A 40,743-nucleotide genomic window follows, 5' to 3' on the forward strand; every position below is an offset into this window, starting at 1 on the left:
CCATATGCGTCTCTTTTCAAGCGTGTAATCTGCGCCCGCACATTCAAAACGCCCAAGATATGAATCGCAAAAGTCAGGATCGAACGCCCCATGCTCGGCCCATCCGGCACTGCCTCCATCCAACGCCCGCCCGCAGAAATCGCCTATGAAGAGGAACTTGAAGCACTCAAACGCACCGATAGCGGGCCGCGGCCGCCTGGCTGGAACCTGTCGCTCAAGGCGGTGAAAGCCTTCATTCTCGGCGGCAATGGTGCCACGGCCAAGCTGGTCGCCTCGCCCTCGCTGGTCGAGCGGGCGATGGTGACGCTGGCGACATCACGGGCGCTGCTCCTGATCGGCGAGCCCGGCACCGCCAAGAGCCTGCTCTCCGAACTCCTGGCGGCAGCTGTCAGCGGCGAGTCGACACTCACGATCCAGGGCGGCGCATCGCTGACCGAGGACCAGATCAAATATGGTTGGAATTATGCGCTGCTGGTCAGCGAGGGTCCGTCGCGGCGGGCGCTGGTGCCGGCGCCGCTCCACCAGGGCATGTCGAACGGCCGGATCGTGCGGTTCGAGGAGATCACCCGCTGCCCGCTCGAAGTGCAGGACAGCCTGCTCTCGGTGCTGTCAGACCGGGTGCTCGCCGTGCCCGAATTGTCGGGCGAGGATGGAATGGTGTTTGCCCGCGAAGGCTTCAACATCATCGCCACGGCCAATACCCGCGACCGCGGCGTCAATGAAATGTCGGCGGCGCTGAAGCGGCGGTTCAATTTCGAGACCGTCTTCCCGATCCGCGACCCGCAGGAGGAGCTCGATCTGGTCAAACGCGAGGCCGGCAAGCTGCTCGCCCGCTCCGGCGTGCCCTCGGTGCCGGATGACGACGTGCTGGAAGTCTTGGTGACCTGCTTCCGCGAATTGCGCGACGGCCTGTCGATCGAGGGCGGTATGGAGAAATTGAGCTCGGTGATGAGCACGGCCGAAGCGGTCAGTGTGGCCCATGCCGTCGGCGTGCGCGGCCATTTCCTGCGCGGCGACCGCGGCCGGTCGGAGGATATCGTCGAATGCCTGGCCGGCACCGCCGCCAAGGACAATGCCGAGGACCTCACCAAGCTCAGGCGCTATCTGGAGCAGAAGGCGGCAAAACGCACCGGCGAAGCATGGAAGGCGCTCTATGCGGCTCGGCATCTTCTCACGCCCTGACGGGGATAAAGCGCGCGAGGGCGACGGCAGGCTCACAGTTCTGGGCGTGCGCCATCATTCGCCGGCCTGCGCCCGCATGGTCTCGGATGCCATCGCGCGGCTCAAGCCGGCCTTCGTGCTGATCGAGGGCCCTGCGGACTTCAATCCGCATATCGGCGATCTCCGGCTGCAGCAGCAGCTGCCGGTGGCGATCTTCAGCTATCATGCGACACCCGCACGCATCTTCGCCTCCTATACGCCGTTCTGCGACTATTCGCCGGAATGGGAGGCGCTCAAGGCGGCATGGGCAGTCGGCGCCACGCCGCTGTTCTGTGACCTGCCGGCCTGGCACCGCGATTTCGGCGACCGCGCCAACCGCTATGCCGATCCGCATACCGCCCGCGCCGCCGCAGCCGAGACGGCGCTCGGCAAGGCGCTGGGCGAGGATGGACGCGACGCCGTCTGGGACGCGCTGGCCGAGCAAGCGGCGCCTGCCGAACTTGCCGAACGGCTCGACCGCTATTTCGACCTGCTACGGCCCGAAGGCGCGGAAGACACGCAGGAATGGGCGCGCGAAACCCATATGGCGGCACATGCGGCCTGGGCGTTGCACGAGACCGGGAGCGGCAAGGTCGTGCTGGTCTGCGGCGGCTGGCATGCCGAGGCGATCCGGCGACTCACACTTGCGGCGGATGGCACGCGGCCGGAAATCCCTCAGCCATCTGAGGGCGAGCGCGTCGGCAGCTATGTCGTACCCTATGATTACCGGCGGCTCGATCGCTTCACCGGCTACGCCTCCGGCATGCCCTCGCCGGCCTATTACGAACAGGTACGGGCAAAAGGCCTCGGCCCTGCCGCCGATTGGGCGGAGATGGCCATATCCCAGGCATTGCGCGCCGCCGGACAAGTCGTCTCCACCGCCGACCGCATCGCCTGGCGGGCGCATGCGCAGGCCCTGTCGATGGCGCGCGGCCACCACGCCATCCTGCGCGCCGACCTGCTCGAAGCGGCCCTGGCGACACTGGTGAAGGATGGCCTCGATGCCCCCGCCGCCTGGACCGAGGCCGGCGCGGTCCGCCCCGGCACCCACCCTGCCCTCGTCGCCATGCTGCGCGCCCTGACCGGCGACCGCGCCGGGCAATTGGCCGTGGGTACGCGGCGCCCGCCGCTGATTGCCGATGTCGAAACCCGGCTGGCGGATGCCGATCTGACGCCCGGCCACACGCCGCGTCAGGTGGCGCTTGACTGGAGCGATCCGCAAAGCCGCGCCCGCGCTCAGATGCTCAATGGATTGTGCTTGCTCGGCCTGCCCGGCCTCGAACGGATCGAAGGCCCGACCCGCCCGCAGACCAGAGCGCCGAAGGAAGTTTTCCGCCTGGTGCGCCACCGTGATGCCGAGGGCATGCTGATCGAGGCGTCGCGCTGGGGCGGCACGCTGCCGATGGCGGCCTCCGCCCTGCTTGCCGATCGCGTGGCGCAGGCGGGCGGCGATCTCGCCCGTCTTTCGGCCTGCCTGGCGGATTGCCTGTTCGCCGGCCTGCTCGATGTCGAGGGCGAATTGACGGCCAGGATCGCCGCCGGCATCGCGCAATCGCACGAGATCGGCGCCATTGGCGCGGTGGGGCTGGATTCGGTCAGGCTGCACCGCTTCGGCTACGTGTTCGGCGACCAGACCCGCGATGGCCTCGGTCGGCTCTGCGAAACCCTGTTTGCCCGCGTGCTCTGGCTGATCGAAGCCATCCATAACCAGCAGGAAGGCCTGCGCAGCATCAACGCACTGATCGCCTGCCGCGACATGATCCGCGATTGCCCCGATCTCATTATCGATCGCGCCGCACTGATCGCGGCCCTCGCCCGCGCGGCGGCCGATCGCCAGTCCGCGCCCGCACTGGCCGGCGCAGCCCTTGGCACGCTGGTCGCCTGCGGCGAAAACGACACATCGGGCATTGCCGGCCGCATGCGCCAGTTCAGCCGGCCCGACCAGTTGGGCGATTTCCTCGCCGGCTTGTTCGCGCTAGCGCGGGAGGAGATTGCCACGGAGGAAAAGCTGATCGAGGCCGTCAGGCTATTGGTCACCGGCTGGGTCGACGACGAATTTTTACGCGCGCTCCCCGCTCTGCGCCAGGCCTTCGTCTTCTTCCCTCCGCGCGAGCGGGAGAGGCTGGCGCGCACCCTCCTGCGCGCCCATGGCCGGAGCGAGGCGCGCGCCGAGATCGAGGCGCTGCAATGGATGCGCCAGCACGCCGACATCACCAACCAGGCTGCGGCGATCGCGCTGGAAGCGGTGGTGGCTGAGCGGCTCATGCGTGCTGGACTGATGTGACGAACAACGGATGTGACGAACAAAGCTGAGGAGAGACGGATGCAACGCTATGAACTCGTCGAGGGCACGTCATCGAAATTCTGGGAAGTCTCGGTAGAGGGCAAGACGCTGACGGTCACCTACGGCCGGATCGGCACTGCCGGCCAGACCAAGGACAAGGATTTTGACAGTGCCGAGGCCGCCACCAAGGAAAAGGACAAGCTGATCAAGGAAAAGACCGGCAAGGGCTATGTGCTCGCCGGCGCCGGCACGACGCCTTCGGCATCCCCCGCCCCTAAGCCCAAGCCGGCCGCCGCAGAGAAGGCGAAGGAAACGGCACCCGCACCGGAACCGGCAGCACAGGCCGCAGCTGCGCCCGCAGCCACTGTAGCCGAGCCCGTGGCCGCCGCAGCCGTAGCAGAAGAACCGGCCGTCATCTCCGCCCCGGCAGCACCGCGCGGCCCCTCCGAACAGCTCGAAAAACTGCTGGGTCAGCCGCTGCCCACCCGCACCCAGCCGCAAGGCGTACTCGACGCCGCCGCTGCCTGGTCCTTCCTGGTCGCGCTGCTGAGGATCGAATTTACCGATTTCAACGAGACGCAGGGGCAATCGCTGACCTGGCTCATGCAGCATCTCGGCGACAGCGGCCCGAAATCCGGCGACGGCGGCGCGGTCGGCTGGCTGAAATCGAAGCTCGGCGGCAAGCCGGCTTCTTCCATCGGCCTCGAGGAAGCGCGCGAGTGGATCAGGCATATCCTGGCGGCGATGGACAATACCCAGATCAGCGGCCCGCTCGTCGGCGGCGGCAAGGTCACCGGCGACACGATCTGCATGATGGCCTTCCTGCACTGGCTGGTGGCGAGCGCCGGTGCCCCCTTCGCCATCGAGGCGGCGCTGCCGCTGATCGGCACCGAATCCCGCAGGAGAGGCAGCTATACCAATTCCTCCTGGAGCGCGCCGATCGACCTTGGCCTGCGCATCGCACTGGTCAGGGCGCCCGAGGACGAATACGAGGCCGCCCTTGGCATGCTGACCAAAGCCTGCGATGCCCAGACACCGTGGCAGACACGCGCCTCCTACGCCTTCATCCTCGCCGACGACCGGGCGACGGAGCATGATCTCAAGCCGCTCGCCGTCCTCTCCGCCGCCGAAGCCGCCGGCGAGGATATCGGCGCCTCGGTCTCCTTCGTGCCGCTGATCGCCGAGGCTCCCCCGTCCGCCGGCAACCGCTGGCGCACGAAACGCTCCTATTTCATCTATTTCAGCTATTTCGGCATCGAGCCAAAGGTCATCATGGCGACGCTGATCGCCACGGCGCGCCGCTATGGCGAGTCGCCGCTCGCCGCGCTCGACTGGATGCTGCATTACGCCTACGAGGAAAACCGCACGCTGATTGCCAGCATCATGCTGGCCACCGGCGAGGATGGCGCGGTGACCGCGCTTCTGCCCAGCCTGCACGAAAAGTGGATACGCGCCGCCCTCGACACTATGGGCCAAGCCGATCCGGCGCTCAGCTTCCGCCAATGCCTGGCAGCGCTTGCCGCCGGCCGCAGCGAGCCCATCCTGCGCGCCCGCGTCATGGACATGCTCAAGCAATATCCGGCCGCCACGCTCCGTCAATGGGCTGACGGCGACGCCCGCAGCCTCACCTATCTCGACCGCCTACTCGAAACCCAGAACGTGACACTCGCCGCCGAAGACAGCCTGCCTCTGGTGTTGCGTGATCCACCCTGGCGCAAGAAGGCGAAGAAGAGCGAGGACATGGTCATCGCGCTGACACCGATCGCCACGCCCTTCCGCTATGAACCGACCGGGCCGGCGCCCGACGAAAACCGGTGGCGGCTTTCCCGAGCCCGCATCATCACCAGCACCGACGACCTGGTGGCGGCGATCGCCGAATTCGAGGCAAAACAGCTGCCGTCCTGGCTCAAGGTTCCGCCCGCATCTCAGCCATTGCCTCAAATCGGCGACAGCGAGAGGAAGGTCCTGAACTTCGTCACTGACCGCGCGATGGAGATTTATCGCGCTCGCTCCTATGGCGTGACTTACAGCGGCTGGCATGCCCTGTTCGCCGCCGTCGAGCGCCAGCCGGACGCGCTGGCGCTGACGCTGTGGAATTGCCCGGGGCCGATCCAGACCTATTTCATGGGCAACATCTATGCCGGGATGATGGCCCGTTTCGGCGAACGGGCTTTGCCGGGTCTGCTCCGGCAGATCGAAGCCGACCCCATCACCATGCTCGATCATGCCAACGATGTCGACGCCGCCGAGATCGCACCGCATGCCGCCCGTGCCCTGCTGAAGCTCAAGAAGGCGCGGGCAGCGGCCATGCGCTGGCTGCGCAAGCATCGCACCACAGCGATAACCGGGCTGATCCCGGATGCCGTGGGCAAGAAGGGTGCGACACGCGACACTGCCGAACATGCCCTGCGCTGGCTGGCCAATGCCAAGGAAGACGGGCGCACAGCGATCGAAGCCATCGCCAGGCAATATTCCGCGCAGGATCCAACTGCAGAGACAGCCGTCACCGAAGTTCTCGACCGTAATCCGCTCGACCGCTATCCGGCGCGCATCGCCAAGCTGCCGGATTGGTTCAGGCCGGCGAGCCTGACCCGGCCTGTGCTGAAACAGGGCGGCGCGCTCTCGGATGCGGCCATGGCGGCGCTGGCCGAAATGCTCTCCTTCAGCACGCCGGAGGCGATCTATGCCGGCGTCGACATCATCAAGCAGGAGACGACACCGGACAGTCTCGCCGGTTTCGCCTGGGACCTGTTCTCCGCCTGGCTGGCGGAAGGGGCGCCCTCCAAGGATGGCTGGGCGATGCGTGCGCTCGGCTGGATCGGCGATGACGAGAGTGCCCGCCGCCTGACCCGCTTGATCCGCAAATGGCCCGGCGAGGCGGCGCATGCCCGCGCCGTCACCGGCCTCGACGTGCTGGCCGATATCGGCACGGACGTGGCGCTGATGAACCTCAACGGCATTGCCGAGAAGCTGAAATTCAAGGGCCTGCAGGAAAAGGCGCGGGAGAAGATCGCCGCCCTTGCCGAGGCCCGCGGCCTGACCCCGGAAGAACTGGCCGACCGGCTCGCCCCCGACCTCGATCTCGACGAGCGCGGCGGCCTCAACCTCGTCTTCGGCGAACGGCGTTTCCGCGCGGGCTTTGATGAATTCCTCAAGCCGTGGGTGAAGGATGCGACGGGCAACCGGCTGAAGGACCTGCCCAAGCCCAACAAATCCGACGATGCGGAACTGTCCGCCGAGGCAGTCAAGCAATGGGCAGCGCTGAAGAAGGATGCCCGCGCCGTCGCCAGCCTGCAGATCACCCGGCTGGAAAACATGCTCTCGACCTCACGCCGTGCCGCACCCGACGTCTTCTGGACCTTCTTCGCCAGCCATCCGCTGATTCGCCACCTGACGCAGCGCCTGGTCTGGGGCGTCTACGAGGACAGCGACCCGCGCACGCCGCCGAAAACCATCTTCCGCGTCGCCGACGATCTCTCCGTCACCGATGCCAATGACGACACGCTCGACCTCGATTTCTCCGCCGATGCCTCCGGCCTGATCGGGCTGGTGCATCCGCTGCACCTGCCGCCCGGCGGGCTCGATGCATGGGGCGCGCTGTTCGGCGATTACGAGATCGCCCAGCCCTTCCCACAACTCGGCCGCGAAATCCACGAACTGACCGAGGCCGAGAAAGCCACATGGGAAATCAGCCGTTTCGACGGCCTCAAGGTCGAGTCGCCACGCCTGCGCGGCATGGGCTCGCGCGGCTGGTCTCTCGGCTCGCCACAGGACGGCGGCGCCATCTGGTGGCTGGAGCGGCAGGTGCGTTTCATCGACGGTTCGATGCGCAATGCCATGTTCTATTTCGGCGACGGCATTTTCACCGGCGGCGGCGACTGGGAGGACAAGCTGCAGACACTCGGCAAACTGTCGCTGGAGGAGCCCTATAGCCGCAGTGCCGGCAATGGCCGCAAATTCGGCGAGCTCGATCCGGTGACCGCCAGCGAAATGTTGCGCGGCCTGGCTTTGCTCGCCGAAACGGCGGTGCGATGACCGTGCCCGATGGTCTGGACGAGTTGACGCGCTGGCGCCTCGTGCTCGGCGAGGCGGCGGATGGCGCCTGCCGGGCGGCGGGCGGCAGCCTGTCGGCCAACGCCATCGCCATGGATGCGGCACTCGACTGGCTCTATGGCCGCGACGACGAGGACGGCGCCCGCAATATCAGCCGCCAGGGCGGGCGCGAAGGCTCGGCGCTGACCACGCCGCAATGGATCAACGACATCCACCGCCTCTTCCCAAAAGAGACGATCGAGCGGCTGGAGCGCGATGCGATCGAGCATTATGCGATCGATGACGTCGTCACCAATCCGGATGTGCTCTCCCGCGCCGAGCCCAACGAGACGCTGCTGAAGGCCGTGCTGCGCACCAAGCACCTGATGTCGCCCGACGTGCTCATCATGGCCCGCAAGCTGGTGCAGGACGTGGTGCGGCAATTGATGGAAAAGCTGTCGCGCGACCTGGCGCTGGCCCTTTCCGGCGTTGTCGACCGCCGCCGCCACAGCCGCTTCCGCATCGCCAGCGACCTCGATTTCCGCCGCGTGCTGCGCGATAATCTCAAACACTACGACCCCGAAACCCGCCGGCTGACGGTGGAGCACCTGCATTTCTTCGCCCGCAACAAACGGCAGATGAAGACCTGGCAGGTGATCCTGCTGGTCGACCAGAGCGGCTCGATGCTGGATTCGGTCATCCACTCGGCCGTTACCGCCGCCTGCCTCTGGGGCCTGCCGGGGGTGAAGACGCATCTCGTCGCCTTCGACACCAATATCGTCGACCTGACCCGCGACGTCGACGATCCCGCCGAACTGTTGATGAAGGTGCAGCTCGGCGGCGGCACCGACATCCAGAAGGCGGTCGCCTATGCGGCAAGCCTGATCGAGGCGCCGGAGCGCGCCGTGGTCGTGCTGATTTCCGATTTCTACGAGGGCGCCAGCCAGGCCATGCTGGTGCAGCGGGTGGCGGAACTGAGATCGCAACGCACCCTCGTGCTTGGCCTCGCCGCCCTCGATTCCGCCGCCGAGCCGGCCTACGACCGCGAAATGGCCCGCAAACTGGTCGCCGCCGGCGCCRAGATCGGCGCGATGACCCCGGGCGAACTCGCCGGCTGGCTGGCCGAGAAGATCGGACGCTAGACATGCCCAGAGCCGATCTCCTCGCACTCACCGATGACGGGCTGACCCAACTCTCCAATGCCGGGCTGGTCAAACGCGCGCAGCGCGAGCTCGCCGCCGGCACCGGCCCAACGCTGACCGAACTCGACGACGGCACGATCGAGGCCCGCTTTGCCGACGGCACGCTGACGCGGCTGGCCGCCGGCCGCGAAATCGCCCTCGCCACCTGCACCTGCCCCTCCTCCGGCGTCTGCCGTCACCGCGTCATGCTGGCCATGGCCTATCGCGAGGAAAAGGCTGGGCAAACCTCGGCTGAAGCCGCTGAGCCGGAGGCGTGGAATCCGGCGACACTCGACCTCGAAACCTTCGAAGCGGCCCTGTCCTCATCCGAAAAGACCACGCTCACGCGCCTGCTCGCCGCCCGCCAGACCGTCCGTCTTGATTACGGCCAGACGCCATCGGCACGGCTCGCCATGGCCTCCGTCCGCTTCCTGGTGCCCGGCGATATCGGCTATGCCAGATGCGATTGTGCAACGGGACGCGCCTGCGCCCATGTGGCGCTGGCGATCCGCGCCTTCCGAGCCGCCGATGGCGCGGCGGAAGCAGTGATCGGCGACACCGCCCCCGCCGAAGCCGCAACCGGCCTCGACACGCTGCGCAATGCCTGCGACGCGCTCGTCGCCCATCTGGCCGAGGTCGGCGTGACCGCCGGTCCCTCGGCGCATGTCGCCTTCATCGACCGCGCCCGGAAGCAAGCCGAAGCGCTCGGCGCGGCCCAGGCGCTGCTCACCCTCGACGCACTTGCCGAACAGATCCACGCCTACGAGGCCCGCAGCGCCCGCTATGACGAACGCGCCGTGCTGCACCTCGCGGCAGAACTTTTCGCCCGCACCCGCGCGGCCGATGCATCCGCCGCACTCGGCCTGGGCGAGCCGTTCGAAACGGCGATGGCCAAGGCACGGCTGATCTCGCTCGGCGCACGGCTGAGGCAGGAGGGCACGGATATCCGCGCCTCGGTCCTGCTGGCCGACACCGATACCGGCGCGACCATGCTGATGGAAAAGCTGTTCTCGCCGCAGCCCACCGACAGGGAAGCCTTCCACACATCCGTGCTCCGCCGCCAGATGGCGCCGGCCATCGCACTCACCGGCATCGGCCGCGGCCAGCTCCTGACCAGCGTCGCCCGCCGTCGCGCCGACGGCCTGCTGGCGCTCGGCAGCGGCACGGGCGGACGGACGCAGATCATGCCGCGCGACGCCCTCTTCGCCTTCCGCCCGCCATTGGCAGCGGTGAACGTCGACGCACTCAAACAGGCTTTCGCTGAGCGCACGATCTCGCTCATCCGGCCGCGAAAGCAGGTCGAGGACGTGCATGTCTTCGACGTCGAAGACGTCGCCGGCCAATCCTGGTCGCCGGGCGACCAATTCTGGCAAGCCGCGGTGAAACTCAAGGGCGATGGCGGCATGCTGCATCTCGAGCGCAGCTACGACGCCGGCGCCCCTTCTGCCATCGCCGTGCTCACCACCGCCATGGACGGGAAATGGGGCCAGATTCGCCAGATCGCCGGCACCGTCAAGCGCGATGGCGCCGTGCTCGTCTGCGAACCCTGGTCGCTCTCCGCCGACCGCTTCATCGTCCCCGATCTCGATACGTCGGACATCACGGATGATATCGTATCTCCGCTCGCCGCCTCAGGCAGGTTAGATGCCTTCGACGAAATCGAACGCATGCTGAGCGGCCTCCTCCACAGCGGTCGCCGCGCCCGCAGCACGCTCTCCGCCCTGGGCAAATCGCTGGTAGCGCGGCTGGAAACGACCGGATATCGCACCATGGCCGAGCGCCTGTCCCAATTGCTGCCGGCCGAGGCGAATGACGTCTCGGCGCTCGGCAACGCGGCCGTCTGGCTGTTGGTCCTGAAGGAAAGCCGCAGCGGGTAGGAATATAGGCTGCCACGTCAATACGGAGATCGCGACATAGGCCTCCAAGTCGCGCAGGCGGAGCCGATAGCGGGCGAGCCTGTGGATCGCCGCGAAGATCGCCCGGGCCACGGAGTGCATCCTATCCCCCACTCAGTGGAAACTGCTCTACACACAGCAACTGGTTGCATATTCTAGATTTCTGTGCATTGTTCGATCAGGCTTGGAAGACGAAGTCCTGCCGTGGGCACAAACCTCCACCGACGTGGAATTCTTTGAAAACTTCATCCCGGCAGAATAGCCGTCCACCACGCGAGTTTGCATCTCACGTATCCGGATGAGGCGAACGTTTCGGTGCCCGAGGCTCATCTCACCGCCATCCCACATTCCCCAAGAGGACCAGAGATGATGCGTTTTTCTCTCTTCATAACAATCGGTTTGGCGGCTTTGTGTGTTCAGGCAACGGCCGCCTCGGCTGCAAAAATCAAGCATGTCTTCGTCATTGCCATGGAAAACACCGACGCTCACGTCGTTTACAAGAGTGCCCCAGGCAAGGACTATCTGGCCGATCTCATCGCCACCTACGCCCATGCGGACAATTTCGTCGACGAATTGGAAGACAAGGTGCATGGCCTCGATGTACCCAGCGAGCCGCATTACATTTACATGGAGGCGGGGACCAATGTTTTCGCCGATCACACCTTCACCAGCGACAGTTCGCCTTCGGCGACCAACAGCACCAAAAGCACGGACCATCTCGTCACCCAGATGACCAGGAACGGTCTCTCCTGGCGCACATACCAGGAGGTGCAGATGACCAGGCAAGCAGGATCATGCCTGATCCGCTCGCTTGGAGATTACGCACCCAAACACAACCCTTTCATTTTTTTCCAGGATGTCTCCGGCACCCCGCCACAGAAGTCCACCCGCATTTGCGAGCAGCACATAAGGCCCTATTTCGCATTCGCGGCTGATCTCGCCAGGAACGACATGCCGGATTATGTGTTCATCACGCCCGACCTCTGTCACGACATGCACAACACCTGTAACAATGTTGGCCGAAACACTGGGGGGAACCTGTGGCTGAAGGCAGAAATGCCGCGTCTCATCGCCTGGGCCAAGGCCAATAAAGGGGTGATTTTCATTACATGGGACGAAGGCTCGGCAACCGGCAAGCTGCCGTTCCTGGCCATCGGCGAGCATGTCAAGCCGCACTATGCCGGCGCGGTGCGTTATGACCACGGCTCGATGCTATTGAGTATAGAGCGAATTTTCGGGTTGAAAGCGCTGCCGACCGTCGCGCACAAAAATGACTTGAGCGACCTTTTCGAGGCCGGATACTTTCCATAACCGCGTTGGAAGAACAGCGTTCGAGCGCAAGCGGAGGGCGCATCTTTTGCGCCGCGTTTGGCGGGCAACGGATTTTCGGGATCGTTTGTTCGTCCGCCTCACTCCTGGGACCAGATCTCGATGGGTTTGCCCCTCTGGCATGGGCGGGTAAGGCGGCAGTCATGGCAGCGCATCAAAGACGATGCTCGGTTTCCCGAGAGAAAATCGATGCCTTGGCCATGTTGAAGCGCAAGCCCACGTCCTTTCGCATCGACCGCGCCTCGTCCACGCTCAATCGCACGCTGAAACGTTTGCCGAGGCAGTCGAACCAGCCCAAGGCATCGGCGCCGAGAAGCTCTGAAAGGGCAAATGTGGCGGCGATGCTGTCGGCTGACCCAGGCTCGACGACGGAAACATCTTCACATCGGACACCCAGCACCGCCTCTCCGGGTGCTCGTTGCTTTTCGAATGCGTAGGCCGAGACGTCGATCGACACATCACCCGTCACGAATTGGCCTGCCCCGTCAAGTTTGCCGTCAAGGAAATTCATCGTGGGAGAGCCGACGAAACCCGCGACGAAGAGGCTGGCCGGCTTCTCATAGATCGACTGCGGATGGGCGAACTGCTCGACCCTGCCCTTGTGCATCACCGCAACTCGGTCCGCCATGGTCATCGCCTCGATCTGATCGTGCGTCACATAGATCATCGTCGATTTCAGCGTCTCGTGCAGTTGCTTCAACTCGACGCGGGTTTCCGCGCGCAGCTTGGCGTCGAGATTGGAGAGCGGTTCGTCGAACAGGCAGATGCTCGATGAACGCACGAGTGCGCGGCCGATGGCAACGCGCTGGCGCTGGCCGCCCGAAAGCTGGCCCGGCTTGCGTTCGAGCAGAGGCCCGATCTGCAACAGTTTCGCCACCCAGGCGACCTTGTCGGCGATGGTCTGCTTCGGCGTTCCGGCAATTTCCATCCCAAAGGAGAGATTGCGGCGCACCGTCATGGCCGGAAAAAGCGCATAGGACTGGAACACCATGGCCAGGCCGCGCTGGCTCGGCTCGAGGCCGCTCACGTCGCGGCCGTCGATGATGATCTGGCCGGCATCGCAGTCGTCCAACCCGGCGATGACATTGAGCAAGGTCGACTTGCCGCATCCTGACGGCCCCAGGATGACGATGAACTCACCCTTTTCGATTTCCATGTCGACCGACTGCAGAATGACCGATTCAGCGAAGGATTTCTTGATCTGGCGGAGAGAAATACTGGACATGGTCAACCTTTGACGGCGCCGGCGGCGATGCCGCGGACGAAATAGCGGCCGGAGAGGAAATAGACGATAAGCGTGGGAATGGCGGTGATCAGGGCCGCGGCCATGTTGATGTTCGGATTGGCCGCACCTCTCGTATTGTTGACGATGTTGGTCAACTGCACCGTCATCGGCAGATTGTCGTTGCCGGCGAAGATGAAACCCAGGAGGTAATCATTCCAGATACCGGTGAACTGCAGGATCGCCACGACGACCAGGATGTTGATCGAGATCGGCAGGATGATCGACCAGAAGGTGCGCAGGAAGCTCGCTCCTTCCATCCGCGCCGCGCGGCTTATTTCTTCAGGCACGCCGACATAGAAATTTCGGAACAGCAGCGTCGTGTAAGGAAGACCATAGATGACGTGTATCGAGACGATGCCGGCATAGGTGCGGAACAGCCCGACATTACTGAGAATCTTGACCGTCGGATAGAGCATGGCCTGGTAGGGAATGAAGAGGCCGACAGTGACCAGGAACATTATGGCATTGGCATGGCGCGACCTCCACTGCGCCAGCGCATAGCCGTTGAGCGCCCCGGCCAAAGTCGATATCGCCACAGCCGGAACGGTGATCTTGATCGAGTTCCACAAGCCTGGACGAACCCCTTCGCATTCAAGACCGGTACATGCCGTTTTCCACGCCGCTATCCAGGAATCGAAATTCGGATGGATCGGCAGAGCGAGCAGGTTGCCCTGCCTGATTTCCTCCATCGGCTTCAGCGAGTTGATGATCACGAGCAGCAGCGGCAGCAGGAAAAAGATCGCCGACACGGTGAGGAAGGCGTAGAGACCGAGACGCGCCACGTGCGGACCGAATATGGATTTCTGAGCAACAGTCATCAGGTCCGCTTCCGGAATTCGCTGAGAAAATACGGCGTCAGCATCAGCAGCGATAGCACCAGCATCATGATCGACGCCGCCGAGGCAAGGCCGAGATTGATGCGCGCGAAATAGAAATCGACTGCGAACTTGGCTGGCATTTCGGTCGAAATGCCAGGACCGCCCTTTGTCATGGAGATGATCAGGTCATAACCGCGAATGACGTCCGACATCAGCAGCACGACGCATGAGGCGATCACCGGCCGCATGCCGGGAAAGATCACCTGGAGATAGGCGCGCCAGATCGGAATGCCCTCCATGCGGATCGCCTTCCAGAGATCGTTGTCGATGCCGCGCAGGCCTGCAAGTATGATGACCATGATCAGACCTGCCGAATGCCAGATGCCGGCGATGACCAGCGTATAGATGGCGCGGTCGGGCCGCATCAGCCAGTCGAAGGTGAAGCTGTCCCAGCCGCTTGCGCGCACCAAGGCCTGCAATCCGTTGACGGGATCGAGGAGCCAGCGCCAGGAAAGACCGGTGACGATCAGCGACACGGCAAGCGGATAGAGGAAAATAGTGCGGAACAGCGACTCCGCCTTGATCTGCCGATCGGCGAACACCGCGAGCAACATGCCGAAGGCAAGGGTGCCGAGGATGTAGAGCACGCCGAAGATTGCCATGTTGAGGCAGGAAACGAGCCAGCGATGGTTTGCGAACAGCTTCAGGTACTGATCGAAACCGACGATCTGATAGGTCGGCATCAATGTCGAACGCGTCAGCGACATGTAGAACGTCCAGGCGATCGATCCGTAGAAGAACAGCGCAATGATCGCAAAGAACACCGCGACTGTCATGTCTGGTCTGAAGGCCTGACGATTGAGCCACGTCGTCATTTTACCATCCTCCTCCTGGTCCACGGAAGGTGAGCGCCGGGACAGAAGACCGTCCGCCCCGACATCCCCTCGTCATTCGCTCCGGAGGATTTTGCTCAGGCTTTCGACGGCGGCTGCCGATGTCATCGACGGATCGGTCCAGAACTGCGTCGCAAGATCGGTCACTTGGCCGTTCAGATCCCCCGCGAGTGCGTCATAGGAAGCCGGAACGACGGCGCCCGGCTGGGCAAGCAGTTTTACCCCCTTCGTCGCGCAGATGTCGAGCATACTGGTATCGACATCGGACCGCGACGGAATCGAGCCCTTGACCGCGGCGATCTTGGCTTCCACTGCCGGGTCCATGATGGTTTGCGCCAGCAGAGTCTGCCCCTTGATGCGATCCTCATCCTTGTTCACCGGGAAGGCGAAGATATCGACCAGCACGGCATAGGCGGGCTTTTCGCTTGGCGCGAGGAAGCAGCCGAAATCCTTGCCTGCGACCTGGCCCGCCGCGAGAAACTCGCCGCGTGCCCAGTCACCCATGAACTGCATTCCGGCCTTGCCGGTGATCACCATATTGGTCGTGTCGTTCCACGAGCGGCCCGGGCTGGCAGGGTCGGCATAGGTCGAAACCTTGCGGAACAGGTCGAAGGCCTTGGGGAGGATGGGCGACTTCATGGCCTCGGGGTCACGCTTGACGAACAGCTGGTTCCAATAGTCGGGACCACCGAGGGCGATGACCATGTTGGTGAAGACCGACATTTCCTGCCAAGACTCTCCGCCCACGGCAAAGGCGGTATATCCAGCCGCCTTGAGCTTGTCGGCGGCGGCGAACATCTCGTCGAGGGTCTTTGGTTCCTCAATCTTCAGCTTGTCGAACGCCGACTTGGAATACCAGACCCAGTTCGAGGCATGAATGCCCACCGGCAGGCCGACGAGATGGCCGTTGACGACCAGCTTGTCCCAGATGAGCGGCGGCATGACCTTCTGCCAGGCGCCAGTGGAGGCAATATCGTCGAAATTGCGAAGCTGGCCCGCCGTGGCGAGGTCTTTCATCGCGGCGTTCGGCGTCATCAACAGAGCGGAGGGCGGCTCCCCGCCGGCAATGCGGCTGGTCGCCGCGGCAATCGCCGCATCGAAATCGGCAGCCGGACTGTCGATCCATTTGCCGCCACGCGCCTTGTAGGCATCGGCAATGGCATTCATCGCCTTGGATTCGCTGGCGCTGGTCCAGTATTGCAACACGTCGACGGTTTGGGCAAAGGCCGAGGTCGAGGCTGTGAGCAGCCCCAGAAACGCGACAGTTGAAGAGACTCGCTTGAATTTCATGTCAATTTCCTCCTTTGGAGTTCCCATTTTGATTTGAATGGGCGCGACGGTTTAACCGGAGCGCCTCGATGTCACGCCGCCCTGCCGACGGCTCCCCCCATTTCCTTGTTAAGGCTGTCGAGAAATGCCGCCATGTCGGATTTGGAGATCTTGTCGCCGGCAACCCAGGCGACCGTGTTGTAAATGCCGAGGAACGAGCCGCCGCAATAGTCCAGCATCTTCTCGCTTTCCTCATCGTCGAGGTCGAGCTGCTCCTGCAGAAACGCGCCGAAGCGGTTGCGGGCAAATTCCTGCTCGAGCAGCAGGAAGGGCTGGCTCTCGACATCGAGGAGGCTCGACGGCAAGGCAGCGGCCTGGACCTCGAGCACCGTTTCGAGGCGTATGTCGCGTGAGGAGGCACCGACTTCGATCGCCAGCTTGCCTGCGTCCAACAACCATTGGCGATAAGCCGGATCGTAATAGCGCAGGTCGCGCGCCGCGATCTGGATCTCCACCCTTTTGGTTTCACCCGGCTGCAGCGACACCTTGGCGAAGCCCTTGAGCTCGCGGATCGGACGGATCAGGCGCGGATTATGGGGCCGTGCATAGAGCTGGGCAATTTCCTTGCCGGAAACGCCGCCGGTATTCGTCACGTCAAAGGAGACCGTGAACGTGCTTGAGGCGCCGATCCTGTCGGTGTCGACCGTGACGTTCGCATAGTCGAACGACGTGTAGCTCATGCCGAAACCGAAAGGAAAGAGCGGCGCGAGCCGGCGCTTGTCATAGGAGCGGTAGCCGACATGGATACCTTCGCTATAGATGTGCCGGTTGTTCTCGCCCGGATAGGTGAGGAAGCCGGGCGTATCTTCGAGCTGCATCGGGAAAGTGACGGTCAGCTTGCCGCAGGGATTCTGCTTGCCGAACAGCACTTCGGCAACGGCATGCCCCGCCCCCTGTCCGCCGAAGAAGGCGGCAAGCACCGCCGCTGTCTGGTCGATCCAGGGCATGACGACCGCATCCGGCGTCGCCAGGATCACTGCGAACTTGCCGTTGCGGCGTGACAAGCGCTCGATGAGCGCATCCTGGCCGTCGTGCAGATTGAGATGCGTGCGGTCGGAGCCCTCACCGTCGTAACCGACTTCGGTATTGCCGAAGAAGAGGACAATGTCAGCGGCATCGATATCGGCAAGGGCGGCCCGCTCCATGGCGCTGCCGGCTTCGAAATCGGCAATTGCATGGAAGCTCACAGCGGCGCCCGGCGCCATAAGGAGGATTTCATTGAGCGGAATATCGACCTCGGTGGGGCGCGTCGTCGCGCAACCCGAGCCCTGGATGACCGGCTCGCTGGCGGCTGCACCGACGATGGCAATCTTGCGGAGCTTGTTACCATCGAGCGGCAGCAGGTTGCCCTCGTTCTTCAGGAGAACGATCGATTCAGCCGCCATGCGCCGTGAAAGCGCGTGATGCGCTTTTAAATCTGCCGCGGCATTCGGCTGGATGCTGTTGCGGGCCGTGCGAACCAGTTTGAGCAGGCGCAGGCAGGAGCGATCGAGGACCTCGACCGGCACGCGTCCAGCCTCGACTGCTTCCAGCAGCTCCTGCTTGCGGGCGCCGCTCTCCGGCATATCGAGATCATTGCCGGCATTCAGCGACGCCGGCCTGTCCTTGATGCCATGCCAGTCGGAGACGACCACACCATCATAGCCCCATTCGTCGCGCAGGACGTCCGTAAGCAGCCAGTGGTTCTCCGCCGCCTGCACGTCGTTCAGCCTGTTGTAGGAGCTCATGACGGTCCACGGATTGCTTTTGCGGATGGCCCGCTCGAAGCCGGCGAGATAGATTTCGCGCAGCGCCCGTTCCTCGACCACCGAGCTCATCGTCGTGCGCTGGACTTCGGAATTGTTGCAGGCGAAATGCTTGAGCGCCGCACCGACACCGTTCTTCTGCAAGCCATTGATCACTGCGGCGGCGATCTCGCCCGTCAGAACCGGATCTTCCGAATAATATTCGTAGCTCCGTCCGGCAAGCGGTGTGCGGCGGATGTTGATGCCGGGTCCAAGCAATATGTTTACGCCGAAGGCCTGGCATTCGAGGGCGAGCGCCACGCCCAGTTCATGCGCCAGATCGACATCCCAGGAACAGGCAAATGACGAGCCGTTCGGAAAGCACGTCGCCGGACGCGTCGTTCCGAAGGCAGTCTCGACCCCTTCGGCCGCATCCGCGTTGACGACGCTCAGGAACGATGCGAGCTGGCTGTCGTGATCCTGCGGGCCGTCGATCTGTTCGACCGAATAGCGAACCCCATATGTTCCGTCGGTCATCAGCACTTCGGGGATATTCAGGCGATAGTTGGCGGCGGTGCGCCAGAGGCCACTGCCGCTGACCATCGCCACCTTTTCCTCCAGCGTCATCTGATCGACCAACTGGCTTAGATCTTTATCGGTGAGATCCCACGTCATTGCCATTCCATTCCAATGCTTGGCTATTGTGGCGGCCTTTGCCGGCCGGTTCCCGGTGCGGCATTGCCAGCCGCCTCAATGATGAATGGATTGATGACATAGGAAACACACCTCATCTAGCCGCGAAAATTGCTCTGGAGTTACGACAGTTTTTGATATTTAATCGATTTTGAGTGAGGAGCACGACAATGAACACCGCTTTTCTGAAGGTCGAACCCTGGCAGGACGGACGGAGCTGCGGTTTCGAGGCGCATGAACCGTCTGCGGATGTCCATTGCCGTCCCTTCGTCCACGGATATGCGGATGTGCCATATCATTGGCATCGGGAGATGGAGATCCTCTTCGTCCTCAGGGGAAGCTTCCGATTGGTCGTCGATGGTCAGACATGCGAGATGAACGAGGAGGATTTGATCATCATCAACGCCGACGTGCCGCACAATTCGGCATCGATTTCGCGTGATGCACTGATCTGCGGCGTTCACCTCGATGTCGGCCATTTCGAGCGCATGGGGCTGCCCGGCTTTGCGACGCGCCACTACCTCTGCCGCACCTTTCTGCACAGCCGCTCGTTCATGAGCCGCGTGGCGCCGATCAAGGCCTTCATGGCCAGAATGATCCTTGACCAGACCAACCATCYGGAAGAGGCCATGGTCCGACTGACGTCTGCCAATCTCCTGGCCTGCTATGTCTATCGACACATTGCCTACGAGAATGCCGATCATTCGAACGCGCAGCTTCGATCGGACAGCCGCGGGCGGATCCTGAAGATCATGGACAAGCTCGATGGGAGAGACGACAACCGGCTGCTCGGCGCCATCGCCGAGGCCGAGGGACTGACGCTCAGTCATCTCTCACGGCTGTTTAAACGCCATCTCGGCATCGGCTACAGAGACTATTCCCAAAATATCAGGCTCGACCGGGCTGCAGAGGAATTGCGCACGACCGAACGGACGATCAGTACCATCATGGAGCAACAGAGCTTCGGCAACCCAGCCGTTTTCTATAATAAATTTCGTTCCAGGTTCGGCTGCAGCCCCGCCGAGTACCGGCGCGGCCGGCAATTGAAAAAGCTGGAGAGCATGCTCACCGACGAAGACGCCGCGGCAGCGCAGAACCTGTTGCTGACCCACGCATCCGGAATTGGCAAAGCCACCGACCTTGCAATCGGATTGGCGCATGGGGGAAAGCGCCAGACGATCATAAGCGCGCCGCATGGCTTTGGACCGCAACACGTCGCCGCTGCCAGGCAGAAATAGATCACTTTTTGATCTTTTCCACCTGGCAAATTTGATCACGCGGAGCAGGCCGAGGACGTCGGGTGCTCGATTGGCGATGCCCTGGCGGCGAGCGGTCACTGGATCGCCAATTGCCGCGACCGTGCGCCGGCACCATCCTATTCCGCTGCCAGCGCCGCGACTTCCCGCCGGAATGGCAGCGCATCACCGATGTCCGGTTCATCCAGTTCACGCGCAAACCGATGGCCGGCATATGTCGCCCAGGCGATGGGACCCGGCGCTTCCGCATCTCCAATGACCTTGATGGAGCGGATGCCGTTCTGCTCCCACTCGCCTCGACGCCGCTGAAGATCGCGCCAGACGCCGTCATTCTCCTGGCGCGATGTCACCAGGACGACCGCATCGGCCGCAATCTCCCTCGCTCTGCCGGTGTAGACGCAAGAAGAGACGACGCCTCCCGCCGTGACCCGCGCAACGGACTGGTTGAGCACGATCTCGACGCCGAGTTCGGCAAGGCGGCGATGGATGGCGCCTTGCTCCAGCGTATTGCGCGTCCAGTCCGACACATAGGCAGCAGGTGTGATCAAAGTCACGCTGGCGCCGTTGCGCGCCATCAGTTCGGCCAGCACACCACCCATGTAATAATGGTCGTCATCGAACAGCACCACCTTGCCGGCCGGGATATCTCCATTCATGAGATCATCTGGCGTATAGACCTTCATGGCGGGATCCATCGGCATAGGCACGACATGCGCCCGCGCAACGCCATCCCGCCGCCAGCTCGAACCCGTCGCGATCGCGACATTGTCAAAGCCGAAGGCCAGGATATCTTCCGCCGACAGCCGGCTCTCGAAATAGACGTCGACATTCGGCATCTGGCTCAATTGATATTGCCGATAGTCGCGCACGCGTCCCCATGCCGACAAACCGGGCAGCCGACATTCGCGTGCGACGCGGCCGCCAAGTTCCGTACCGGCCTCGGCCAGCGCCACCCGATACCCCCTCAGGCCCAAAGCGCGAGCCGCCTCCAATCCGGCAGGACCGGCGCCGACAATCAGCACGCTCTCGCTCGCCCCTTTCGCCTGCATGCGCTCCGGGTGCCAGCCCTTGCGCCATTCTTCCATGAATGTCGGGTTTTGCGTGCAGCGCGAGATCGACATGGTCATGTCGCCGGTAATGCAGATATTGCAGCCGATGCATTCCCTTATGTCTTCAATCCGCCCCTCCTCGATCTTCCTGGGCAGGAACGGGTCCGCGATCGAAGGCCTGGCGCAGCCGATGAAATCAAGTATTCCCGACTTGATCATCCGAACCATGACATCCGGCGACGTGAACCGGCCGACGCCGACCACAGGCTTGGTCGTCAGCTCCCGGATGCCCTTCACCAGAGCCTCTTGCGCCGCCTCCTCCTTGAAACGCGAGGGACCGGAACAGTCTTCCCAGGCGCCATGCGCAAGATCCCAGAGGTCGGGCAGATCGGCATGCATTTCCACCATGTCGCGGACTTCCGCGTTGGAAAAGCCGAGTTCGCCGATGATTTCGTCGAGAGAAATCCTGAGCGTCAAGCCGCAGGTATCGCCGATCGCGTCGCGCCCCTCCTCGATCAGCTCCCGCATCAGACGGGTGCGGTTTTCGAGGGAGCCGCCATATTCATCTGTTCGCTGGTTTGTCGCTGCCGAGAGGAAATGCTGGATGATGCCGAAGCCATGGGCACCATAGAGACAGACAAGATCGAAACCGGCCTGTTTTGCCCGCTTATAGGCGTTTCTGTGCCAGCGACGGAGGTCGCGGATATCCTGCTTGTCCATCGCCCTCGCCTGTACCGGATCATTGGTGAATGTCCGGATGGGCAGTGCAGAGGGGCCGCGCGGAACCTCCTTCGTGTAGAGATTGGGGCCGTTGATGCCCGAATAGGCAAGCTGGATTCCGGCCAGGGCGCCATATTCATGCATGGCCTTCGCCATCTTCGCCAGCATCGGAATGTCGGCATCGTCCCAGAGCCGTAGCTCGATGAACGGCGTGATCTCGGACGTATGGTGCATCTCGGTCTGCTCGGTGAAGATCACCCCCCAGCCGCCCTCGGATTTCATCCGGCGCATTTCCGCTGCCGCCGACGGGTCGCGATAGCCGCCGCCATTGCAGTGTGGAACCTGGTAGAACCGGTTCTTTGCCGTGACCGGCCCAATCTTCATCGGCTCGAACAAGATATCGTAGCGCGGATCGCGCATGCGCCTCTCCTCAACGGGACTTAACACTTGCCGGAACCGCAAGGGCGTTGTCGTACGCTGCTCCCTCCGGTCCCATCAAGGCAACGTCGCTTGGTATTTGATCCAGGTCGTCTTCAGTGCCGTGTATTTGTCCAGCGAATGCAGCGATAAGTCCCTGCCGAAGCCCGATTGCTTGATGCCGCCGAACGGCGTCATCGGACTGAGCGCATCCACGGTGTTGACCGACACCGTGCCGGCGCGCAGGCGGCTGGAGACGCGGTGGGCTCTCGACAGATTGCTGGTCCACACCGACGCCGCCAGGCCGTAAGCCGAGTCATTGGCCATTCGGATCGCCCCTTCCTCGCCGTCGAAGGCAACGATCGCCAGCACCGGACCAAAAATCTCATCGCGTGCGAGCTGATTGTCGGGCGAGACCTCGTCGAAGATTGTCGGCACGACGAAGCTGCCGAGGCCATTTACCGTCACCTGCTGCCCGCCGGTGACCAGACGGGCGGTTTGCTTGCCGGCCTCGATGAAGCGCATGACATTGGCCGCGTGGCCCGCATCGACCATGGCGCCCATCCTGGAGGCAGGGTCGAGCGGATCGCCCGGCTGCATCGCAGATGCGCGCTCCACCAGCTTGTCGACCAGCACATCCTTGATGCTTCTCTCGACAAGAAGACGCGAATTGGCCGAACACACCTCACCTTGATTGAAGAATATGCCGAAGGCGGCCATATCCGCGGCGGCATCCAGATCGCTGCAATCGGCAAAGACGAGATTGGGGCTTTTACCACCTGTCTCAAGCCAGACCTGCTTCATATTGGACTGGCCGGAATAGGTGAGAAACAGCTTACCGACGGCTGTCGAGCCTGTGAATGCCAGGCAATCGACATCCATATGCCGCCCGAGTGCCTGGCCGGCGGTTTCACCATAGCCCGGCACCACGTTCAGCACGCCCGGCGGCAGGCCGGCCTCCAAAGCCAGTTCCGCCAGCCTGAGCGCCGAAAGCGGCGACTGCTCGGCCGGTTTCAGCACGACGGAATTCCCTGCCGCGAGCGCCGGAGCACATTTCCAGGTCGCCATATCCAGGGGAAAATTCCACGGCACGACCGCGCCCACGACCCCGAGCGGCTCTCGGCTGATCAGAACCAGATCGCCTTCGCCGGTGGGGGCGATTTCACCGTAAAGCTTGTCTATGGCTTCCGCATACCATTGAAATATCGCGGCGGATCCCGGCACGTCGACGGTGGCGGCATCCTGCACCAGCTTGCCCATGCCGAGAGATTCAAGCAGCGCAAGCTCGACCAGGTTTTCGCGCAACAGGTTCGCCAGGCGCAGAAGGACCTCCTTGCGATGCAATGGCGCGGCTCTCGACCAGGCACCGCTTTCGAAGCTGCGCCGCGCGGCAGCGACGGCAAGATCAACGTCGTCTTCGCCGCACGAGGCGATCTCCGCCAATGTCGCACCGGTTGCCGGGTTTACGCTGGCAAATGTGCGCCCCGAACGGGCGGCGACGAATTTGCCGTCGATGAAGGCTTTGTCGCGGAAGCGGATTGCCGCCGCCTTCTCAGTCCAATCCCGATGGCTAAGCTCTGCCATGCCCTCGTCCTCTCCCAATACTATTCGTCGCCGGCAACGCCGTAGCTCGGCGCCTCCAAAGGGTTGAGCGCCCGCGTGACATAGGCGTCGAGCTGCGGCTTGTAGATGTCCCAGAGTTTCGCCAGTTCCTCGATCGGGCAGTTTTCGCTCCAGTCGCAACGAAGGTCGGCGACCGGCCATTGCACGTCCCGCACCAGCCGCATCCCGGCGGAGCGGACGGGACCTGCCTCGCCACCCGCTTTCAATGCGGCGCGCATGGTGGATATGAGCCGATCCCCGAGATGGCCGGAGCTCGAAAGAAAGGCATCGACCATGGCCTGCGGCACGGACGGATTGGCCAGAAGGTTGCCGCCACAGGCGACGCCCCCGGCCTGTGCCCCTGCCCAGATGCCCAGCGCCTTGGAACCGGAATGGATCGCCGTCGCGCCCTGCGCATCGACGACAAGAAGCTGCCGATAGTCTCTGTAGGGCTCCGCGCGCCGCAGGATCTCCACGGTCTCGGACGCCGATGCGCCTCGCGCCAGCAGGTCCAGTGCCTGCGGTCCCAACATGGGATTGGTAACGTTCTGGCTGGCGACGGCGCCGACATGGGCCTGGGCATAGGCACACCGTGCCGCCACTGCCGGCGATGACGACGAAACCGCCACGCCGAACATACCCGTATCCGCGCATCGAGCGACGATCGAGAAGGTCATGGAAGCATCCTAATCCGGAATTACCGCTGTGCCGTCGATCTCGACAAGCCATTCCGGCCGGGCGAGCGCCTGGACGACGAGGCCCGTCGAGACGGGATACACACCCTTGATATACTCACCCATGGTGCGATACACAGCCTCCCGGTGCCTGATGTCGGTGATGTAGACGACGACCTTGACCAGGTGCTCCATGGTGCCGCCACACTCCTCGATCAGCTGCTTGATATTCTGCATGACCTTGTGCGTCTGCTCGACGGGGTCATGGCTGTCGATATTCTTGGCCGTGTCCAGATCCTGAGGGCACTGTCCTCTCAGGAAAATCATCGTGCCGCGCGCGACGACAGCCTGGCAAAGGTCATTGTCGAGCTTCTGTTCCGGATAGGTGTCCTTGGTGTTGAATGTGCGATGCCTGTGGTGCTGCATGTTGCCCTTCCATTTCACGATCGGCGGAAAACGTCCCTGCCTGCGGGATCGTGGCGTTGATTGATGTCGGAGACAATTATTTTCGCTCCCCTTGCCGAAGCCGAAGAGAAGCGCCGTTCAGCCTGACATGTGCAACCTCCCCTCGTGCCGCACGCGCTGGCGCGAATATCTGCCGACGTTATCCATGGCAGCGGCGAAGGGTAAAGTCGCAGTTTTCTCATCTCGGCTTAGGCTGAGGCTAATCAACGCGCCTGCGGCAAAAGATATTCGGCAATTTGAAGCATGGACAAACCGGTGCACTCGGTTTCTTTCACCCACCTTCGCCGAGGCCGAGCCTGCCGCGTCCGGCGAAATACTATTTCCCTTGTCATGAGTTCAGGAAATCCAAAGTCGCTGCCGCTGCTTGTGCAGAATGCCACAACTGGAAGCGCGGCAAATCACGATTCACCTGAGCCACATTGGCTGCAAAGCGAATGGCAACGCATGGGTCGATAGGAGCGACCTAGAAAACGGCACGACAAGATCGGCCTCACCGCCTTCGACTTTGTGGCGAGCTTTGCCGAACTCATCAAGCATCACGCCGTTCGATCGGGAACGGATGTCGTGATTTCGTCCGGCACGGACACGCTCACGCGCGACGATGTCACGCTCGACCAGTTCGATGCCTCGGACTTCGTGCAGTAAGCATATCGAAGCCTTTGCAGAACCAACGCGGCTGAACTTCGGATGGCCCCACTTGCGTCGGGGGCATCGCTCGCTCACACGATTGCCCTGGATGCCCCTTGCACACGATATCCATTTCAATCTATGCGTACTTTACTGACTGAGGCTCTCTTACCATTTGCACAATTGATGATTTCTCTCCCGTTTCTCCTGCACACCGCCCTCTTCATCCTCCTCCTGCTCTGCCTGCAACTGCTGCTCCGGGCCGGCAGCGGCCGCGCGATCGTCACGATCAGCCGCCGTTCCCCTGCAGATGTCGCGACGACCTGGGCTAATCTCCAGCACGCCTGGGAAAAGACCGGCCTGACTTTCGCGCCAAGCGATGTTCTTGTCGCCGAGGATGGCACATGCACGATCAGGTCGCGCCACTCCCCCGAAATTGACGCGATTATCATGCGGCCGCTGCCCGCGCCCGGGCAGCATTCCATCGTCTTTGCGGTCGAGAGCACCTATGGCCTGCCGATGGCCAAGGATATCCAGCATTTCGAGCATTGGCGGGTCGAACCCGATGGCGCAGGTTCACGTGTCATCCTTGAGACGCGTTTTCGCGCAAACCTCGCCGGCACGATCAAGAACCTCCGGGCACTCTGGAAACAGGCCGGCATCGTAGCCTCGCCGGAAGCCGGCCAGCGCATAGCCGATATCGATGCGCGACCGACCCCTGCCGCCGAAAACGGTCCGAACGGCAATGCTGCGGCGAAAGCGCCGCGCAGGATCACGCCCGCCCGCCTGCCCTCCCACTACGGCCGGGAAGCGGCGATGTCGCTGCTCGCCTTTGCCTACCTGTTGACGCAATACAAATGGCAGTCCGCCATCGTGCTGGCAGGCGTCATCCTCTGGCACGAGTTTGGTCATCTCGTCGCCTACAGGCTGACGGGCAAGACCGGCAACCGGCTGATGCTGGTGCCGTTCTTCGGCGGCGTTGCCGTGGCGGGAGCACCACACAAAAGCGAGTTCGAGAAAGCCTTCTGCTCCCTCATGGGTCCGGGCCTTTGCGCGCCGCTGAGCCTCGGCAGTTTCGCGCTCTGGTATTATGACGTGGCGCCAGACTATGATCAGTGGTTCTGGCACATCTTGCTTTTCAGCTCGATCCTGAACCTGCTGAACCTCTTGCCGATCTATCCGCTCGATGGTGGCCAGACGGCCGAAAGCTTCCTGCGCTCCTTCCTGCCGTCCTCGCTTCTGGTGCACCTGTCCGGCCTCTCAGTCGCCGGCCTCATTGTGCTCCTGGGTTACGGCTACTACGAAATGGCGACATACGTCGGCATCTTCTGCCTGATGAGCTTGAGGAACCTGCCCTCGCACTCCTATCTGCCGGCAATGTCGGGCCGGCAGGCATTGGCGATGGCGTTGTTTTATGCGGTGATCGTCGCTGTGCATGGCGGGGTGTTTTATTACATCATGTCGACGTGACGTGAGGCGGACATACGAACGATCGCTTCGTTGCGTGACCAGCCCCCCGACTTGCCGGGGCGCAAAGAGAAAAAACGCGTCGGCAGCAGCCAAAATATGCGACGCGCTTTCTGCCGATCCTGGCCCAGCGGAACTCTTCCCAATCGCTGCCAGAGGCCGACGCCGTAACATCAAACGCCTTCGGCGAGGTAGAACCGATACTGAGCGGCCTGCTCCACAGCGGCCGCCGCGCCCGCAGCACCCTTGACGCTTTGCGCAAATCGCTGTCGACGCGGTTGTTCGGCAACCCGTCGTCACGGCAGGGCATGCATCATATCCTTCACTCAGTGGAGCCTGCTCCACACACAGCAACTGGTTGCATAACGGCTCGATGCTATTGAGTGTAAAGCGAATTTTCGGGCTGAAAGCGCTGCCGCCCGTCAGGCACGAAAATGACTTGAGCGACCTCTTCGAGGCAGGATACTTCCCGTAACCGTGTTGATGCGAGATTTTTCAACGCTACCAACAGCCCCTGCCGCGCGATGAAAATCGCGGCAGATCGAAATGCCAATTTCGGCAATAAGAAGAGAGTGGTGGGTGATCACGGGCTCGAACCGTGGACCCGCTGATTAAGAGTCAGCTGCTCTACCAACTGAGCTAATCACCCGGAGAAGCCGTTGTCGTCGGCGTCTGACGGGGCATATAAAGAGGATCATTTCCCTTGGCAAGCCCCTGTCGTCATATTGTTGCAAAAAACTTGGACTTTTTCTCCGATGACCGGATTATCCAGCAAAATCAAAGAAAAAGCTGGCCGGACGCGATCTTCGCCGCCTGTCCGCCGATGCGTGCGCGGGCAATCCTGCCGTTCTCCGCCTCGATATGCAGGTGGATGTGGGAGGGCCTGCCCATCTCCACGCCCTGCTCGATCATCAGCGCATGCCGGCCGTCGCCGAGCGCGTCGAAATGATGGATTACGGCACTCATCGCCGCCACCGCCGCACCTGTCGCCGGGTCCTCGGCAATGCCCATATCCGGCGCGAACATGCGCGCGTGGAAATGCGCATTGTGGTCCTCGCCGCCGCGGCTATAGACGAAGGCTGCAAGCGTCTTGTCGCCGGCCGAGGCCATGGCCTTCTGCCAGAGCTGCGCATCGAAGGCGATCTGGCCGGCGACCTTGGGATTGCGCACCGGCACCATGGTGAAGGGCACGCCGGCGCTCCAGAGCGATACGCGATGGTTTTCGAAGCCGATATCGGCGGCGCTGATGCAGAGCGCATCGGCGATTTTCTGCGTGTCGAACGTCGCCGTCAGCCGCTGCGACAGGCGCGGCAGGTCGAATTCGGCAAAGGCAGCCTTTCCTGCGGGCAACCGCACGACGCAGCGCACGGGGCCGACATTCTCCTCGAGCACGCTCACCGTATCGAGCTCGCTATGCGCGCCATCGCGCTCGGCCAGCGCGATTGCCGTGCCGACCGTCGGATGGCCGGCAAAGGGCAGTTCGCGGCCCGGCGTGAAGATACGCAGCCGCGCCGAATGCGCCGGGTTTTCCGGCGGCAGGACGAAGACGGTTTCGGAGAGATTGAACTCGCGGGCAATGGCCTGCATGCGTTCCCCCGAAAGCCCCTCGGCATCGAAGACGACCGCCAGCGCATTGCCGGACAGCGCCTCGGCGGTAAACACGTCATAGATCGCGTAAGCGCGCGCCATATTTCACTCCCCGCCTTCGAACAGCCATGTGAGGATCGACGGCATGAAGAAGGCATAATCATGCGCCGAGGGGTCGGCATTGCGGATCGCCACGGCATTGGTGATCTCGGGCTCGGTTTCCGTGGCAATATGTTGGGCGATCCTATCGACGATTGCATCCGCCGTCATCGCAAAACGGAAGATGCGGAACACGATGACCGTGTTCATCGCATGGATGGCGAAAGCGTTTGCGTCGCGCACGGCGTCCTGGAGATCGAGCGCCGTCTCTTCGAGCACTTCGCGGCGCATGTTGAGATCGAGGTCGCAGCGTCCGTCGACCACATCGTGGGCGTCCATCGAGCCCGCGGCACAATAGACCCGGCCCGGATTGGCCGTCGTCTCGGCCATGCGGATAGCGATCAGCGCATCATCGGAGGAGATGACCAGCGGCAGGGCGAAAAGATGAAAGCCTCCCACGCGCCGCGCCAGCTTGCGCCAATACATGAAGGCTGAAAACGGTGCCATATGCGCCCTGCCCTCGATATGTCCCTCGGCAAAGCGGAGCTCGCGCTGGAACACCATCCGCCCGTCATAGAGCGCCGGGTTGCGGGTGACCTCGTCCTCCCAGTTGACGGCAATCTCCGCCCGGTTCTCTGCCACCCAGGGATGGTTGTCCTCCAGCACATGCAGGTCGAGCGATGTCACCGGAAAGATCGTACCCTCCCGGGGAAAGCCTTGGATTTCGAGCGTTGACACCTGGCTCATGCGAGATCGAGTTCCATGACGACCGGACAATGATCGGAGGCCTTGGGACGGTCCCAGCCGGTGCGCGGATAGCGCTCGGTCTCCTGGCCCTTGGGAAAGACGGTGCGGAACGGCTGGCCGTTGCGGACGATTTCCGGCAACGCCTTCGGGTTGGCGGCGGCAAGCGCTTGCGACAGCCAGATATAGTCGAGCTGGCAGAGATGCTGCTCGGCAAGCCCGCGGCTGTGGTAGAGCGTCCAGCGGTCCTCGACCGGGCGCCGGAGCATGGCGTTTTCGGCAAAACCGTCATGCGAAAACGTGTCGAGCGCGCTTTCTGTCTCGCGCGCCGGCGTGAAGGTGAAGCCAGTCCGCTTGCTGCCGGCGATCAGCAGCCGCTCCTGGTAATCATTCATGTCGCCGCAGATGACGAAATTCTTGTGCTGGGTCGCGTCCGAGCCGAAACGCTCCTCGATGATGCGGCGCACGGCGGTTGCCTCGGCGCGGCGCAACGGCATGGTCGCCGTTCGCCCATCCATGCCGTTGCGCGGCGGCGCGGTCATGGATTTGAAATGCACGACATAGATCGTCAGCGGCCGTCCGCCGATGCGCACATCGACCTCCAGGCAATCGCGGCGAAAGATCCGGTCGTCCTGCTTCTCGGTTTCGGCGAGCGCTTCGTTGAACAGGCCGAGCTGGCGGAAGGTCATTGCGGCATGGCTGCGCAAATCGACGAATTCGATCGGCTCACCATCGCGGGTTGTCTCCCGCATCATGATGGCGACATCGATACCGCGAGAGTCATTGCCCTGGATGAGGTATTTCTGGCGATAGCCGGCGTTGACCATGCGGTAGAGATAGCCATATTCGAAGGCGTGCAGCGCCTCCAGGCTCTCGACCTCCTGCAGGCAGAGGATATCGGCATCGGTATCGGCGATCGCCAGCGCAGTCAGCTGCCGCGTGTCGTCGGTCGAAGCGATCATCCGCGCCTCTTCGAGCCGCTGATATTCGGCCTCATTGCCGATCGCATAGAGGCGCAGCACGCGATCCTGCCGCAACTGGTTGCGAAATCCGGTGAAATCGAAGCGGGTCAGCAGGTTCTCGATGTTGAATGTGCCTATCCTGACCGCCATGTCCGCCTCCAGCCTGCGAAAGCGCTTATAGCATCAAACGAAGCGCTGGGAAGATCGGGCGGGTCGGGAATTGATCCCCGGGCGCACACGCAACCAAGACGCGCACATGACCAACACACATCCATCACAGGCAGCGAAATTCACTGCACTGCAGCATGTTCCATTAAGGAAACCCCATCAATTTCATACGCTTGACATACAATTTGGCAAAAAATGCTGGACTTCAGAATATTCACGAAACATAGTTCGTTATACCTGTGGAACTGCCAACCACTTTGATGAGGGGGACTATCATGAAGACCTTGACTAAGTATCTTATCGCAGCCACTGTCGCTTTCGTTCCGTTCGCCGCACCGCTCGCCGCGTCGGCCGCAGACCAGTTTGGTGCGATCGCCTATTCGCAGCAGTCGCAACACTACGGCTGGTCCGTCAACATGAATTCGCAGAACGAGGCAGAAACCGCTGCCATGAACCAGTGCTACAATTATGGTAGCGATTGCAAGGACATCTGGTTCAGCAATGCCTGCGGCGCGCTGGCCATCGGCAGCGACGGCGGCTGGGGCATGAACTGGGGCGAGAACAGCACCCAGGCTGAAAACAAGGCCATCGCTCAGTGCAACAACGTGTCGAGCGGCTGCAAGATCGAGTTTACCAAGTGCACGGATAACGTGCACTAATCCACTTGCGTTTCACCGCGCTCAAGGCCCCTGCCGACACCTTCGGCAGGGGCTTTTTATTTGCCGGACCGGCCTCGCTTGGCTTGGCAGCGGACGGTAATTGTCATACCAATGCCTCCGAATTTGTCAGGAGGATAGGATGGAATATCGTCTGCTCGGCCGCTCCGGCCTGAAAATCTCAACCATCACCATGGGCACGATGACCTTTGGCGGCGTCGGTTTCGCCAAGACGGTCGGCGATCTCGACACTGCCGGCGCCCGCCGCCTGGTCGACATCTGCCTCGACGCAGGCGTCAACCTGATCGACACGGCGGATGTCTATTCCGCCGGCGTTTCGGAGGAAATCGTCGGTGAAATCCTCGGCGGCACGCGCAAGAACGGCGTGCTTGTCGCCACCAAGGCGCGTTTCCCGATGGGCGACGGCCCCAATGATCGCGGCTCGTCGCGCTACCACATCGTCAATGCCTGCGAAGCCAGCCTGAAGCGGCTGAAGACCGATGTCATCGACCTCTACCAGATCCATGAATGGGACGGGCAGACGCCGCTCGAAGAGACGATGGAAGCGCTCGACCAACTCGTGCGCCAGGGCAAGGTGCGCTATATCGGCTGCTCCAACTATTCCGGCTGGCACATCATGAAGGCGCTCGGCGTGAGCGAGCGCGACCACCGCGCCCGTTTCGTCAGCCAGCAGATCCACTATACGCTCGAAGCCCGCGAAGCCGAATATGAGCTGATCCCGATCACCATCGACCAGGGCCTCGGCGTGCTCGTCTGGAGCCCGATTTCAGGTGGCCTGCTCTCGGGCAAGCATCGCCGCAACAAGGCGACGCCGGAAGGCACCCGCCAGTTCGCCGGCTGGACCGAGCCGCCGATCCGCGACGAGGACCGGCTGTGGAATATCGTCGACACGCTGGTCGAGATCGGCGACAGCCGCGGCGTCTCGGCCGCACAGGTGGCGCTGGCCTGGACGATCGGCAGGCCCGGCATCACCTCGGTGATCATCGGCGGCCGCACCGAGGCGCAGTTCCGCGACAATCTCGCCGCCGCCGAGTTGAAGTTGACGGACGAAGAGCGCGGCCGGCTGGATCGCGTCAGCGAACTGCCGGTGCTCTATCCCTACTGGCACCAGCTCAACACCGCCCGCGACCGCCTGAGTGCGGCCGACCTCAGCCTTCTCGGCCCCTATATCGACCGCGCCGGCGGCTTCGGCTGATCATTGCTGGGCGAGCAGTCTCGATGTTGCCGGGAAATCCTGATTTTTCCCGGCACCTCTTTCGCAAGGAGGAAAAGCGCGTATCCTGAAGGTCCGTAAGCAATCGTGACTTTCGGGGATTCCATGGATTTTTCGACCGTAATTGCCTTCGCCGCGGCCTTCTTCGTGTTCGCCGCCAGCCCAGGTCCGGACAACATGACCATCGTTGCCCGCACGATCTCGCATGGCGCCGCCGCTGGCATCGCCTATGGGGCCGGAACGGTGGCCGGTATCCTGATCTTTTTGACATTGGCCGCTTTTGGCTTGTCGGTCATCGCCGCCAAAATGGCAATTGTCATGACGATCCTGCGCTTTGCTGGCGCGGCCTACCTGATCTGGATGGGTGTCAAGCTCTGGACCGCCGAGCCCGTCGTGCCCGAACTGCAACCCACGTCCGAACCGCGCGGCCTGCTGCCGGTCTTCGTAACGGGAATTGCGCTCAACCTCGGTAATCCCAAGATGCCGCTGTTCTATGTGGCGCTGCTGCCGAACGTGGTCGGGGCATCGCTCACGCCAGGCCATGTCGCAGCACCGGCGGCCGTGATCCTGAGCATCGAAGTCATCGTGATTGGCGGGCATGTCATGCTCGCCGGCCGTGCGCGCAACCTGCTGCGAACATCTGCTATTGTACGCCGGGTCAACCGAACGGCCGGAGGGGTCATGGTCGGTGTCGGCGTCGCAGTTGTTGCCGCGCGATAAGACGCTGCATACTGTCGCAACTGTCTGTCGCGAAACGTTAATTTGCATCCGTTTTAGACTGTCTGCAAGATTTTTGCGACACGCTCTAGTAGAGCGTCCGTTTGTAATCTTCCTCCAAGGCGTCGTCCATTTCGCGCATCTCATCCTTGTCGCTTGGCGCACCCGTCGTTTCATCAAGAATGATCTTGATCAGCGACGGCATCTCGGCACGGTTTTGAAAGTGATCCGGGCTCCACAACCGAGAGCGCCGAAATGCCTTGGCGCAGTGCATGAAGACCTCAGCCACCTCGACCACAATCGCAAGTTTAGGGACGCGACCATTGACGCTCATGCTATTCAGCAGATCAGGATCGTTCACCAGCGTCGCCCGCCCATTCACGCGCAATGTGTCGTCGAACCCTGGAATAACGAACATCAGCCCAACGCTCGGATTGGCTATGATATTGACCAGAGTATCAAGGCGATTGTTGCCGGGTCGATCCGGTATCGCCAATGTGCGCTCATCGAGAATTTTGACGAAACCCACGGGGTCGCCACGCGGACTGACATCCGCCTTTCCATCCAGATTTTGTGTGCCTATGCACAAGAATGGCGAGCGTCGAATAAAGTCTTGCGCGTGCTCGCCAAGGGTGTCCTGACACTTCAATATCGCCAGAGCATGCGTGGCTTCAAACAGGCTTCGAAGAGACTGTTCTTCCGCTATCACAAATTCTGGATTAAGCCTGAACGCCTTCATGGTCTCGCCTTTCCAAGTTGCGTGTCGGATAAATCAGCCCCCTGAGCGGTCGGGTTTAAATGTCAGCGCCTTGACATTTCTGCCCCATGAAAACTCGCTTTCGATACTGGGATAAATGCATGGCATCACTATGACGTACGTACCTCAGAAATTGTTATCGTAGAATCTCGATGTGATCAAGATGACCAGCTTGTCCAGCTTCTAATATATGGCGAAAATCACGCACACCTTGCGCAAGTCCCCGGGCGCGGACAGCCTCCGACCCCTCTTGCGAGGGTTGCCCCTCCCCCCGCACGCCTATCCTGCCCTGAATACGACTGACCGAATGAGCGCTACTTCTGCTCCGCGACCTGCTTCAGCGCGGTCAGGACTTGATGAAAATCAGAGGTGACCATCGGCCCGACGGCGTCAGCGTCTGGCCCCGAAATTTCTGTTCTATAGATGATCCTGGTCCCTCCCGAAGCAAGTGGAACCAATTTGTGAATGACGACGACGCATGTCTCATCGACGACTGTCTTATCCGAAAAGCTTTCGTTCGGGGTGACCTCGATGAGCGTGCTGTTGAAGGCGTCCTGACCGGGCGGCTGCATGGTGAAGGAGGTACCTGCCTGGAATGGCCCATGGATTTCGATCGCCTCGATGCCCGCGTTCCAATCCTTCCACCGCGCTACGTCGGAGAAATACGCCCACACCCGCGCAGCAGAGGCGGAGGTTTCAATCGTCTCTTCATGCGTCCACATCGAAATCTCCATGTCGGCCGAAACCCATTGATCTGCCCGGATTTACGCTCCAGGGCCTGGCATGGCTAGCATGGGACTGTAATGACTGTCGATCGATCCCAAGCCAGTCTCACCTATCTGGAACCGTTTTGTTGGCCAAAGCGAGCCACTTACCAGGGCGTCCTGATTTTTCCCACCACCTCTTTCGCGCAGAAGAAAAGCGCGCATCCTGAAATCCCGCGAGCAATCATAACTTTCGGGGATTCCATGGATTTTTTCACTTTAATTGCCTTCACCGCGGCCTTTTTCGTATTCGCCGCCAGCCCCGGTCCTGATAACATGGCCATCATTGCCCACACGATCTCCCATGGCGCTGCCTCCGCCATCGCCTATGGGGCAGGAACGGTTGTTGGCATTCTGGTCTTTTTGACCTTGGCAGCTTTTGGCTTGTCGGTCATCGCCGGCGTGGTGGTTGTCGCCTCGCGATAGGAGCGGAATATTGTCGTAGCTGTCTGTCGCGAGACTCCAACTCGAGCTACAGTCTTCCGAACTGCGGTTATCAAATACCCCAGCTACGGGGTGGAACTCACGCAGGAACGGGCGCATCGAGAAAAGCGCCCGCTGCCATCTTGACGTCCTCGGTCAGCATTTCCGCGTCGACGGCAACTTTGAGTTTCTTCAGATGCGCGGCCATTGCCTCGATGGTCATCACTGCCGCAGCAGCAAAATATGCCTTCAGCGCCGGAAGCGGGACATCTTTCCAACGCGCTACGGGAATGACGTAGTCCGCTGTGACATAGGCGTCCTTGCGACGGATTCTGAGCCCTTGAACACCCTCGCCACCAAACTCAACCAAAGAGCCATCGATTCGAAGAACGATGGCAAATTCGGAAATAATCGGGCTATAAGATCGGGTGCAATGCGCCCATAACTGGCGTTTCAGAGCTTGGTATACCGCCGTCGTGGCGTCGGATACATCGGGGCCTCCTAATTGAGCGCCGACTGTAATTCTTTCAGTGGTCATTTCATCGAATTCCCTTTCGGCGACCTACAGGGCGAGCTGACCGCACGTTGCAAGCAACGCGGCCCGGTCCAGCCGCAATTGCAGGAAACAAGAATTTCGGGACAATCGAGTTTTGAAATCTTAATCCTCTGTGGGTGCGTTTCCTTCGTTGGCGTCGTACACCAAATCAAGGTAATCAAGAAAAAGCTGCAGGCATTTCTGAAGCTGCTTTTCAGCTTTAGGGGCGAGTGGCGCCCCATAGAAGTCGACGGATTGGATGCGTTCAAACCAATCCTCCAAGCTTCGAATATGGCTATCTTTTTCCTGAAAGCGTGCGAAGGTTAGCCCACCCGTAGCTTGCTTCTCTGCTACGTCTTTTTCAAACTTGTCGCATTCAGCAATGAAAGTCTCGTAGTGCTGATTGCGGTCCACCACGAAGAGTGCCTGCACTTTATCTGGCTTATCAGCTGGCGCGTCGGCGGTTGTGAGGAGCACAAATTCACCGCCAGCCTCCACAATGTCTTTTTTTAGCGTTTTCAATAGGTCAGAGGCTTCTTCGGATTTGGGTAGAATGTATACCCCGTCGCCTGTGTGAACTGCTCCCCACGCTCTCACCTTGCACCAGAACAGAACTCTCTTGTTTCCGGCATGAGGCGGGAGCTTGAAATGGAACAGATAGTACATGCTTAACTCACGGCTTCACTTGCGCACATGTGCAATCGTCTACCGAAAGACGACTACATTTGCTATCGCAATGTATGTTGTGTCCAAGAATTTCGGAACGCATAGCTATCCGGCAGTTGCCAGCAATCATCGACTGACAATGCGGAATATCCAAATCACTCAGATCCCGAAATATGCATCGCGCGCCAGGAGCCCGCCCAACTTTCTTCCCCCACCCTGTCAAAATCCCGCCAGGTCGAACGTCTTTGGCGCGGCGGGCCTTGAGGCGCCGCCTGTCGAGCGAAAGGAACGCGTCATGCAATATATGCTGCTGGTCTACTGGAATGAAGCCGAACACAGGAATGCCACCAAGGAGCGCAAGGCCGAGACTTTCGCCGCCTACGCCGCCTATTCCGAAGCGCTGAGAAAAGCCGGCTCGTTCGTCATGGGACACGGATTGCAGGATTCCTCCCTTGCCACGGTGGTGCGGGCGCCGGATGGCAAGCCTTCGGTTCTCAACGGCCCCTATATCGAGAGCAAGGAACAACTGGGCGGTTTCTATGTCATCGAGGCGGCCGATCTCGATGCAGCACTCGCCTGGGCGGCGCGCTGCCCAGGCGCGGCGCATGACACTGTCGAGGTCCGTCCTCTGATGGTCTATTGAGGGACTGCCGTGCCGCGAGCAGACGACCAGTCCGCCATCCAGGCCGCTGAAGCGGTGGCGCGCCGCAGCTATGGCAAACTGGTCGCCATTCTCGCGGCGCGCACCCGCGATGTGGCCGGTGCCGAAGACGCGCTGTCGGAGGCCTTTGCCGCCGCCCTCGCCGATTGGCCGGCCAAGGGGGTGCCAAAAAGCCCCGAAGCCTGGCTGCTGGCCACCGCCCGCCGCAAGATGATCGACGCCATCCGCCACAGAAAGGTCGGCACGCTTGCCGCGGAACATCTGCGGCTGATGGCGGAGGAATTTGAGGCAACGGCGAAAGAGGCGCCTGACATTCCCGACGCGCGTCTCGCGCTGATGTTTGCCTGCGTCCATCCGGAGATCGAGCCCGGCATAAGAGCGCCGCTGATCCTGCAGACCATCCTCGGCTTCGATGCCCAGGCAATCGGCTCCGCCTTCCTGGTCTCGCCGGCGGCGATGGGCCAGCGGCTGGCGCGCGCCAAGGACAGGATCCGGCGCGGCAAGATTCCCCTGCGCGTGCCGGAGAGAGCCGACATGCGTCTCCGCCTCGGTGCAGTGCTGGAGGCGATCTATGCGGCCTATGCGGAAGGCTGGAGCGACCCGGCCGGTGCCGATGCCAGCTTGCGCAACCTCGCCGAGGAGGCGATCTGGCTCGGCCGGCTGATCGCAGCCCTGCTGCCAAACGAGCCAGAAGCACTCGGCCTGCTGTCGCTGATGCTTTATTCGCATGCGCGCCTCGGCGCCCGGCGCAGCCCATCAGGCGAATTCGTGCCACTCGCCGATCAGGACCCTGCCCTCTGGGATCAAGGACTGATCGACGAAGCCGAAAACCTGCTCATCCGCGCCAGCGCCTTCAACGCCTTCGACCGCTACCAACTGGAAGCGGCCATCCAGTCCGCCCATGTCGTGCGCCGCCGCACCGGCACCGCGGATTGGACAGCGATCGAGCGCCTCTATGACGGGCTCTGCGCCATCACCGGCTCGCCAGTCGCCGCCATCAACCGCGCCATCGCCGTTGCCGAAACGCAAGGCCCCGCCGCCGGCCTCGCGGCACTGCCGACACTCGCCCTCGGCAGCCGGCTTCTCATCTACCAGCCTTATTGGGCAGCGCGCGCCGAACTGCATGCAAGAATGGGAGATCTGCCGGCGGCGCGCGAAGCCTATGGGCATGCAATCGCGCTGGAAATAGACCCCGCTGTGCGGCGGTTCCTCCAGAAACGGCAGGCGGAATGCCTGATGGCTCCTGGTTAATGCGGCCCCACCGATAAATCAAAGCAGCCAGAAGCGTTCCGGCCGAAATCGCTCAGGCGACATCGGCTCTCTGCTGACTTTGTAACAACCTTTCTCGAAGTCTTACCGGAGAGATTCGCAATCCGGCAAGCGATGATTCAAGGGCGCTTTTGCGCAAGCCGCCGTGGTTCGAGGGCTAACCTACGGTCATCACCAGACGATGGGAGCGATCGTCTTCGAGCCAGGCGCTGCCCACCTCTTGCAACGGAGCCGTCCGCGTAGCGATGCGGAAGCCGGCCGGCACTGTGGCATTGAGCACGCCATCGATCGCGGCCAGCATGCGCGAAAGCGGAACGCTGCCGATGCCGCTGCCCATCAGTTCTATCGCCGATGACCGGAGCACGGCGCTCGGCAGCGCGATGTCGCCACCGCTGATCGATCCGACCTGGACGAAGCGGATCGGCACCGCATCAGCGCCCGCCTTGGCGCCGGCGATCAACAGGCGCTCGGCGCTCACGCCCCAGAGATAGTCGATCACCACGTCGACTCCGCTGGCGAATTGCGCCTTGAACGCGTCTTCGAGGGCGTCGCCGTCGTCGGAGAGCGGGATTGTCACATCAGCGCCGAGCGCCGCGACCTCCCTGAGCGCATCGAGATTGCGGCCGGTGGCAATCACCTTTCTGGCACCAAGATGACGGGCGATCTGCACCGCAAGACGCCCCGATGCTCCGGTGGCGCCATTGACCAGCACCGTCTCGCCTGCCCTGAGCTTCGCCCGTTCGACATAGGCCGCCCAGGACGACATGCCCGGATTGGCGATCGCCGCAGCCGTGACATCGTCAAGTGCATCGGGAAGCGCGATCCAATGCCCTGCCGACACCGGCGCGGTCTCTGCCATGGCGCCATAGGACGGCTTCAGCGCCAGGAAATAGACGCGGCGGCCATCTTCAAACCGGCCGACGCCATCGACGCCGGGGACGAAGGGAAACGCACCGGACGACGTATAATGCGTGCCGCTGGCGCGGCTGCGCGTCACCTGGCTCACCGCTGCGGCAGTGACCGTGACGCGCGCGTCGCCCGCGGCGATCGCCGGCTCGGGAAAATCTCCATAGACGGGCGTTTTGCCCGCCGCTTCGACGATTGCGGCTTTCATGATGGATTTCCTTTCTCCAAACTATGTGTATAATGCACATATAAAGGGAGACAGAAATGCCGTCAACAGAAAATGTGCAAAATACACATATATCCGAGCAACTGCGCGTGCTTCACCTTGCAGTGCTCGACATTGTCGGCGTCATGAACCGCCCGCAGCGCGACGAGCTCTTGATCCGGCAGGCAGCAATCCCGCTCGACCGGGCGCTTTTCCCCCTGCTTGTCGGGATCGAGAAATTCGGCCCAATCGGCGTGGTCGAAATCGCCGACCGCATCGGCCGCGACTACACCACCGTCAGCCGCCAAGTCGCCAAGCTCGAAAGCCTCGAATTGGTGACGCGACAGGCAAGCGCAGCAGACAAGCGGGTCCGCGAGGCCGTCATCGCGCCAAAGGGCAAGGCGATGACCGAAAAACTCGACGCCGCACGCGAAAAACTCGGCCGCGCCGTGTTCGAGACATGGGACGAGCAGGACATGCAGGACCTGGTGCGGCTGATGCGTCGCTTTGCCGATGCGCTGATGGAGGATCCGCCGGAGGCGGAGTGAGTGCGGGCGATACGCCAGATAGTTAGTCTGAGCTTGACCCAATCAGAATGGTTGCACTTGCATCGCTGCTGAAGAGGAATGCAAAATCCCAGAACACAGGATAAGCAGGATGCCCGTCCTTTAACCCAAAAGACTCGATCCTGGTCGCTGTCGAGACAAGTTCAGCGACCTGCCCCTTGAGCATCCCGATCGCGGTGGCAAGTTTTTCAGATTTGATAATCGCGGCCGAGGGGCCAGCACTATCGTCGCCCCTGTAAAGCAAAGCTTCTTCCACCACCGGCCAAACGGACGTGCTTTGGACGTCTTTGATTTCGCCCAGCACTGCCTCCGTTCCCAAGGCCATTTTGATAAGAGCCGCCGTACCCGGCGGCTTCGGCAAGGGCATTTCATGCACCTGCAGGAAAACGGAGTAGTTCAACGAATCCGTATTCAAGATCTCTGCAATGTCTTGGAGAAGCTGTTGATCCATCAATGTTCCTTAATGAGAGCAAGGGCCCCCAACGCGGGCGGACTTGATGCGGTCGTCTGGCGGCTTCGGTTGATTGTTTTTCCTGAGGCTGAATGCCGCTGGTCAGTCGTATTGTTTCGGATTCGTTGATTAGTCTCACACACAGCGACTATCGCGCCCCGGGACCTCATCGATCAGCGTCAGGTCATGATGAAAATGGCGGCAGAGGACTTCATACTGAACGATATGGCCGGCACGTGCAACTTCGAACATTGCTGGATCGCAGCGATCAATTGCATAAGGCGATAGTCGAATCTGACCTAGTACCTCTGCACAGAGATTATGACTCTTTGGCGATTGGGTTTGGGTATGCTTTGGCAAGTTTGGCGCGGGCTTGCTCGGTTGAGAACATCCATTTGATGCGGGCTCCACTTTGATTGCGTCGGTGTTCCCA

The 40,743-nt window shown here is 61.8% G+C and carries 35 protein-coding genes, 1 tRNA gene and 1 pseudogene (1 of these 37 cut by a window edge); 16 read left to right on the forward strand and 21 right to left on the reverse strand.

Annotation, left to right across the window (positions count from 1 at the left end; translation table 11 throughout):
* On the reverse strand, positions 1-92 hold the 5' portion of the coding sequence (locus tag AC1DYF_RS28005; RefSeq protein ID WP_477880543.1) for a hypothetical protein. The gene continues 172 nt to the left of window position 1, outside the view; 92 of the gene's 264 nt are visible here — the first part of the coding sequence; it begins with the start codon at positions 90-92; the stop codon falls past the left edge of the window.
* On the opposite strand from AC1DYF_RS28005, the gene AC1DYF_RS28010 reads away from it, so the two are divergent.
* The 6 genes from AC1DYF_RS28010 (at position 91) to AC1DYF_RS28035 (ending at position 11,903) form a co-directional block, all read left to right on the forward strand.
* Positions 91-1,182 (forward strand): ATP-binding protein, encoded by a 1,092-nt coding sequence (locus tag AC1DYF_RS28010; RefSeq protein WP_477880545.1) that lies wholly within the window; start codon positions 91-93, stop codon positions 1,180-1,182. The genes AC1DYF_RS28005 and AC1DYF_RS28010 overlap by 2 nt on opposite strands.
* Positions 1,154-3,484, forward strand: coding sequence for a DUF5682 family protein (locus tag AC1DYF_RS28015; protein WP_477880547.1), 2,331 nt, complete (start codon positions 1,154-1,156; stop codon positions 3,482-3,484). The genes AC1DYF_RS28010 and AC1DYF_RS28015 overlap by 29 nt, the downstream gene beginning before the upstream one ends.
* Before the next feature lie 39 nt (positions 3,485-3,523).
* Positions 3,524-7,519, forward strand: a complete 3,996-nt coding sequence (locus tag AC1DYF_RS28020; RefSeq protein WP_477880548.1) for a WGR and DUF4132 domain-containing protein — start codon at positions 3,524-3,526, stop codon at positions 7,517-7,519.
* Complete coding sequence (locus AC1DYF_RS28025; RefSeq protein ID WP_477880550.1) at positions 7,516-8,658, forward strand: VWA domain-containing protein; 1,143 nt, start codon at positions 7,516-7,518, stop codon at positions 8,656-8,658. The genes AC1DYF_RS28020 and AC1DYF_RS28025 overlap by 4 nt, the downstream gene beginning before the upstream one ends.
* Positions 8,659-8,660: 2 nt before the next feature.
* Positions 8,661-10,574, forward strand: coding sequence for an SWIM zinc finger family protein (locus tag AC1DYF_RS28030; RefSeq protein ID WP_477880552.1), 1,914 nt, complete (start codon positions 8,661-8,663; stop codon positions 10,572-10,574).
* Between the two features lie 333 nt (positions 10,575-10,907).
* A complete protein-coding gene (locus AC1DYF_RS28035; RefSeq protein ID WP_477880554.1) occupies positions 10,908-11,903 on the forward strand; it encodes an alkaline phosphatase family protein in 996 nt (331 codons plus the stop codon).
* Between the two features lie 172 nt (positions 11,904-12,075).
* Here the strand turns inward: AC1DYF_RS28035 and AC1DYF_RS28040 are convergent, their stop codons facing one another.
* From AC1DYF_RS28040 to AC1DYF_RS28060, 5 genes are all read right to left on the reverse strand, one after another.
* Positions 12,076-13,146: an ABC transporter ATP-binding protein gene (locus tag AC1DYF_RS28040; protein ID WP_477880556.1), complete on the reverse strand. Its 1,071-nt coding sequence runs from the start codon at positions 13,144-13,146 to the stop codon at positions 12,076-12,078.
* Positions 13,147-13,148: 2 nt separating this feature from the next.
* A complete protein-coding gene (locus tag AC1DYF_RS28045) occupies positions 13,149-14,024 on the reverse strand; it encodes a carbohydrate ABC transporter permease (RefSeq protein WP_477880558.1) in 876 nt (291 codons plus the stop codon).
* On the reverse strand, positions 14,024-14,899 hold the full coding sequence (locus AC1DYF_RS28050) for a carbohydrate ABC transporter permease (protein ID WP_477880559.1): 876 nt from the start codon (positions 14,897-14,899) through the stop codon (positions 14,024-14,026). Before AC1DYF_RS28050 ends, AC1DYF_RS28045 begins: the two co-directional genes overlap by 1 nt.
* A gap of 72 nt (positions 14,900-14,971) precedes the next feature.
* Positions 14,972-16,207: an ABC transporter substrate-binding protein gene (locus AC1DYF_RS28055; protein ID WP_477880561.1), complete on the reverse strand. Its 1,236-nt coding sequence runs from the start codon at positions 16,205-16,207 to the stop codon at positions 14,972-14,974.
* Positions 16,208-16,278: 71 nt separating this feature from the next.
* On the reverse strand, positions 16,279-18,645 hold the full coding sequence (locus AC1DYF_RS28060; protein ID WP_477880563.1) for a beta-glucosidase: 2,367 nt from the start codon (positions 18,643-18,645) through the stop codon (positions 16,279-16,281).
* 188 nt (positions 18,646-18,833) lie between these two features.
* Between AC1DYF_RS28060 and AC1DYF_RS28065 the strand changes: the two genes are divergently transcribed.
* Positions 18,834-19,901 carry an AraC family transcriptional regulator gene (locus AC1DYF_RS28065; protein ID WP_477880565.1) on the forward strand — a complete coding sequence of 356 codons (1,068 nt, stop codon included), beginning with the start codon at positions 18,834-18,836 and terminating at the stop codon, positions 19,899-19,901.
* 137 nt (positions 19,902-20,038) lie between these two features.
* Here the strand turns inward: AC1DYF_RS28065 and AC1DYF_RS28070 are convergent, their stop codons facing one another.
* The 4 genes from AC1DYF_RS28070 to AC1DYF_RS28085 all read right to left on the reverse strand — a co-directional run bounded on the left by AC1DYF_RS28070 (position 20,039) and on the right by AC1DYF_RS28085 (position 24,807).
* Positions 20,039-22,108 carry an oxidoreductase gene (locus AC1DYF_RS28070; RefSeq protein WP_477880567.1) on the reverse strand — a complete coding sequence of 690 codons (2,070 nt, stop codon included), beginning with the start codon at positions 22,106-22,108 and terminating at the stop codon, positions 20,039-20,041.
* Positions 22,109-22,183: 75 nt separating this feature from the next.
* Entirely contained in the window at positions 22,184-23,689 is a 1,506-nt protein-coding gene (locus AC1DYF_RS28075) for an aldehyde dehydrogenase (protein WP_477880569.1), read from the reverse strand.
* A gap of 20 nt (positions 23,690-23,709) precedes the next feature.
* A complete protein-coding gene (locus tag AC1DYF_RS28080) occupies positions 23,710-24,384 on the reverse strand; it encodes a DUF1028 domain-containing protein (RefSeq protein WP_477880571.1) in 675 nt (224 codons plus the stop codon).
* 9 nt (positions 24,385-24,393) lie between these two features.
* On the reverse strand, positions 24,394-24,807 hold the full coding sequence (locus AC1DYF_RS28085) for a RidA family protein (RefSeq protein ID WP_477880573.1): 414 nt from the start codon (positions 24,805-24,807) through the stop codon (positions 24,394-24,396).
* Between the two features lie 546 nt (positions 24,808-25,353).
* On the opposite strand from AC1DYF_RS28085, the gene AC1DYF_RS28090 reads away from it, so the two are divergent.
* A complete protein-coding gene (locus AC1DYF_RS28090) occupies positions 25,354-25,491 on the forward strand; it encodes a hypothetical protein (RefSeq protein WP_477880575.1) in 138 nt (45 codons plus the stop codon).
* A gap of 168 nt (positions 25,492-25,659) precedes the next feature.
* Positions 25,660-26,943: a hypothetical protein gene (locus tag AC1DYF_RS28095; RefSeq protein ID WP_477880577.1), complete on the forward strand. Its 1,284-nt coding sequence runs from the start codon at positions 25,660-25,662 to the stop codon at positions 26,941-26,943.
* Positions 26,944-27,513: 570 nt separating this feature from the next.
* Here AC1DYF_RS28095 and AC1DYF_RS28100 read toward each other — a convergent pair.
* From AC1DYF_RS28100 to AC1DYF_RS28115, 4 genes are all read right to left on the reverse strand, one after another.
* Positions 27,514-27,589 (reverse strand) — tRNA-Lys (locus AC1DYF_RS28100).
* A gap of 128 nt (positions 27,590-27,717) precedes the next feature.
* Entirely contained in the window at positions 27,718-28,629 is a 912-nt protein-coding gene (locus AC1DYF_RS28105; RefSeq protein WP_477880579.1) for a PhzF family phenazine biosynthesis protein, read from the reverse strand.
* 3 nt (positions 28,630-28,632) lie between these two features.
* Positions 28,633-29,373 (reverse strand): NUDIX hydrolase, encoded by a 741-nt coding sequence (locus AC1DYF_RS28110; protein ID WP_477880580.1) that lies wholly within the window; start codon positions 29,371-29,373, stop codon positions 28,633-28,635.
* Positions 29,370-30,482, reverse strand: coding sequence for an endonuclease/exonuclease/phosphatase family protein (locus AC1DYF_RS28115; RefSeq protein WP_477880582.1), 1,113 nt, complete (start codon positions 30,480-30,482; stop codon positions 29,370-29,372). Before AC1DYF_RS28115 ends, AC1DYF_RS28110 begins: the two co-directional genes overlap by 4 nt.
* Positions 30,483-30,775: 293 nt before the next feature.
* On the opposite strand from AC1DYF_RS28115, the gene AC1DYF_RS28120 reads away from it, so the two are divergent.
* From AC1DYF_RS28120 to AC1DYF_RS28130, 3 genes are all read left to right on the forward strand, one after another.
* Positions 30,776-31,159, forward strand: coding sequence for a DUF4189 domain-containing protein (locus AC1DYF_RS28120; protein ID WP_477880584.1), 384 nt, complete (start codon positions 30,776-30,778; stop codon positions 31,157-31,159).
* Between the two features lie 139 nt (positions 31,160-31,298).
* A complete protein-coding gene (locus AC1DYF_RS28125) occupies positions 31,299-32,372 on the forward strand; it encodes an aldo/keto reductase (protein WP_477880585.1) in 1,074 nt (357 codons plus the stop codon).
* A gap of 123 nt (positions 32,373-32,495) precedes the next feature.
* Positions 32,496-33,110, forward strand: a complete 615-nt coding sequence (locus AC1DYF_RS28130) for a LysE family translocator (protein WP_477880587.1) — start codon at positions 32,496-32,498, stop codon at positions 33,108-33,110.
* A gap of 85 nt (positions 33,111-33,195) precedes the next feature.
* On the opposite strand, the gene AC1DYF_RS28135 is transcribed toward AC1DYF_RS28130, so the two are convergent.
* Positions 33,196-33,846 carry a pyridoxamine 5'-phosphate oxidase family protein gene (locus AC1DYF_RS28135; RefSeq protein ID WP_477880589.1) on the reverse strand — a complete coding sequence of 217 codons (651 nt, stop codon included), beginning with the start codon at positions 33,844-33,846 and terminating at the stop codon, positions 33,196-33,198.
* A 332-nt stretch (positions 33,847-34,178) separates the two neighbouring features.
* A complete protein-coding gene (locus AC1DYF_RS28140) occupies positions 34,179-34,586 on the reverse strand; it encodes an SRPBCC family protein (protein ID WP_477880591.1) in 408 nt (135 codons plus the stop codon).
* 246 nt (positions 34,587-34,832) lie between these two features.
* Here AC1DYF_RS28140 and AC1DYF_RS28145 point away from each other — a divergent pair.
* Positions 34,833-35,027, forward strand: a pseudogene (locus AC1DYF_RS28145) (LysE family transporter); the annotation flags it as partial.
* A 124-nt stretch (positions 35,028-35,151) separates the two neighbouring features.
* Here the strand turns inward: AC1DYF_RS28145 and AC1DYF_RS28150 are convergent.
* On the reverse strand, positions 35,152-35,589 hold the full coding sequence (locus tag AC1DYF_RS28150; RefSeq protein ID WP_477880593.1) for a hypothetical protein: 438 nt from the start codon (positions 35,587-35,589) through the stop codon (positions 35,152-35,154).
* 120 nt (positions 35,590-35,709) lie between these two features.
* The gene (locus AC1DYF_RS28155; protein WP_477880595.1) at positions 35,710-36,252 is read right to left on the reverse strand and encodes a Chromate resistance protein ChrB; all 543 of its coding nucleotides are present in this window, start codon (positions 36,250-36,252) and stop codon (positions 35,710-35,712) included.
* A 295-nt stretch (positions 36,253-36,547) separates the two neighbouring features.
* On the opposite strand from AC1DYF_RS28155, the gene AC1DYF_RS28160 reads away from it, so the two are divergent.
* Together AC1DYF_RS28160 and AC1DYF_RS28165 are read left to right on the forward strand one after the other, a co-directional pair.
* Positions 36,548-36,895 carry a YciI family protein gene (locus AC1DYF_RS28160; RefSeq protein WP_477880597.1) on the forward strand — a complete coding sequence of 116 codons (348 nt, stop codon included), beginning with the start codon at positions 36,548-36,550 and terminating at the stop codon, positions 36,893-36,895.
* A gap of 9 nt (positions 36,896-36,904) precedes the next feature.
* On the forward strand, positions 36,905-38,164 hold the full coding sequence (locus tag AC1DYF_RS28165) for an RNA polymerase sigma factor (protein ID WP_477880599.1): 1,260 nt from the start codon (positions 36,905-36,907) through the stop codon (positions 38,162-38,164).
* 175 nt (positions 38,165-38,339) lie between these two features.
* Here AC1DYF_RS28165 and AC1DYF_RS28170 read toward each other — a convergent pair whose 3' ends face one another.
* Positions 38,340-39,296 carry a quinone oxidoreductase family protein gene (locus AC1DYF_RS28170; RefSeq protein ID WP_477880601.1) on the reverse strand — a complete coding sequence of 319 codons (957 nt, stop codon included), beginning with the start codon at positions 39,294-39,296 and terminating at the stop codon, positions 38,340-38,342.
* A gap of 56 nt (positions 39,297-39,352) precedes the next feature.
* Here AC1DYF_RS28170 and AC1DYF_RS28175 point away from each other — a divergent pair, with 56 nt between their 5' ends.
* Positions 39,353-39,841: a MarR family winged helix-turn-helix transcriptional regulator gene (locus tag AC1DYF_RS28175; protein ID WP_477880603.1), complete on the forward strand. Its 489-nt coding sequence runs from the start codon at positions 39,353-39,355 to the stop codon at positions 39,839-39,841.
* Positions 39,842-39,863: 22 nt separating this feature from the next.
* Here the strand turns inward: AC1DYF_RS28175 and AC1DYF_RS28180 are convergent, their stop codons facing one another.
* Together AC1DYF_RS28180 and AC1DYF_RS28185 are read right to left on the reverse strand one after the other, a co-directional pair.
* Positions 39,864-40,310: a hypothetical protein gene (locus AC1DYF_RS28180; RefSeq protein WP_477880605.1), complete on the reverse strand. Its 447-nt coding sequence runs from the start codon at positions 40,308-40,310 to the stop codon at positions 39,864-39,866.
* Between the two features lie 135 nt (positions 40,311-40,445).
* Positions 40,446-40,743, reverse strand: a 298-nt coding sequence (locus AC1DYF_RS28185; protein ID WP_477880609.1) for a hypothetical protein, incomplete at its 5' end; no start/stop codon positions are given.

The organism is Rhizobium sp. P2_G9, assembly GCF_056403475.1.

What these genes read in the sequence shown, in the direction of transcription:
- AC1DYF_RS28095 (WP_477880577.1), top strand. Translation starts at nt 25,660, where the DNA reads ATGATTTCTCTCCCGTTTCTCCTGCACACCGCCCTCTTCATCCTCCTC.
- AC1DYF_RS28040 (WP_477880556.1), bottom strand. Translation starts at nt 13,146, where the DNA reads ATGTCCAGTATTTCTCTCCGCCAGATCAAGAAATCCTTCGCTGAATCG.
- AC1DYF_RS28030 (WP_477880552.1), top strand. Translation starts at nt 8,661, where the DNA reads ATGCCCAGAGCCGATCTCCTCGCACTCACCGATGACGGGCTGACCCAA.
- AC1DYF_RS28085 (WP_477880573.1), bottom strand. Translation starts at nt 24,807, where the DNA reads ATGCAGCACCACAGGCATCGCACATTCAACACCAAGGACACCTATCCG.
- AC1DYF_RS28020 (WP_477880548.1), top strand. Translation starts at nt 3,524, where the DNA reads ATGCAACGCTATGAACTCGTCGAGGGCACGTCATCGAAATTCTGGGAA.
- AC1DYF_RS28080 (WP_477880571.1), bottom strand. Translation starts at nt 24,384, where the DNA reads ATGACCTTCTCGATCGTCGCTCGATGCGCGGATACGGGTATGTTCGGC.
- AC1DYF_RS28010 (WP_477880545.1), top strand. Translation starts at nt 91, where the DNA reads ATGCTCGGCCCATCCGGCACTGCCTCCATCCAACGCCCGCCCGCAGAA.
- AC1DYF_RS28050 (WP_477880559.1), bottom strand. Translation starts at nt 14,899, where the DNA reads ATGACGACGTGGCTCAATCGTCAGGCCTTCAGACCAGACATGACAGTC.
- AC1DYF_RS28055 (WP_477880561.1), bottom strand. Translation starts at nt 16,207, where the DNA reads ATGAAATTCAAGCGAGTCTCTTCAACTGTCGCGTTTCTGGGGCTGCTC.
- AC1DYF_RS28130 (WP_477880587.1), top strand. Translation starts at nt 32,496, where the DNA reads ATGGATTTTTCGACCGTAATTGCCTTCGCCGCGGCCTTCTTCGTGTTC.
- AC1DYF_RS28075 (WP_477880569.1), bottom strand. Translation starts at nt 23,689, where the DNA reads ATGGCAGAGCTTAGCCATCGGGATTGGACTGAGAAGGCGGCGGCAATC.
- AC1DYF_RS28170 (WP_477880601.1), bottom strand. Translation starts at nt 39,296, where the DNA reads ATGAAAGCCGCAATCGTCGAAGCGGCGGGCAAAACGCCCGTCTATGGA.
- AC1DYF_RS28060 (WP_477880563.1), bottom strand. Translation starts at nt 18,645, where the DNA reads ATGACGTGGGATCTCACCGATAAAGATCTAAGCCAGTTGGTCGATCAG.
- AC1DYF_RS28140 (WP_477880591.1), bottom strand. Translation starts at nt 34,586, where the DNA reads ATGTGGACGCATGAAGAGACGATTGAAACCTCCGCCTCTGCTGCGCGG.
- AC1DYF_RS28155 (WP_477880595.1), bottom strand. Translation starts at nt 36,252, where the DNA reads ATGTACTATCTGTTCCATTTCAAGCTCCCGCCTCATGCCGGAAACAAG.
- AC1DYF_RS28135 (WP_477880589.1), bottom strand. Translation starts at nt 33,846, where the DNA reads ATGAAGGCGTTCAGGCTTAATCCAGAATTTGTGATAGCGGAAGAACAG.
- AC1DYF_RS28180 (WP_477880605.1), bottom strand. Translation starts at nt 40,310, where the DNA reads ATGGATCAACAGCTTCTCCAAGACATTGCAGAGATCTTGAATACGGAT.
- AC1DYF_RS28115 (WP_477880582.1), bottom strand. Translation starts at nt 30,482, where the DNA reads ATGGCGGTCAGGATAGGCACATTCAACATCGAGAACCTGCTGACCCGC.
- AC1DYF_RS28120 (WP_477880584.1), top strand. Translation starts at nt 30,776, where the DNA reads ATGAAGACCTTGACTAAGTATCTTATCGCAGCCACTGTCGCTTTCGTT.
- AC1DYF_RS28150 (WP_477880593.1), bottom strand. Translation starts at nt 35,589, where the DNA reads ATGACCACTGAAAGAATTACAGTCGGCGCTCAATTAGGAGGCCCCGAT.
- AC1DYF_RS28015 (WP_477880547.1), top strand. Translation starts at nt 1,154, where the DNA reads ATGCGGCTCGGCATCTTCTCACGCCCTGACGGGGATAAAGCGCGCGAG.
- AC1DYF_RS28105 (WP_477880579.1), bottom strand. Translation starts at nt 28,629, where the DNA reads ATGGCGCGCGCTTACGCGATCTATGACGTGTTTACCGCCGAGGCGCTG.
- AC1DYF_RS28160 (WP_477880597.1), top strand. Translation starts at nt 36,548, where the DNA reads ATGCAATATATGCTGCTGGTCTACTGGAATGAAGCCGAACACAGGAAT.
- AC1DYF_RS28110 (WP_477880580.1), bottom strand. Translation starts at nt 29,373, where the DNA reads ATGAGCCAGGTGTCAACGCTCGAAATCCAAGGCTTTCCCCGGGAGGGT.
- AC1DYF_RS28045 (WP_477880558.1), bottom strand. Translation starts at nt 14,024, where the DNA reads ATGACTGTTGCTCAGAAATCCATATTCGGTCCGCACGTGGCGCGTCTC.
- AC1DYF_RS28070 (WP_477880567.1), bottom strand. Translation starts at nt 22,108, where the DNA reads ATGCGCGATCCGCGCTACGATATCTTGTTCGAGCCGATGAAGATTGGG.
- AC1DYF_RS28175 (WP_477880603.1), top strand. Translation starts at nt 39,353, where the DNA reads ATGCCGTCAACAGAAAATGTGCAAAATACACATATATCCGAGCAACTG.
- AC1DYF_RS28125 (WP_477880585.1), top strand. Translation starts at nt 31,299, where the DNA reads ATGGAATATCGTCTGCTCGGCCGCTCCGGCCTGAAAATCTCAACCATC.